Origin of the sequence: Pseudomonas sp. NPDC012596 (assembly GCF_042902325.1) — a bacterium.
Classification (GTDB): domain Bacteria; phylum Pseudomonadota; class Gammaproteobacteria; order Pseudomonadales; family Pseudomonadaceae; genus Aquipseudomonas.
The window spans coordinates 229387-284694 of the sequence record NZ_JBIBEB010000006.1 but is presented as its reverse complement, the minus strand read 5'-3'; the positions used below and the strand labels follow the sequence as shown (position 1 = coordinate 284694).

At 63.8% G+C, this 55308-nt stretch carries 46 protein-coding genes and 2 pseudogenes; 15 read left to right on the top strand and 33 right to left on the bottom strand.

Features of this window, described 5'->3' with window-relative positions:
• Window positions 1–238: 238 nt before the first annotated feature.
• Window positions 239–1537 (bottom strand): MFS transporter, encoded by a 1299-nt coding sequence (locus ACFY68_RS10415; protein ID WP_387526485.1) that lies wholly within the window; start codon window positions 1535–1537, stop codon window positions 239–241.
• Window positions 1538–1798: 261 nt separating this feature from the next.
• Between ACFY68_RS10415 and ACFY68_RS10410 the strand changes: the two genes are divergently transcribed.
• Window positions 1799–2338 carry a chalcone isomerase family protein gene (locus ACFY68_RS10410; RefSeq protein WP_387526482.1) on the top strand — a complete coding sequence of 180 codons (540 nt, stop codon included), beginning with the start codon at window positions 1799–1801 and terminating at the stop codon, window positions 2336–2338.
• 2 nt (window positions 2339–2340) lie between these two features.
• A complete protein-coding gene (locus ACFY68_RS10405) occupies window positions 2341–2877 on the top strand; it encodes a DUF3833 domain-containing protein (protein ID WP_387526479.1) in 537 nt (178 codons plus the stop codon).
• Between the two features lie 142 nt (window positions 2878–3019).
• Here ACFY68_RS10405 and ACFY68_RS10400 read toward each other — a convergent pair whose 3' ends face one another.
• The 7 genes from ACFY68_RS10400 to ACFY68_RS10370 form a co-directional block, all read right to left on the bottom strand.
• Window positions 3020–3526, bottom strand: a complete 507-nt coding sequence (locus ACFY68_RS10400) for a DUF2878 domain-containing protein (protein ID WP_387526476.1) — start codon at window positions 3524–3526, stop codon at window positions 3020–3022.
• Between the two features lie 3 nt (window positions 3527–3529).
• On the bottom strand, window positions 3530–4789 hold the full coding sequence (locus ACFY68_RS10395; protein WP_387526473.1) for a class I SAM-dependent methyltransferase: 1260 nt from the start codon (window positions 4787–4789) through the stop codon (window positions 3530–3532).
• A complete protein-coding gene (locus ACFY68_RS10390; RefSeq protein WP_387526470.1) occupies window positions 4764–5576 on the bottom strand; it encodes a DUF1365 domain-containing protein in 813 nt (270 codons plus the stop codon). Before ACFY68_RS10390 ends, ACFY68_RS10395 begins: the two co-directional genes overlap by 26 nt.
• Entirely contained in the window at window positions 5573–6820 is a 1248-nt protein-coding gene (locus tag ACFY68_RS10385; RefSeq protein ID WP_387526467.1) for an NAD(P)/FAD-dependent oxidoreductase, read from the bottom strand. Before ACFY68_RS10385 ends, ACFY68_RS10390 begins: the two co-directional genes overlap by 4 nt.
• A gap of 6 nt (window positions 6821–6826) precedes the next feature.
• Complete coding sequence (locus tag ACFY68_RS10380) at window positions 6827–7579, bottom strand: SDR family NAD(P)-dependent oxidoreductase (protein ID WP_387526464.1); 753 nt, start codon at window positions 7577–7579, stop codon at window positions 6827–6829.
• Complete coding sequence (locus ACFY68_RS10375) at window positions 7576–7998, bottom strand: nuclear transport factor 2 family protein (RefSeq protein WP_387526461.1); 423 nt, start codon at window positions 7996–7998, stop codon at window positions 7576–7578. Before ACFY68_RS10375 ends, ACFY68_RS10380 begins: the two co-directional genes overlap by 4 nt.
• A gap of 69 nt (window positions 7999–8067) precedes the next feature.
• On the bottom strand, window positions 8068–8991 hold the full coding sequence (locus tag ACFY68_RS10370; RefSeq protein ID WP_387526458.1) for a LysR family transcriptional regulator: 924 nt from the start codon (window positions 8989–8991) through the stop codon (window positions 8068–8070).
• Between the two features lie 114 nt (window positions 8992–9105).
• Here ACFY68_RS10370 and ACFY68_RS10365 point away from each other — a divergent pair, with 114 nt between their 5' ends.
• Entirely contained in the window at window positions 9106–10302 is a 1197-nt protein-coding gene (locus ACFY68_RS10365; RefSeq protein WP_387526455.1) for an MFS transporter, read from the top strand.
• A 138-nt stretch (window positions 10303–10440) separates the two neighbouring features.
• On the opposite strand, the gene ACFY68_RS10360 is transcribed toward ACFY68_RS10365, so the two are convergent.
• Both ACFY68_RS10360 and ACFY68_RS10355 read right to left on the bottom strand, forming a co-directional pair.
• Window positions 10441–11472 carry a methionine synthase gene (locus ACFY68_RS10360; RefSeq protein ID WP_387526452.1) on the bottom strand — a complete coding sequence of 344 codons (1032 nt, stop codon included), beginning with the start codon at window positions 11470–11472 and terminating at the stop codon, window positions 10441–10443.
• Window positions 11473–11497: 25 nt separating this feature from the next.
• Window positions 11498–12484, bottom strand: a complete 987-nt coding sequence (locus tag ACFY68_RS10355) for a DUF1852 domain-containing protein (protein ID WP_387526505.1) — start codon at window positions 12482–12484, stop codon at window positions 11498–11500.
• A gap of 252 nt (window positions 12485–12736) precedes the next feature.
• Here ACFY68_RS10355 and solA point away from each other — a divergent pair, with 252 nt between their 5' ends.
• A complete protein-coding gene (solA, locus tag ACFY68_RS10350; RefSeq protein WP_387526449.1) occupies window positions 12737–13912 on the top strand; it encodes an N-methyl-L-tryptophan oxidase in 1176 nt (391 codons plus the stop codon).
• Complete coding sequence (locus ACFY68_RS10345; protein WP_346612417.1) at window positions 13909–14688, top strand: MetQ/NlpA family ABC transporter substrate-binding protein; 780 nt, start codon at window positions 13909–13911, stop codon at window positions 14686–14688. The genes solA and ACFY68_RS10345 overlap by 4 nt, the downstream gene beginning before the upstream one ends.
• 112 nt (window positions 14689–14800) lie before the next feature.
• Here the strand turns inward: ACFY68_RS10345 and ACFY68_RS10340 are convergent, their stop codons facing one another.
• The 3 genes from ACFY68_RS10340 to ACFY68_RS10330 form a co-directional block, all read right to left on the bottom strand.
• A complete protein-coding gene (locus ACFY68_RS10340) occupies window positions 14801–15538 on the bottom strand; it encodes an SDR family oxidoreductase (RefSeq protein WP_387526446.1) in 738 nt (245 codons plus the stop codon).
• A gap of 644 nt (window positions 15539–16182) precedes the next feature.
• Window positions 16183–17766 carry a rhodanese-related sulfurtransferase gene (locus ACFY68_RS10335; protein ID WP_387526443.1) on the bottom strand — a complete coding sequence of 528 codons (1584 nt, stop codon included), beginning with the start codon at window positions 17764–17766 and terminating at the stop codon, window positions 16183–16185.
• Window positions 17763–18371 carry a cysteine dioxygenase gene (locus ACFY68_RS10330; protein WP_387526440.1) on the bottom strand — a complete coding sequence of 203 codons (609 nt, stop codon included), beginning with the start codon at window positions 18369–18371 and terminating at the stop codon, window positions 17763–17765. Before ACFY68_RS10330 ends, ACFY68_RS10335 begins: the two co-directional genes overlap by 4 nt.
• 298 nt (window positions 18372–18669) lie before the next feature.
• Here ACFY68_RS10330 and ACFY68_RS10325 point away from each other — a divergent pair, with 298 nt between their 5' ends.
• The gene (locus tag ACFY68_RS10325; RefSeq protein WP_387526438.1) at window positions 18670–19623 is read left to right on the top strand and encodes an ABC transporter substrate-binding protein; all 954 of its coding nucleotides are present in this window, start codon (window positions 18670–18672) and stop codon (window positions 19621–19623) included.
• 10 nt (window positions 19624–19633) lie between these two features.
• Window positions 19634–20953: an LLM class flavin-dependent oxidoreductase gene (locus ACFY68_RS10320; protein WP_387526435.1), complete on the top strand. Its 1320-nt coding sequence runs from the start codon at window positions 19634–19636 to the stop codon at window positions 20951–20953.
• Window positions 20954–21391: 438 nt separating this feature from the next.
• Here the strand turns inward: ACFY68_RS10320 and ACFY68_RS10315 are convergent, their stop codons facing one another.
• From ACFY68_RS10315 to ACFY68_RS10255, 13 genes are all read right to left on the bottom strand, one after another.
• A complete protein-coding gene (locus ACFY68_RS10315; RefSeq protein WP_387526434.1) occupies window positions 21392–23803 on the bottom strand; it encodes a TonB-dependent receptor plug domain-containing protein in 2412 nt (803 codons plus the stop codon).
• A 34-nt stretch (window positions 23804–23837) separates the two neighbouring features.
• Complete coding sequence (locus tag ACFY68_RS10310) at window positions 23838–24332, bottom strand: RidA family protein (RefSeq protein ID WP_387526431.1); 495 nt, start codon at window positions 24330–24332, stop codon at window positions 23838–23840.
• 19 nt (window positions 24333–24351) lie between these two features.
• Window positions 24352–25914, bottom strand: a complete 1563-nt coding sequence (locus tag ACFY68_RS10305) for a flavin monoamine oxidase family protein (RefSeq protein ID WP_387526429.1) — start codon at window positions 25912–25914, stop codon at window positions 24352–24354.
• 378 nt (window positions 25915–26292) lie between these two features.
• Window positions 26293–27393, bottom strand: coding sequence for an LLM class flavin-dependent oxidoreductase (locus ACFY68_RS10300; protein WP_279928991.1), 1101 nt, complete (start codon window positions 27391–27393; stop codon window positions 26293–26295).
• A 30-nt stretch (window positions 27394–27423) separates the two neighbouring features.
• Window positions 27424–28758, bottom strand: coding sequence for an LLM class flavin-dependent oxidoreductase (locus ACFY68_RS10295; protein WP_387526426.1), 1335 nt, complete (start codon window positions 28756–28758; stop codon window positions 27424–27426).
• A gap of 71 nt (window positions 28759–28829) precedes the next feature.
• Entirely contained in the window at window positions 28830–30452 is a 1623-nt protein-coding gene (locus ACFY68_RS10290) for a dipeptide ABC transporter ATP-binding protein (RefSeq protein WP_387526423.1), read from the bottom strand.
• The gene (locus tag ACFY68_RS10285) at window positions 30449–31363 is read right to left on the bottom strand and encodes an ABC transporter permease (RefSeq protein WP_387526420.1); all 915 of its coding nucleotides are present in this window, start codon (window positions 31361–31363) and stop codon (window positions 30449–30451) included. Before ACFY68_RS10285 ends, ACFY68_RS10290 begins: the two co-directional genes overlap by 4 nt.
• A gap of 1 nt (window position 31364) precedes the next feature.
• Window positions 31365–32315, bottom strand: coding sequence for an ABC transporter permease (locus ACFY68_RS10280; protein ID WP_387526418.1), 951 nt, complete (start codon window positions 32313–32315; stop codon window positions 31365–31367).
• Entirely contained in the window at window positions 32312–33931 is a 1620-nt protein-coding gene (locus tag ACFY68_RS10275) for an ABC transporter substrate-binding protein (RefSeq protein WP_387526415.1), read from the bottom strand. The genes ACFY68_RS10280 and ACFY68_RS10275 overlap by 4 nt, the downstream gene beginning before the upstream one ends.
• Window positions 33932–34008: 77 nt before the next feature.
• The gene (locus ACFY68_RS10270) at window positions 34009–34803 is read right to left on the bottom strand and encodes a class II aldolase/adducin family protein (protein ID WP_387526412.1); all 795 of its coding nucleotides are present in this window, start codon (window positions 34801–34803) and stop codon (window positions 34009–34011) included.
• A gap of 17 nt (window positions 34804–34820) precedes the next feature.
• Window positions 34821–35765, bottom strand: a complete 945-nt coding sequence (locus ACFY68_RS10265) for a D-isomer specific 2-hydroxyacid dehydrogenase family protein (protein WP_387526409.1) — start codon at window positions 35763–35765, stop codon at window positions 34821–34823.
• Window positions 35762–36895 carry an acyl-CoA dehydrogenase family protein gene (locus ACFY68_RS10260; protein WP_387526407.1) on the bottom strand — a complete coding sequence of 378 codons (1134 nt, stop codon included), beginning with the start codon at window positions 36893–36895 and terminating at the stop codon, window positions 35762–35764. The genes ACFY68_RS10265 and ACFY68_RS10260 overlap by 4 nt, the downstream gene beginning before the upstream one ends.
• 169 nt (window positions 36896–37064) lie before the next feature.
• The gene (locus ACFY68_RS10255) at window positions 37065–37955 is read right to left on the bottom strand and encodes a LysR family transcriptional regulator (RefSeq protein WP_387526404.1); all 891 of its coding nucleotides are present in this window, start codon (window positions 37953–37955) and stop codon (window positions 37065–37067) included.
• A 198-nt stretch (window positions 37956–38153) separates the two neighbouring features.
• On the opposite strand from ACFY68_RS10255, the gene ACFY68_RS10250 reads away from it, so the two are divergent.
• Window positions 38154–39119: an ABC transporter substrate-binding protein gene (locus tag ACFY68_RS10250; protein ID WP_387526401.1), complete on the top strand. Its 966-nt coding sequence runs from the start codon at window positions 38154–38156 to the stop codon at window positions 39117–39119.
• A gap of 16 nt (window positions 39120–39135) precedes the next feature.
• On the top strand, window positions 39136–40092 hold the full coding sequence (locus ACFY68_RS10245; RefSeq protein WP_346612443.1) for an aliphatic sulfonate ABC transporter substrate-binding protein: 957 nt from the start codon (window positions 39136–39138) through the stop codon (window positions 40090–40092).
• 127 nt (window positions 40093–40219) lie between these two features.
• Here ACFY68_RS10245 and ACFY68_RS10240 read toward each other — a convergent pair whose 3' ends face one another.
• From ACFY68_RS10240 to ACFY68_RS10230, 3 genes are all read right to left on the bottom strand, one after another.
• The gene (locus tag ACFY68_RS10240) at window positions 40220–41827 is read right to left on the bottom strand and encodes an MFS transporter (protein WP_387526398.1); all 1608 of its coding nucleotides are present in this window, start codon (window positions 41825–41827) and stop codon (window positions 40220–40222) included.
• A 247-nt stretch (window positions 41828–42074) separates the two neighbouring features.
• Entirely contained in the window at window positions 42075–42797 is a 723-nt protein-coding gene (locus ACFY68_RS10235) for a pirin family protein (protein ID WP_387526395.1), read from the bottom strand.
• A 164-nt stretch (window positions 42798–42961) separates the two neighbouring features.
• A complete protein-coding gene (locus ACFY68_RS10230) occupies window positions 42962–43186 on the bottom strand; it encodes a hypothetical protein (protein ID WP_346612445.1) in 225 nt (74 codons plus the stop codon).
• Between the two features lie 283 nt (window positions 43187–43469).
• On the opposite strand from ACFY68_RS10230, the gene ACFY68_RS10225 reads away from it, so the two are divergent.
• Window positions 43470–44945 carry an MFS transporter gene (locus tag ACFY68_RS10225; protein WP_387526392.1) on the top strand — a complete coding sequence of 492 codons (1476 nt, stop codon included), beginning with the start codon at window positions 43470–43472 and terminating at the stop codon, window positions 44943–44945.
• Between the two features lie 295 nt (window positions 44946–45240).
• On the opposite strand, the gene ACFY68_RS10220 is transcribed toward ACFY68_RS10225, so the two are convergent.
• Together ACFY68_RS10220 and ACFY68_RS10215 are read right to left on the bottom strand one after the other, a co-directional pair.
• Window positions 45241–46065 (bottom strand): hypothetical protein, encoded by an 825-nt coding sequence (locus ACFY68_RS10220; RefSeq protein ID WP_387526389.1) that lies wholly within the window; start codon window positions 46063–46065, stop codon window positions 45241–45243.
• Between the two features lie 543 nt (window positions 46066–46608).
• Complete coding sequence (locus ACFY68_RS10215; protein ID WP_387526386.1) at window positions 46609–47052, bottom strand: MarR family winged helix-turn-helix transcriptional regulator; 444 nt, start codon at window positions 47050–47052, stop codon at window positions 46609–46611.
• 80 nt (window positions 47053–47132) lie between these two features.
• Here ACFY68_RS10215 and ACFY68_RS10210 point away from each other — a divergent pair, with 80 nt between their 5' ends.
• Window positions 47133–48299, top strand: a complete 1167-nt coding sequence (locus ACFY68_RS10210; protein ID WP_387526383.1) for a PLP-dependent aminotransferase family protein — start codon at window positions 47133–47135, stop codon at window positions 48297–48299.
• 174 nt (window positions 48300–48473) lie between these two features.
• On the opposite strand, the pseudogene ACFY68_RS10205 reads toward ACFY68_RS10210, so the two are convergent.
• Window positions 48474–49046: pseudogene (locus ACFY68_RS10205) on the bottom strand (DUF1214 domain-containing protein); the annotation flags it as partial.
• Between ACFY68_RS10205 and ACFY68_RS10200 the strand changes: the two are divergent.
• From ACFY68_RS10200 to ACFY68_RS10185, 4 genes and pseudogenes are all read left to right on the top strand, one after another.
• Window positions 49037–49790: pseudogene (locus ACFY68_RS10200) on the top strand (transporter); the annotation flags it as partial. The pseudogenes ACFY68_RS10205 and ACFY68_RS10200 sit on opposite strands and share 10 nt — an antisense overlap.
• A 375-nt stretch (window positions 49791–50165) precedes the next feature.
• On the top strand, window positions 50166–51713 hold the full coding sequence (locus ACFY68_RS10195; RefSeq protein WP_387526380.1) for an AMP-binding protein: 1548 nt from the start codon (window positions 50166–50168) through the stop codon (window positions 51711–51713).
• A gap of 15 nt (window positions 51714–51728) precedes the next feature.
• Window positions 51729–52892, top strand: a complete 1164-nt coding sequence (locus ACFY68_RS10190; protein WP_387526377.1) for an acyl-CoA dehydrogenase family protein — start codon at window positions 51729–51731, stop codon at window positions 52890–52892.
• A 64-nt stretch (window positions 52893–52956) separates the two neighbouring features.
• Complete coding sequence (locus ACFY68_RS10185; RefSeq protein ID WP_387526374.1) at window positions 52957–54273, top strand: MFS transporter; 1317 nt, start codon at window positions 52957–52959, stop codon at window positions 54271–54273.
• On the opposite strand, the gene ACFY68_RS10180 is transcribed toward ACFY68_RS10185, so the two are convergent.
• A complete protein-coding gene (locus ACFY68_RS10180) occupies window positions 54258–55220 on the bottom strand; it encodes a LysR family transcriptional regulator (protein WP_387526371.1) in 963 nt (320 codons plus the stop codon). The two genes, ACFY68_RS10185 and ACFY68_RS10180, sit on opposite strands and share 16 nt — an antisense overlap.
• Window positions 55221–55308: the final 88 nt, after the last annotated feature.

The following is a 55308-nucleotide window of genomic DNA, read 5'->3' as shown; positions in this document are numbered from 1 at the left end:
GCCTGACTGGAACGGCGCGTTGCAACAAATGTAGGAGCGGGCTTGCCCGCGATGCGCCGCGCGGGCGGCGCTCGATCTCAAGGGCGCTAAAGATCTCAAGGCAGGCGCTTCGCGAAGCGCCGCCCGCGCGGCGCTCGATTTGTGCATCACCAAAGATCCCAAGGCAGGCACCCCCACTGCACCCCTAATACAAAAAAAAGAGGCCCGCAGGCCCCTTCGAGGAAAACCGGTCTCGCGCTTACGCTGTTTCGACCTTGCGCGGCGCCATGAAGTACAGCCATACCAGCGCGATGAAGTACATCGTCGGGATCATGGTGAACAGCACGCCGTAATTGTTGTTGGTGATGGTCAGCACGCTGCCGACGATCTGCGTCATGAACATGCCGCCGATAGCCGCGCACATGCTGCCGAAGCCGAACACCGTGCTTACCAGGTGCTTGGGCGTGTAGTCCATCAACAGGCTCCAGATGTTTGCCGTCCAGGCCTGGTGCGCGCCGACCGCCACGGCGATGGCCAGCACCGCGACCCACAGGTCGCTGGCGTGGGCTGCGAAGGTCACGCTGATGATGGTGCAGGCGAAGATCAGCATCGAAATCAACCGTGCCCGCGTGGCACGCACGCCGCGGCCGATCAGCCACGACGAGAGGATGCCGCCGCCAATGCTGCCGAAGTCGGCCGTCAGCCAGATCAGTATCAGCGGGATGCCCATCTGGGTGACGCTGATGCCCAGGTTGTACTGCTGGTTGAGGAACGGCGGCAGCCAGTACAGGTAGAACCAGAACACCGGCGCGGTGATCGCGAACGCCACGGCGAAGGCCCAGGTGCCGCGCATGCGCAGGATGCGGCTGAAGGGCACACGCACGGCCTCAGGCTCCGGCTCTTGCTGAATGTAGTCCAGCTCGCTCTGGCGCACGCTCGGGTGGTCTTCAGGGTTGAAGTACTTCAGCCCCCAGAAGATCACCCAGACCAGGCCCAGGCAGCCCATGGCGATGAAGGCGGCCTGCCAGCCCCAGGCGGCAAGGATCACCGGCAGCAGTGCCGGGGTGATCATCGCGCCGACGTTGGTGCCGGCATTGAACAGCCCGGTGGCGATGGCCCGTTCACCGGCAGGGAACCACAGGCGCGTGGTCTTCACGCAGGCGGGGTAGTTGGCGGCTTCGGTCAGGCCGAGGATGAAGCGGCAGACCATGAAACCGGCGGCCGAGGTGGCCAGGCCGTGGGCGCCCGTGGCCAGGCTCCAGAGCAGTACCGCGACGAAGAAGGCGCGTTTGACACCGACCTTGTCGATCAGCCGGCCCTGCAGCAGGAAGCCGATGGCATACCCCACCTGGAACCAGAAGTTGATGTTGGCGTAGTCCATCGCCGTCCAGCTCATGTCCTTGGCCAGCATGGGCTGCATGATGCCGAGGGCGGCGCGGTCGATGTAGTTCAGGGTGGTGGCGAAGAACACAAGGGCGAGCATGCCCCAACGCGTCTTACCGACGGCAAAGGCGCCGCGAATCTTGCTGCCCATGGAAGCATGGGGAATCGGAGGCATGGCGGATGTACCTGTTTCTTGAAATTGTAATGAACGGCGGATGCATCTAGCTCGCGGTTTTGGCTCAAGGCAGGGAGCACTCGCAAGGCCGTGGCATGGTGAGCAGTGAAACCCGCACCGTCAATGCCGAGTATGGCTCTATTGTTCGATAACCGAACGAATGCCGTCCGTCATGAAGTTCGCCATGGGCGTCGATATCGCAGCAAAAAGCTATACAGGAAAATATACTTGTACAACATTAGGGCTTTGCGGTGTCCTCTCATGGCGCGTCGACGCGGTGCGTTTCTGCTGGCTTTACTGCTGTTGGCGGGGTTTGCGGCCGCGGCAGACTGGCGACCCGCGGTGCCCGACGCGCGCCAGGTGGGCAGCGGCGAGTTCACCTGGTTTGGCTTCAGGGTCTACACCGCACGCTTGTGGAGCGCCGGTTCGCCTCAGGGCTGGCAAGCGCCGTTCGCCCTGGAGCTGATCTACCACCGGGCGTTGTCGCGCGACACGCTGGTGCAGGCAAGCCTGGACGAGATGCGGCGCCTGAGCGACCGGCAATTGCCCCAAACCACGCTGGACCGATGGGCGCAAGCCATGCAGGCGGCATTCGTCGATGTGCAGCCGGGCACGCGCATCACCGGGGTGTACCTGCCCGGGCAGGGCAGCCGTTTCTATGTCGACGGGCAACTGCGCCACGAGGTCGCCGACCCGGCGTTCGCCCGCGCCTTCTTCGCCATCTGGCTCGACCCGCGAGCCCGCGACCCAGCGTTACGCCAGCGCCTGCTCGGCCTGGCGGGCAACGATCGAGGAGAGTGAACATGGGTAGAGTGCTGCTGTTGATTGGCTGCCTGTTGCTGGGCAGTTGCGGCAACGTCGAGGTGGACCACTACGCTGGCGAGAAGCCGACGCTGGACCTGGTTGCGTTCTTTGCGGTGCCGGTGCAGGCGTGGGGCATGGTGCAGAAGCGCTCGGGGGAGGTGACCAAGCGGTTCCATGTGCGTATCGACAGCCGCCGCGAGGGCGAGAAGCTGATCCTCGACGAGCATTTCCTGTACAGCGACGGTACCCGCCAGCAGCGCACCTGGACGATCACCCCGGACGGCCCGGGACGCTGGCGCGGGCGTGCGGGTGACGTGATCGGCGAGGCGCGTGGCGAGGTGGCCGGCAATGCCTTGCGCTGGCGCTACACGCTCGACGTGCCAGTGGACGGGCGGCATTGGCAGATGGACATCGACGACTGGATGTACCTGATGGATGACGACACCCTGATCAACCGCTCGAGCATGCGCAAGCTGGGGGTGGAGGTCGCGCAGATAACCCTGTTCTTCCGCCGGTTGCCGGCGGGCACGCCGTGAACAGAGATGGTCAACGCCGCTCCCACAGAACAAACGCTAACTGACTGATTTGGCAGGGATCCTGTAGGAGCGGCTTCAGCCGCGAACACCGGCGCAGCCGGTGCCATCCACCGCGGCGCCTGCTTTCAGTAGCCCGCGCTGATCAGAGGTTTGGGTCTGGCTTAGACCTTAATGCAACGCGCAGGGCCAATGGAAATACCAGCGCCCAGATCATCCCCAATATGATCGCAGTCGGCATAACCCCCATCGGCAACGCTACCCCCGCCAAGCGCGCCCCCGCCAGATAAGCCAGCGGGCCCCCTAACATACCCAGCAGCGCTCCCAGCCAAACCGGCCGCGCCGCCCACGCTAGGCTATGGCGCAACCCGCTGGCCAGCACCAGCCACAACAATGCCAGCCAGAGCGGTAGCGGCCATTGGGCGAAGTCGAACACCCCCATCGCCCCCAGCACGCTGTCCAGCACACAACCGGCAAGCGTTACCCAAAAAAGCGCACGCACTTCTGCACCGCGGTCCTGGCAATAGCGCAGGTGCAACGCCAGGCCAATCGGCACCATCACCAGCAGCCAAGGCCTGTGCGCCCCCAATACACAGATCCACCACCCTGCCTGCAACCACAAGGCATTGCCGATCAGCCATCGCCTGGGCACCGTTCAAGCGCCTGGCAGCGGTGCCCGACGCGCCTGCGGCGCCGCCCACAGCAACTGCGCCACACCAATTGCGCGCTCCTCGAACCCGCCCTGGCAGTAGCAAAGGTAGAACTCCCACAAGCGCTGGAAGGTGTCGTCGTAACCCAGCTCTTTCAGCGCGGCGCGCGCCTGGCGCAGGTTGTCGCGCCAATGGCGCAAGGTGCGTGCGTAGTCCTGGCCGAAGTCTTCCAGGTGGACCAGGTTCAACTTGGTCTGGCGGCTGGCGGTATCCAGCAGCACGCTCAGCGAGGGCAACGCACCGCCCGGGAAGATGTAACGCTGGATGAAATCTACCGAACGCCGCGCTTGGGCGTAGCGTTGGTCGCGAATGGTGATCGCCTGCAGCAGCATCAGGCCGTCGTCCTTGAGCAGCCCGGCGCACTGGCGGAAGTACGTGGGCAGGTAGCGGTGGCCGACGGCTTCGATCATTTCCACTGACACCAGCTTGTCGAAGCGCCCGCGCAAGTCTCGGTAGTCCTCGCGCAGCACCGTGATGCGCTCACTCAGCCCCAGCGCCTGCACGCGCTGCAGGGTGTGGTTGTATTGCGCGTCAGACAGCGTCGTGGTGGTAACCCGGCAGCCATGCCGGGTGGCCGCGTGGATGGCCAGGCTGCCCCAGCCGCTGCCGATTTCCAGCAGGTGCTCGTCGGGTTTCAGTTCAAGCTTCTGGCAGATCGTTTCAAGCTTGTTCAGTTGTGCCTGTTCCAGGCTTTGCTCGGCGCTGTCGAACTGCGCCGCCGAGTACATCATGGTCGGGTCGAGCAGGCGTTCGAACAAGGCATTGCCCAGGTCGTAATGGGCGAGAATATTGCGCCGCGCGCCGCGCCGGCTGTTGCGGTTGAGCTGGTGCAGCAGGCGCAGGGCGGGGCGTGCCAGGCGCGCCAGGCCGCCCTCCATGGCGTCGAGGACATCGAGGTTAGCGACGAACACGCGGGTTACTGCGGCCAGGTCGGGGCTGCGCCAGTAACCGTGGATGTAGCCTTCCCCAGCGCCAATCGAGCCACTGCTGGCGACCAGGCTCCAGGCCGCCTCGTCGACGATTTCGACTTCGGCGTAGAGCGCGCTGCCGGTGTCGCCGAAGCTCCACTGCCGGTCATTGCAGATCACCCGCAAACTGCCGTGGGCCAGGCGCCGTAACTGGGCCAGCACGGCCATTCTGGCCAGGCTGGCGAATAGCGGCGTACGGCCGGCCGACTTGCTAACGCTCAACGTGGGATCGGTCATGATCGGGCTCCTTACAGGCGGCGTGGCCGAGGCCCAGGTTGCCCTGGCTGGCGCGGTGGTCGTGGATGGGGGTGCGCTTGAGCAACAGCTGCAGGGCTTGCCAGTAGATGGCCGACACTGTGCGCAAGCTCATCCACGGGAAGGTGAGGATGTGGCGGTGCAGGGCGGCGCGGTCCAGCGGCGCGCGTTGCAAGGCCAGGTCGGCGTCGAACACCTTTTGCCCTTCGTGCCAGTTTTCCATGTGCATGTGCACGCGCTGTGCATCGAGCACGAAGCGCAGGCGGTACTCCATGTCCAGCGGCATGAAGGGCGAAACGTGAAATGCCTTGGCCACGGAAAACCCCGATTTCAGGCCGTCGTGCACGGGCAGCACATAGTGGAAGCGCTCGCGCCAGGGCGTGTTGCGCACCTCCAGCAGGACCGCCACCAGCTGGCCGGCCCGGTCGTGGCAGAAGTAGACGCTTACCGGATTGAAAGACAACCCCCAGCAGCGTGGCTGGGTGAGCAGGTGCACAGCGCCTTCAGGTGTTTGCCCGGTGGCCTGGCCAACCAGTTGCCGCGCAGCCTGGCCCAAGGCCAGACCATGCCGGGTCAGCGCCGGCAGGTAATCGGATTCACGCCAGCACAACGGCGCCAGCCGCGAACGGCCGAGCCAGCGGCTGAGGCCGAGCAGGCGGGGTTGTTCATCCAGGTCCAGGTAGAACATGCCAATGCGGTAGCGGAACACGTGCTGTCGCGGGGCCAAGCGCCGATGGTTGACCCAACCGTGACACAAACTGCTGTTCACAAGCCTTCTCCAAAAAAATCCGCCACTTTCAGCGCGCTGACCACGCCGTCTTCGTGGAAGCCATTGCCCCAGTAAGCGCCGCAGTAGTAGCTGTGCTGGCGCCCCTGCAGTTCGTCCTGGCGGGCCTGTGCGGCCAGGGCTACCAGGCTGTATTGCGGGTGCGCATAGTCAAAGCGGGCGAGGATTTGCGTCGGGTCCACCAGCGCGGTCTGGTTCAGGCTCACGCAAAAGGTCACCGGCGCGTCGATGCCCTGCAGGATGTTCATTGCGTAGGTCAGCGCGGCGGGGGCCTGCTGCGGGCCACCGAGGCGGTAGTTCCAGCTGGCCCAGGCCTTGTGGCGCTTGGGCAGCAGGCGGGTGTCGGTGTGCAGCACCACGTCGTTGCTGGCGTAGGTGATGGCGCCCAGTACCGCGCGCTCGTCGGCGCTGGGCGCCTCAAGCAGGGCCAGAGCCTGGTCGCTGTGGCAGGCGAACACCACGCTGTCGAAGCGCTCGCTGCCAACTGCGCTGAGCACGGTCACGCCACCCTCGTCACGGCTCACCCGACTGACCGGGCAATTGAGGCGGATGCGTTCGGCAAAAGGCTTGCACAACGGCGCCAGGTAGCTGCGCGAGCCACCCTCGATCACTCGCCATTGCGGGCGATTGCTCACCGACAGCAAGCCATGGTTGCGGCAGAAGCGCACGAAAAACTGCAGCGGAAAACCGAGCATGTCGGCGCGCGACATCGACCAGATCGCCGAGCCCATCGGCACGATGTAATGGTCGATGAAACGCTGCCCGTAGCCCTGCATCTGCAGGTAGCCACCCAGGGTGGTGGCGTCGTCGATGCGTTTGTTTTCCAGGTCGGCAATGGCCTTGCGGTTGAAGCGCACGATGTCGCGCAACATGCCCCAGAACCCGGCAGACAAGAGGTTGCTGCGCTGGGCGAATAACGTGTTCAGGTCATGGCCGTTGTATTCGAAACCGCTGCGCGGGTCGTGCACCGAAAAGCTCATCTCGGTGGGCCTGGACGCGACGTTCAGTTGGTCGAGCAGGCGGATGAAGTGCGGGTAGGTCCAGTCGTTGAAGACGATGAAACCGGTGTCCACCGCGTACTGCTGGCCGCCCCATTGCACATCGACGGTGTGGGTATGGCCACCGATCCAGTCGGCGGCTTCGAACACCGTCACGTCGTGCCGGCGTGACAGCAGGTAGGCACAGGTGAGGCCAGCGATACCGCTGCCGATGATTGCGATGCGCATGTGGGTCTATTCCTGCTGCTTGCGTGCCAGGCGCTGGCCTAGCTTCAGTCGCCAGCGCACCGGCAGCGCGCCGAGCAGGCGCAGCACCTGGGTGAAAACACCGGGGAAGTTGATTTCCAGCGGGCGTCGCGGCAGCCGCGCAGCGATATGCGCAGCGGCGCGCTCGGCGCTCCACAACTGGGGCATGGGGAAGTCGTTGCGACGGGTCAACGGTGTGTCGACGAAGCCGGGGCTGACCAGGGTGACGTCGATGCCCTCGTTGATCAGGTCAATGCGCAGTGACTCGATCAGGTAGCGCACGGCAGCCTTGGACGCGCCGTAAGCCCCGGCACGGGGCAGTGCCAGCCACGACACCGAGCTGCCCACCACCACCAGGTGCGGCCGCTGGCCACGGCGCAGCAACGGCAAGGCAGCGTGCAGGCAGTGGCTGAGGCCGACCAGATTGGTGCGGACCACACGCTCGACCAGTAGCGGGTCGAACTGGCCGGGCTCAAGGTATTCGCAGGTGCCGGCGTTGAGGATCACCAGGTCCAGCGCGCCCCAGTTCTGCTCGATCTGTGCGGCCATTTGTGCGACCTGCAGCGGGTCATCGATATCGCCGATTGCCAGCAAGGTCTGCTGCCCAAACTGCGCGGCCAACGGCGCCAGGCTGTCAGCCCGCCGAGCGCCAAGCGCAACCTGGTGGCCTTGTTCCAGCAGGCACTTCGCCAATGCTGCGCCAATGCCGCTGCTGGCACCGGTCAGCCAGCAGCGGCTCATGCCAGCCTGCCCTTGAGCCAACGAACCGCGCCGCCCAGCACCGGCACATGCTCATAAAGCAGGGCGCCTGCGTCGAAGTAGTCTTGATGAAAGTGCACGCGTTCATGCCAGCGCAGGTGGCTGCAGCCTTGCAGGCTGACCCGATTGCCGCCATTCAGGCGGGGGTGGCGAAACTGCAACGTCCAGCGAATGTAGCCGTGGCCTGGCGCAACCTCATCGGTGCCTTCGAAGGTGTAGCGCACTTCCTGGATATTGCCGTAAAGCTCGGCAAAGTAGGCGCGCAGGGCAGGGAGGCCGCTGATGTGATGCAGTGGGTCGCGGAAGCTGATGTCGTCGCTGTACAAGTCACCCAGCTGGTCGAGGGTGTGCGCATCGAGCCGGGCAAAGCGTTCGGCGAAGGTTTGCAGGTAGCTGGGCATGCTCAAGCCTGTACAAAAAAGTTTTCTTGTACAGGTATAGATCAGCCCTTCGCATAAAGCTATACAGAGTTAGATTTTTGTACAATTTTGCTTCGCGTGCGCACAGATGGCATCGACCAATGCCCGCACTTTGGGCTGTGATTGCCGGCTTTTGGGCCATGCGATGTTGATGGGCAAGCCGTCAGTGGTGAGTTCAGGCAGGATCTGCACCAACGTACCTGCGTCGAGGTGCTCCTGCACCAACCACGTGGGCAACTGAGCCACGCCCAGCCCGGCCAGCACCAACGCCAGTTGCCCTTCTGCGTTGCCAATGGCGATGCGCCCGGGGACGATGCGCTGCTCACTGTCACCGGCATGGCCACCGGGAAAGTGCAGCGGGTATACGCCGCCGTCGGTCTTGCCATAGAGCACGCAGCCATGTGCCTGCAGGTCCTGTTCAGTTTCAGGTACCCCCCGCCGCTGCAGGTAGCCTGGCGATGCGCAAAAGATGTGCTGCTGAACACCCAGCAATCGACGCTCCATACCTTGGGGCCAGGTGTCGGGCCCGCCGATGCGCACCAGGATATCGATGCCATTTTCCAGGGGGTCGACAAAGCGGTCGGTGAGCGTGATGTGTGGCATCAGCAGCTCATGCTGGGCGATGAAGTCGATGAGCAGGGGGAGCACCCGCAATTTGCCGTAAGACGCCGGCAGGTCGATTCGCACCCGGCCGCATGGCGCTGTCTGGGGGCTGTGCATGGCCACCTCGGCCTCGTCCAGGCTGGCCACGACCTCTTTACAGGTGCGGTAGTAATCGAGCCCCGCATCGGTCAGGGCCAAGCGGCGGGTGCTGCGTTCGAACAGCTTGATGTTCAATCGCTCCTCGAGCCGCGCCACGCTCTTGCTGACCGCCGAGGTGGTCAGGCTCAGGCGGTCGGCGGCTGCGGTGAAGCTGCCGGCTTCTGCCACGCAGATGAAAACCGCAATACCTTTCAAGCGTTGTTCGCTCAGCACCGATCGCCCCCATTGTGGAATAGATTTCCACTATATCGTTGCCTAATTGCCAAAGCTGATCTTTTTTTTCCAGTATACCCTTCGCTCCACTTTTTCCTGTTGGAGTACCTGTAGATGCATGCCACCACGGCGCCCCTTTCCGAGGCAGCAGATGCCCGGGCGGGCAGCAGCATCCTTATTCTCACACTCGCTGCCTTCGCTGTGCTGACCACAGAGTTCATCATCCTCGGCATCTTGCCTGGGCTCGCGCGTGACCTGGGCATTACCGTTGCGCAGGCAGGCCAGTTGGTCACCGTGTTCGCGTTTACCGTGATGCTGGTGGGGCCGTTCCTCACCGCGGCAATTTCCCATTGGGACCGCAAGAAGGTGTTCCTGGGTGTGCTGCTCATCTTCGCCGCCTCCAATGCCCTGTCGGCAGTCGCTACGGACTTCTGGACCATGGCGATCTCGCGCATCCTGGCAGCAGCAACACTGCCGGTGTTCTGGGGTACCGCCAGCGAGTCGGCAGGGCAATTGGCGGGCAAAGGTAATGAGGGCAAAGCGGTTGCCCGGGTTTACCTGGGCATCACGGCGGCGTTCGTGTTTGGCATCCCTTCTGGCACGCTGGCGGCGGATGCGCTCGGCTGGCGGGGTACGTTCTGGCTTATTTCCGGCGTTTGCCTGGTGATAGCGCTGCTGATGTGGGTGCGCCTGCCGACACTCCCAGAAGCCCCCAAACGCGCCGTCGGCGAGCGTCAGACCGTCATATTGAAAGACCCGAAATTTCTCCTGCACATCGCCCTTTCGGTGGTGGTGTTCACGGCCATGTTCAGCGCTTACACCTACCTGGCCGATATCCTCGAGCGGCTGGCCCATGTGCCCAGCGCGCAGGTGGGCTGGTGGCTGATGGGCTTTGGCGCAGTGGGCATGATCGGCAATGCCATTGGCGGGCGGCTGGTTGACCGCAGCCCGCTCGGTGCAACCATCCTGTTGCTGATCGTGCTGGGGGCCGGTATGGCTGCCGCGGCCCCTGCAGTCGATACCTTGTGGTTGCTGGTCGTGGCCTTGGCCGCGTGGGGCATTGCCTACACCGCGTTGTTCCCGGTTTGCCAGGTGCGGGTGATGATCGCCGGCTCGAAAGCGCAAGCGTTGGCCGGCACGCTGAACGTATCGGCTGCCAACGGCGGTATCGGCTTGGGGGCTATGATTGGCGGTGTGACGATTCAACAGCTGGGGTTGGCTGCGCTGGGTTGGGTGGGCGCATTGATTGCAGCGCTGGCGGTGGGCTTGGCCCTGCTGCTTATGGCGCGCACAACGAAGGATTGCGTGTAGGAGCTGGCTTGCCCGCGATCGGCTGCGAAGCAGTCGTAAATTCTGTATCCGCGCCCTGCCTGGTACAACGCGGATACCGGTTTTACGACTGCTGCGCAGCCGATCGCAGGCAAGCCAGCTCCTACACAAACGCGTGGGTTAACGGATCGAAAGTTCTTGGCGCACGATGGCTGCGCCGGCGCTCAGGGCACTCAGCTTGCCTCTTGCAACCTCGCGGGGCAGGGGGGCCATGCCGCAGTTGGTGCAAGGGTAGAGTTTGTCGGCGTCTACGAATTGAAGTGCTTTGCGCAGGGTGTTGGCGACTTCCTCGGGTGTTTCAACGGTGTGGTTCGCCACGTCGATGGCGCCTACCATCACCTTCTTGCCGCGGATAAGTTCAATCAGGTCCATAGGCACATGCGAGTTGTGGCATTCGAGCGAGATGATATCGATGCTGGACTTCTGCAGTTTGGGGAACGCCTGCTCGTATTGACGCCACTCGGCCCCCAGGGTCTTTTTCCAGTCGGTGTTGGCTTTGATGCCATAGCCGTAGCAGATATGCACGGCCGTTTCACACTTTAGGCCCTCGACGGCTCTTTCCAGGGTGGCCACACCCCAATCATTCACCTCGTCAAAAAACACATTGAACGCCGGCTCATCGAACTGGATGATGTCGACACCAGCAGCCTCCAGCTCCCTGGCCTCCTGGTTGAGAATCCTGGCGAACTCCCAGGCCAGCTTCTCGCGGTTTTTGTAGTGGTTGTCATACAGCGTGTCGATCATGGTCATGGGGCCTGGCAGCGCCCATTTGATGGGTTGCCCGGTTTGCTGGCGCAAGAACCTGGCATCTTCCACAAATACCGGTTTTTGACGTTCAACAGCACCCACTACCGTTGGCACGCTGGCATCGTAGCGGTCACGGATCCTGACCGTTTCACGCTTCTCGAAATCCACGCCGCTCAGGTGCTCGATGAAGGTCGTCACAAAGTGTTGGCGCGTTTGCTCGCCATCGCTGACGATATCAATGCCTGCGTGTTGCTGTTCCTGCAGCGATAAACGCAGGGCATCCTGTTTGCCTTCGATCAATGCCTGGTCTTGTAATTTCCAGGGTGACCAGAGTGTTTCGGGTTGTGCGAGCCAAGAGGGTTTCGGCAGACTGCCAGCAGTCGATGTGGGCAACAGCTTTTTCATAGCGCAAACCTTGTTTTCAAATGGGTCAGGAGTTGTAATTGGCGGACCATTGTTCAAGCACCGCCTGGTACGGTTTGATGAAGTGCTCCTCGACAAAGCGCCCCTGCTCAATGGCCAGCCGGCTACGTTCCTCTCGGTCGTAAACAATGCGAGTCAGCGAATAATCCTCATGCTGCAGGCTAGGGTGGTAGGTTTTGCCTGCCACAGAATTCGCGTTGTAAATTTCGGGCCGGTAAATTTTCTGGAAGGTATCCATTGTGCTGATGGTGCTGATCAGCTCAAGGTTGGTGTAGTCAGCGAGCAAGTCGCCCAGGTGATAGAACGCCAACGGTGCAACGCTGTTCGGCGGCATGAAGTAACGCACCTTCAGGCCCATTTTTGCGAAGTATTCATCGGTCAGCGAATAGTCATCTTGCTGATATTCATGGCCCAACACTGGGTGCTGATTTTCAGTGCGATGGTAGGTCTTGCTGCTCGAAACACTCAGGCAGATGACCGGTGCCTTGTCGAAATGGTCTTTATACGTACTTGAGTTCACGAAGCGCTTGAACAGCTTGCCATGCAGCTCGCCGAAATGATCAGGCGTGCTGAACACCGGCTGGTTTTTATTATGCTCCAGCAGCAGTACGCTGAAATCGTAATCCCGCACATAGGAAGAGAAGTTATTGCCGACCATGCCTGCTATACGCTCGCCGGTCGTTCGATCGAAAATCTGTGTGTTGAGGATTTCAATCAAAGGCAGGCCGGCCTCGGGGCTGTCGTTATCAACCGACATCGCGACGGAAATGATTTCAAGTTTCACCGTGTAGCGGTCACCCTTGGGGTTGTCCCAGTGCGCCAAGGCGTTGAAACGGTTGTCAATCATGGCCAAAGTGTTGCGCAAGTTCTCCTGGCGCCTGGCGCCCCTTGCCAAGTTGGCGAAGTTGGTCGTGATGCGCGTGCTGTCGGCGGGTTTATAATGCTCGTCGAAGCCAATGCGCTTGATGGAAAACGTGAAGTCTGTGTGTGTCATGATCAGGTGTTCCACTCAAGTTTTGCTAAGCGCTAAAAATTAAGGCGCATCTTAGGTGTCGGTGCCGCTCGAGGGGAACTGAATTGATTTCACAGCGCCTTTAATCATATTCATGATGAGCGCAACTATAAAAAGCAGAAGATGGGCGCAGGCCTGCGCTCTGCGCGCCTGGGCATAACCTTATACCTTTTAATTCTTTGTCTCCTGCGAGCACCTGCTTTCAACTAGCGCCTTTTTGAGTGAGCGCTGTCCGTGGAGCACTGTGAAGTAGTCGTCATCGGTCTGGGTGCAATGGGCGCCGCTACCACTTATCAATTGGCCAAGGCGGGTGTAGATGTGGTGGGCATCGACCGCTTCCAGCCCCCGCATACCTTTGGCTCGAGCCACGGTGACACGCGCATTACCCGGCTGTCCGTGGGGGAGGGCGCACAGTACGTTCCAATCGTGAAAAGGGCCCAGCAAATCTGGCGCGAGTTGGAAGCGCTGAGCGGCGAGTCGTTGTTCGATCAATCTGGCTTGCTCGCGCTGACGTCCAGCCCCGACTTCGACCCCGACGACAAAACCGACTTCACTTTGCGCACCATAGGCCTGGCCCAGACCTATGGGATCGAACACGAAGTGCTCGACGCCGAGCAGATTCGCCAGCGCTTCCCGCAATTTGCCAACGTGCGCGACGACGCGATCGGCTACTTCGAGCCTGGGGGCGGTTTCGTACGCCCCGAGCGCTGCATCGAGGTGCAGTTGCGCCTGGCTGCGCAACATGGTGCGACCCTGTATACGGGAGAAACGGTTACCCGGATCAGCTCGGACGAACAGGGCGTCACGGTCACGACCGATTTGCGCACGGTGAAGGCCGGCAAGCTGGTGTTCAGCGCGGGTAATTGGGCGGGCGGGTTGTTGGGTGAGCCCTTTGACCGGCTGCTCAGTGTCTACCGGCAGAAACTCTTCTGGTTCGAGCTCGAAGCCGGCGCTGGGCTGGAGGGCGCGTCGCCCACGTTCATCCTCACCCACGGGCGCGGGGACGACAAAATCAATTACGGGTTCCCCGCGCAACCCGGCGAGGGCAGCCTCAAGATTGCGACCGCGCAATATCACACGGCCTCGCAGCCCGACCTGCTGGACCGCACCGTGTCTGCAGCCGAAGCGCGGGACATGTACCAGCAGCAAGTGCAAGGCCGTATTGCCGGGGTTACCGCCAAGGTCCTCAAGTCGGCCGTCTGCGCTTACACCGTCACCCCGGACCGCCACTTCATCATCGACCAGCACCCCACGCTCAAGCACACCCTGGTGGTGTCCGCCTGCTCGGGCCACGGCTTCAAGCACTCGGCTGCCCTGGGCGAAGCTTTTGCGCAGTGGTGCACACGTGGTACCAGCGACCTCGACCTGTCCTTATTCACCCTTGAACGATTCGAAGGAAAACACCTGTGAAGCGCATTGCACTTTCCCTTGCCCTGCTGGCCGCCTCCCTTGGCGTGGCACAAGCCGAAACGCTCAAGATCGCCGTGGTGCCTGTGCCCCATGCCGAGATCCTGGAGTTCCTCAAACCTGAACTGGCCAAGCAAGGCGTGGAACTGGACGTGAAGGTGTTCACCGACTATATCCAGCCCGACCGCCAGGTTGACGAGGGGCGGCTGGATGCCAACTACTTCCAGAGCAAGCCTTACTACGAGGCCTACAAAAAAGACCGGCCAAGCAGCGACCAGGTGCCGGTCGTGGCCGTTCACATCGAGCCGTTCGGCGCCTACTCGAGCAAGGTCAAATCGGTGGCAGAGCTGAAGGACGGCGCTACCGTCGCCATACCCAACGACCCCACCAACTCTGGCCGCGCATTGCTGCTGATCGCCAAGCAGGGGCTGATCACGCTCAAGGACCCCAGCAACATCATGGCGACCGCCGCCGACATCACCAGCAACCCGAAGCACCTCAAGTTCAAGGAGCTCGAAGCGGCCATGCTGCCGCGCGTGCTAGGCCAGGTGGACATGGCGCTGATCAACGCCAACTACGCGCTGGAGGCCAAGCTGGTGCCGCACAAGGACGCGCTGTTCATCGAAAGTTCGGAGTCGCCTTACGCCAACTACCTGTACGTGCGCAGGGACAAAGCCAACGACCCGGCAGTGCAGAAGCTTGGTGCGTTGTTGAACTCTCCACAGGTCAAGCAGTTCATTCTTGAGCGCTACCACGGCGATGTGGTGCCGGCGTTCTGACCCATTGCACTGCCATCGCACAGCAAGCCTTCACGAGCCAGGCCCGTGAAGGCTTGCGCAGTTCTGATGGGGATCCCGCTCAGTTTCTGTCGGGCAGCGGGTCTGGCTGTATTCAGAATGGACTTGCGGTCGGGCGCACGATCAGTTCGCTGACATCCACATCCGCAGGTTGCTCAACCGCATAGGCAATCGCCCGGGCAATGGCCGAAGCAGGGATCGAGATCTTGCGGAACTCGCGCATCTCTGCACGCCCGCCCTCATCGGAAATGCTTTCGGCCAGCTCGGACTCGGTAACGCCTGGTGCAATGACCGTGACCCGGATATCGCCACCCACCTCTTGGCGCAAACCCTCTGAAATGGCCCGTACGGCATATTTGGTGGCGCAGTACACCGCAGCGGTCGGGCTCACAGCGTAGGCCCCGATGGAGGCGATATTGATAATCTGGCCGGCGCGCTGTTGTTGCATCCGCGGCAGCGTTGCGGCAATGCCGTGCAGCACGCCGCGAATGTTCACATCGATCATCCGGTTCCACTCATCGACCTTGAGCGCTTCGAGCTTGGAAAGGGGCATGACGCCGGCGTTGTTGATCAGAACGTCGACCCGGCCATGCAGTTCGACAGCGAAGTCGATGAAGGACTGCATGTCCTCCAGGCGGGTGACATCCAGCGCCAGTACATCAGCGATACCGCCGGCTGCACGGATCTCCCTGGCGAGAGCTTGCAGGCGATCAGTGCGGCGGGCACCCAGCACAACGCGAGCGCCTTGGCTGGCAAGCAGGCGGGCTGTTGCTTCGCCGATACCACTACTGGCGCCGGTGATCACGATGACTTTTTGTTCGATACCGTGCATTTTCCCACTCCTGTTTCTGGCTGTAAGAGGCCCCGCCGATAAGCAGGTGAAACAAGAGTAAGGCGCCTGGGCTGGGCTGCGTTATGCGATTCCTGCTGCGGGTATGCACGATCCTGCAGGAGCGGCATGCGCCGAACGCTGCCGCGCTCCTGAATTTGACATGTGGCCATCCCCCAAGGGAGTTGAATGACTCGATTGGCCCGCGGTCGACCTATCGCGGCCACCGCTCCAATGCTCTGTAGTCAGTACCGGCCTCATCGCCGGCAAGCCGGCTCCCACAGAGATTTAGCCAGTCTCCGGGCCTGCGCAGTATCTGTGGGAGCCGGGCTTGCCGGCGATGGGCCGCGAAGCGGCCCCGGCCTTCGGATGTCGGCCACAGGCCGAATTCGGTCAGTGGTGACCGGCTGCTTCTGGCCCATGGCGAACACCGTTCCAACGCTGTGCAGTCAGTACCGCCTCATCGCCGGCAAGCCGGCTCCCACAGAGATTTAACCAGTCTCCGGGCCTGCGCAGTACCTGTGGGAGCCGGGCTTGCCGGCGATGGGCCGCGTAGCGGCCCCGGCCTTCGCAAGTCAGCCATGGCCGATGGCTGTCGTTCACAATGGGTTGTTACCGACCCAAAACAGCCTGTCGCTCGTTCAGGTTCAGAGCACCTTGAACCCATGTGTGCCATCGCGCTCGAGTTGCGCAACCAGGCCAAACTCCCAGTCCAGATACCCCTGCATCGCCTCGCGGGGGTTGTCCGTACCCTCGTACGGGCGCCGGTAGCGATCGCTGCGTGGTACGGCAAGCTGCGTTTCGCCGGCTTCCAGCGGTAGCCCGGCAGCGATCCAGCGCGCGGTGCCGCCTTCGAGCAGGTAAATCGGGGTGCGGGTGAGGGCTTGCAGGTCGCGTGCTGCGAAGCCCGCCAGCAGGCTGCTGCCGCACGTCAGTACATAGCGGCTGGCCTGTGGCAAACGTTCCAGGGTTTCGGCCAGCTGGGCGCGGATCGCCCAGTGGGCACCCGGGATATGGCGCTTGACGTAGTTGGCGCTGGTGGTGAAGTCCAGCAGCACCGTGCCGTCTTGCTGCAGCCAGCTGGCCAGTTGCTCGACACCGATCTCGTTGGCGGCGGGCAGTTCGGGCAGGGGCGGCTGCCATTCGCCGGTGGCGGTGAAATCTGCCTCGGACAAACCGTCGAGCACGGCTACCTGCCAGCCCATCTGCGCCAACCATGAAGCACTCATGTTGGCGCGTACGCCGTCGTCATCCACGAGCACGATGCGCGCCCCGCGAACGCTGGCCACGTGGTCGGTTTCCTGCACCAGCTGGCCGCCCGGCACCGAGCGGCTGCCAGGCAGGTGGCCGGCGTTGTACTCCTCGGGCGTGCGCACGTCGAACAGGTAGGTGGTGCGGGTGGGTTCGGCCTGCCAGTCGCGCAGCGCGGCACGTTCCAGGCGCAGCACACCGCTGCGGTCAGCGACTGCTCGCGCCTGGCGCGCAGCGTTGGCGCGGGTAGCGGTGCTGACTTCGGCGAAGCGGCGGTCCTGGCCATGGGCCAGCTGTTGGCCGGCAAGGGTCCAACCAATGGTGCCATTGCGCAGGGCGGCGACCGGGTTGGGAATGCCGGCGTTGACCAGTGACTGAGTGCCGATGATGCTGCGGGTGCGCCCTGCGCAGTTGACGATCACCTGGGTGGCCGGGTCCGGTGCCAACTCGGCCACGCGCAACACCAGCTCGGCACCGGGCACGCTGACACCACCGGGGATGCTCATGGTCTGGTACTCGTCGAAGCGGCGGGCATCGAGTACCACCACATTGGCCTTTTCATCCAACAGCGCCTGGACCTGCTCGGCAGCAAGCGATGGCGTATGGCGCACGCTTTCCACCAGTTCGCCAAAGGCCTTGCTCGGCACATTGACGTCACGAAACAATTCGCCACCCGCGGCGCGCCAGCCGGCCAGGCCGCCGTCAAGCACAGCGACGTCGCGGTAGCCCAGCGCCAGTAAGCGCTGCGCCGCCACTTCGGCGAGGCCTTCGCCGTTGTCGTAGACAGTGATAGCTGTGTCACGCCGTGGCACCCGAGCGAAAATCTCCAGCTCAAGCTTGGACAGTGCAATGTTGACGGCGAACAAGGGATGGTCCTGGGCGAACGGGTCTTCTTCGCGCACATCGATCAGGGCCAGTTCCTCCCGGGCCAGCAGGGCGCGGCGGATGTCGTGGTATCGGCGGATGGTGACGGTGCTCATGGGGCAAGGTTCTCTTTGGACAGGTCCCAGATGTTGGGCAGGCGGGTATTGGAGTAGCCGGAAACAAACGGTTTTTCGCTGCCGTCCTCGGCATAGACTGCGCGCTGGACTGCGCCGATGTTGCCGCCATAGACGTGGATGCTGATCGACACCTGGTCGTCAAAGGCATTGCTGACCTGATGGATGTCGCCGATGCGCGGCGACACCGCTTCCACCTGGCCCGGCTCCAGGCGCACTGCCGCGCCGCGAGGCAGCAGCTTGCCCTGGGCGTCGCGCTCCAGGCCTTGGGCGAGTTCCGCGCCGCGCAGCATGCCGATCAGGCCCCACACCCGGTGGTCATGTACCGGCGTCTGCTGCCCAGGGCCCCAGACGAAGCTCACCACCGAGAAGCGCTGGCGTGAGTCGCAATGCAGCAAGTACTGCTGATAGCGCTGCGGGTCGGGCTGGGCGAGGTCGTCCGGCAGCCAGTCGTCATGGGAGACCAGCTCGGCCAGCAGTTGCTGGCCGCGGTCGAGCAGGGCGGGTTCGTCGGGCTGCTGGTCGAGCAGCGCGGCGAGGCGGTCAATGAAATGGCGCAAGCGCTTCGGGCGCAGGTTCTGGGTCATGGTTCAGGCTCGGCTTTCAGGTTCCGGTCAACCCTAGCAAATCCTATTTCTATTCTCAAAATGCAAAATAATCATAAGCTAATATGCAAATAATGCATTTACACCTGCGCTATTCTGTTTTCAAATTGCCGTCGCCAAAGGCATGAGGTTATGCCTAATGCGCATTTCACAGGCTCGCAAATACACTTTAGTTTATAACCGGCACTCTATTAATGCCTTTTGGCTATAGATAAACCTTGGACGAGACCGCACGCGCGGATCGGCTCATCTGCCCCTGACGGGGCATCTGGAGACGAACGTGCGCTATATGAAACACCTGGCTGCCACGCTGCTGGCCACTACCTTCAGCCTTGCCGCCGCAGCCCAGACGCTGGTGGTCGGTGACCAGAGCTACAACGCCCGCGCCGTCATGGAAGCGGCTGGGGTGCTCGACAACTTGCCTTACACCCTGGAATGGAAGCAGTTCACCGCAGGCTCGCCGGTGGCCGAGGCGCTCAACGTCGGCAGCCTCGACATCGGCCTGCTGGGCGACGCGCCGCCGCTGTTTCTCGGCGCCCTGGGCGCGCCGATCAAGGTGATTGCGGTCAGCCGGCAGAACCTCGAAGGCGTGGCAATCCTGGCGCGCAAGGATTCAACCATCCACAGCCTGCAGGACCTGCGTGGCAAACGCGCAGCGATCTGGAAGGGTTCGTGGAGCCAGCAGTTGCTGTTCAGCGCCCTGGACAAGGCCGGTGTGCCCCGCGACGCCCTGGAGCTGCGCTACCTCAGCGCGCTGGATGCCTCCCACGCCCTGGACGGCGGCTCGGTGGATGTCATCGCCACCTGGGAACCTTACGTCACCCAGCAGGAGCGCCAGGGCGCCCGCGTGCTGGCCACTGCCGAGGGGGTCATCCCGGCGCAGAGCTTCGTGGTGGCAAACAGCAAGGCGGTGGAGCAAAAGCGTGCGCAGATCGCCGACTTTCTGCAGCGCCTGAAAAAGGCCCGTGACTGGACCCTGAACGACCCGGCCAATACCGAGGCCTACGCCGATGCCTGGGCCCAGCGAACCCGTGCCGACCGCGATATCGCCCGCACCTGGTTCGCCCGTGCGCGCACCGACCTGGCACCGCTGAGCCCGCAGGTCATCGCCGATGCGCAGAAGACCGTGGACTTTTTCGCCGGGCTTGGCCTTATCAAGCCCTACCCGGCGGCGGACCTGTTCGACACCTCGTTCGGCGCGGCCTTCCAGGCGCCCGCCATCAGCAGCCAGTGAAGGGATCCCCATGAGCAAACGACAGATCAAACTCGGTGCCCTGACCATGGGCTGCGGCGGCCCTGGCCGGCATAACCTGTGGCTCGACCCCGAGCTGCCTGCCGACGCCAGCGTCAACATCGACTGGTACATCGACATCGCCCGCACGGCCGAAGCGGCGTTGTTCGACCTGATGTTCATCGTGGACAGCCAGTTCATTACCCCAGGCTCGCCCTCGCACTACCTTAACCGTCTGGAGCCTTTGACCCTGCTCTCGGCGTTGGCGGTCAGCACCCGCCACCTCGGCCTGGTCGGCACCCTCACCACTTCCTACAACGCGCCGTTCAACGTCGCCCGTCGGCTCGCCTCGCTGGACCTGATCAGCAAGGGCCGCGCCGGTTGGAACGTGGTCACCAGTGGGGATGCCGGCACCGCCGGCAACTACGGGCTGGACGAGCACTACGACTACGACACCCGCTACGCCCGGGCGCAGGAACATGTGCAAGTGGTGCAAGGGCTGTGGCATTCGTACGAAGACGACGCCTTCCCCCGGGATCGTGCCAGCGGTCGCTTTCTCGACCCGTCCAAGTTGCATGCACTGAATCACCACGGCGAGCACTTTTCAGTGGTTGGCCCGCTGAACATCCAGCGCTCGCCGCAGGGCCAGCCGGTGATCTTCCAGGCGGGCGATTCCGAGCAGGGCCGTGACCTGGGCGCAGCCACTGCCGACGTGGTGTTCACCCATGCCGCCAGCATCGAGCAGGGGCAGGCGTTCTACCGGGATATCAAGGGCCGTGCCGCACGCCTGGGGCGTGACCCGGAGCAGTTGCTGGTGTTGCCGGGGGCGGAGATCTATGTTGGCGATACGGACGACCATGCCCGAGAGATCGAGCGTCACTACCACCAGGCTGACCACAGCTTTGAACTGGCGTTGAAAGAGTTCGGGCGCAATTTCGGCTGGCATGATTTCAGCCGCTATGACCTGGATGCGCCGTTCCCTCAGGAAAGCCTGGAAGACGCCCGCAGCAGCTTCTTCACCAACGCCAAGCGCATTGCCGACCAGGCAAGGGACAAGGGCTTCAGCCTGCGCCAGGCCGTTGAGTTCGGCCGTCAGTTGCGGCCGGGGGCGTTCGTGGGTTCGGCACACACCGTGGCGGCGAAGATGGCCGATTGGTTCGAGGCGCGGGCGCTGGACGGGTTCAACATCTACATTGGCCACCCGGGGCAGTTCCGCCGGTTCACCGAGGAGGTAGTGCCGTTGCTGCAGGAGCGTGGGGTATACCGCACCGCCTATGAGGGCACTACCCTGCGCGAGAGCCTCGGCTTGCCGATACCGCGCTTCACCCGCTAGATCGCCGGATCGTTGGTGGAACAGATACCGCGTCAGCGTCCAAAGGGAGCGACCGCTTTCGACCCATGGCGGACATCCGAAGGCCGGGGCCGCTTCGCGGCCCATCGCCGGCAAGCCCGGCTCCCACAGGTAATGCGCAGACCTGGAGGCTGGTGATATCTCTGTGGGAGCCGGCTTGCCGGCGATGAGGCCGGTACTGACTACAGGGCGTTGGCACGGTGTCCGCCATGGGGCGTTTGCGGTCATTTACGACCGGCAGCTGTCGACCCGAAGCGGTCCCTATATGCCCTGGGGTTAGTGCGGTGTTCGGATGTGTTCGCCTGAAATCTTCAGCGCCTATGAGATCGAGCGCCGCCCGCGCGGCGCATCGCGGATAAATCCGCTCCTACGTTTGTTTCAGGCCAGTAACGTCAGTGACAGACGCGCGCGAACGCAGTGTCAGAAGGTGTAGGTCAGTCGCCCGAAATAATACCCGCCGGTGAAGCCATACGGCGAGTACACCCCGTACCCCTTGACCATGGTCTTGCTGGCAGGCGCCTGGCGCTCGGGGTACACATCGAACAGGTTGCGCGCACCGATCGCCAGCTCCAGGTCCTTGGTCAGCTGGTAGCCCACATCCAGGTCGGTGATCCAGCGCGCCTTGTAGTCGCGGTCCAGCGAACGGTCGTTGGCGGCATTTACCTCGCGCCAGGAACCGTAACGGGTCAGCCCCAGGTTGACCCGGTAGCGGTCCAGGCGCCAGTTGCCCCCCAGGATCAGCTTGGTGTGCGGTTGTACCTCGGTGAGCAGGTTGCGCGCCTGGCGGTTCATCAGCTCGTACGGCGTGCCGAGAATGTTCACGCTCTGCTTGTAATCGAGAATCTCGGTGTCGTTCCAGTTGAAGGCCGCCGTCCACTTCACAGTCCCGGCGCCACCCAGGTCCTGGTCATAACTGCCCACCAGGTCCAGGCCCTTGGTGCGGGTGTTGGCGCCATTGGTGAAATACTGGCCGCCCGACGTCGAGTCGATGCCATTGGCCAGCAGGGCCTGGGTGACCTCAGGGCCGAGCAAGGTGCCGGTGAGGGTGATACGGTCGCGTACGTTGATCAGGTAGGTGTCGGCGGTGAAGGCCAGGCGCTCGTTGGGCTGCCAGGTTAGCCCCAGGCTGTAGTTGGCAGATTTTTCAGGTTTGAGCGGCTCGGCACCGAGTGCCTTGGCGGCGGCCGAATCCACCGGCAACACGCCGTAGTTGATCGACTGGTACACCCCGTCGACCACGCCGTAAGTGGTGGAGCGGGCGCTGAACAGGCTGTTGGCCAATGAGGGCGCCCTGAAGCCGTTGCTCACCGTGGCCCGCACGGCCAGTTCGGGGGTCAGCTCGTAGCGGGTGGTGAGCTTGCCGCTGCGGGTCGCACCGATGCCGCGATCATAGTGTTCATAGCGCAGGGCCGCGCCCCAGTACCACTGCGGGAGCGGGTTGAAACCCACGTCCAGGTAGCCGGCGTAGCTGTTGCGGCTGGCGCTGGTGGCCTCGGCCGGGGAGATGCCGTTGGTGACCTGCGCGCCTGAAGCGGCGCAGTTGCCAGGTGCCGCGCAGTAGCCGCCGTCTGCCCAGCTGGCCCAGTCGCCGGCCTGCACCTGGTAAGTATCGCGGCGCTGCTCGAGCCCCCAGGAAACGTCCAGCGGCTTGGCCAGGCCTACCTCGAAGCTGCGGCGCAGGTCGAGGTTGCTGGTCAGCTGCGAGCTGACCCAGGTGCCGGACTCGAAATGGTTGGGCGTGGCTTCGCCCAGCGACGGGTTCTGGTTGTTCCAGGTGCCCTGTTCGGCCTCGTTGCGCCCGTAGGTGCTGGACAGGTCCCAATCCCACTCGCCAGCCAGGCCCCTGGCGCCGAATGCCGCCTGGTAGTCGTACTCCTCGATGTACCAGGTGGGTGTGTAGCCGGCCGGTCGCCCGTTGGGCCCGGAGATGATGGTGTTGACGATGGTCGGCAGGCGGAAGTTCTGGCCCTGCTCGGCCTTGCGGTACGACCAGGTGCTGAACGAGTACAGGGTCAGGTCGTCCTGCAGCGGCAGTTCGGCGTTGTAGCCCAGGGTCAGCAGGTTGATCTTCGGCGTGCCGTAGCCGCCGTATGTGACCTTGCCGGCGCGTTCCAGCGCTTCGGCCTGGCTGTAGCCGTTGGCGCTGGCCTTGTTGTCGTCGTTCTGGCTGCGGGCGTCGAGCGCCAGCTGGAGGATGCCCTCGTGGCCGATCTCGACGCCTTTGTTCAGGCTTTGCTGCACGGTCTGTTTCTTGCCGTCGTAGCCCTGGCCCGCAGTGGTCACGGCAGTGCCGCTGGTATCAGCCTTGAGGATCACGTTGATCACCCCGGCGATGGCGTCCGAGCCGTACTGGGCCGCTGCGCCGTCACGCAGCACTTCGACATGGTCGATGGCACTGATGGGGATCAGGTCCAGGTCGCTTGGGGCGGCGCCGGCGTTGATGCCGCTGATGTTCAGGGTGGCGCTGGTGTGGCGGCGCTTGCCGTTGACCAGCACCAGCACCTGGGCGGCGTTGAGCCCGCGCAGGTTTGGCGCGCGGGCCATGCCGCTGGCGTCCCAGCCGGTCTTTTCCGGCAGGGTCAGCGACGGCACGCTGGCGCTCAGAGCTTCCATCAGGCCCGGCTTGCCGGTTTCCTGCAGCTGCTTGGCGCTGATCACGTCGATGGGCACTGGGCTGCTGGTGACAGTACGTTTTTCACTGCCACGGTTGCCGGTGACGATCACCGTACCCAGGGCCTGGGCAGCAGGTTCGTCGGCCAGTGCCGGCGCGGTATGCAGGCCGGCGGCGAAGGCCATGGTCAATAGCGGGGCAGAGGTAAAGGCTTGCTTCATGCACGCAGTTCCTTGTGTGGCTCGGCGGGCGCGCTCAGGGCGCCTTGGCCGCGATCGCGTCGATTTCCACCAGCGCGCCCGGCAGCGGCAGCGCCACCACCTGGATGGCCGTGCGGGTCGGTGTGCGGGGCTGCTCGGCGGTGGCGAAAAACTCGCTGTAGGCTGCTTGCAGCCCGGTGAAGTCAAGGGCGCCGCCGTTGGCCGGGTCGCCCACCAGGAACACCCGCAACTGGACGATGTCGCCTAAATCCAGGCCCTGGCTTTGCAGCGCCGTGCGCAGCTTGTTCAGCACCGAACGGGTTTGGCTTTCGGTGTTGCCGAACGCCGCGATACTGCCTTTGGGCGCCTTGGCGTCGGCCACATCCGGCAAGGTGCCGCTGACGAACGTCAGTTGGCTGCCGGCCGGCACGGTGACCAGTTGCGAAATGGGGAAGTTGGAGCCAGGCGGGGCGACCCGCTTGATGCCATCGGCATGGGCATTGAGGGTCAGCGACATGAGCACTCCGGCAAGCAGAAGAAGACGAGGCATGCTGTGGTTTCCTTGACGATCAGGCGGCAGCGCCGCGGGTGGTCTGGTTGGCATGGCGGGCGATCAGGCCGACAACCCGGCGGGCGGATTCGGCCGCGCTGTTCTGCCAGATGCCCACGCCGCCATGGGCCAGGGCATCGCTGGCCAGCCAGGTTCGGCCCTGGGGCTGGTTGAGCAGGTCGTAGCCAGGCTGGGCGACTTCGTCGTGGACGATCCACGGGGCTTCGCTGAAAGGGATCTTCGACCAGTTCACCACCACCGGCCGGCCCAGCTTGTGGCTGTGGCCCGGGTGCAGCGATTCCACCGCCTGGCGCGACGAGGCAACCTGGGCCTGCAGCGACTTGGTGGCAAACTGCTCGGCCACCAAGCCGGTGTTGTAGGTGGCGACCAACACACCTTGGGCGCTGTTGAGGTGGTCGCTGGGGTACCACAGGGTGCGTGCTTCGTGGTTGATGTAGCTGAGGCCGCCGTAGATCTGGTAATCCGTTTCCCAGAAGCGCGGCGATTGCCAGGCGACCTTGTTGGCCTTGTCGCCTTCGGCGGTGCCGATGGCCTGCTTGAATGCCGTGCTGAAGTTGTTCGGCAGCCTGGCCAGCAGGGGCAGGGGCAGGGTGACGATGGCGTAGTCGGCCTGCTCAATGTGCTGCTGCCCGCTGTTGCGGTCACGCCAGACCACCTTGGCGCCGTTGTCAGTGGTTTCCACCCCCAGCACTTCGGCGCTCAGGCGCACGCTGTCCTTGACCTGGCGGTAGAACGCCTTGGGGATCTGGTCCATGCCGCCGACCGGCTGGAACATGGTCGAGGAGAACTCGGGGATCTCGTCGAACACCAGCGGCAGCAGCAGGTTGCTGTCGAGCAACTGGTCCAGGGGGACCGGCTGGCGCTGGACTGGTGTCTGGTCCCCGGCGCCGGCAAAGCGGCTATAACCGGCGCGCACCGAGCCGCGGTATTGCTGCTGGTTGTCGAGGTCGCCGTACACCTTGAGGAAGTCCAGCAGCGCCTTGCGCTGGCCGCTGCTGAGCTCGGCATCGAGGCTGTTGCGGTTGACACTGCGCGCCAGCAGCTCGCTGAAGTGGCCGCGGGTGTCGTTGACCGCCTGGCGCAGCAGCAGCGGTGGGCGTGCCAGGTCAGGCTGGGCCAGGGCGTTGCGGCTGCTGTTGACCAGCACCTGCAGCTCCACCCCCAGTTCGCGGCAGTAACCGAGGATGGTCAGGTGATGGCTTGGCAGGCGTGCGGCGCCAGCGTTGAAGAAGTGGCCCGGGTCGAACTCGACCGTTTGCGAACTGCCGTCGTTATGCTCGATGCGGTCGCCCTGGCGCAAGGTCCAGACTCGGCCACCGACGCGCTCGCGGGCTTCCAGCACGGTGACCGAGAAGCCGGCCTTACGCAGCTCGTAGGCGGATACCAGGCCGGAAATACCGGCGCCGACAATCACTACGCGTTTGCCGTTGCCACCGTTGGCGGCCAGTTGCAAGGGCTCGAAGGTAGCGGCCAGGGCATTCTGCCCCAGCGCGCCAAGAGCCGCTGAATAGCCGCCAATGGCGGCGAGGCGGGTGATCAGATCTCTACGGGACAATCCCATGTCGCATGCTCCGAAAAGGTTGAGTTCGGATGTGCGCAACGGGCAGGCGGATCGAAAGACGGACCGACAGCGGCTGGCACAAATCCATTTGCCTCCGCCATGTCGGGGTCGGTTGAAATAACCTAATGGACTTTCGCACGGCTGTGAAAGGTTTTTTTGTTCTAAGTTAATTATGTTTATTGCTGATAATAGGCGTCTTTATAAATGCGCAAGCGTAATTTTGATGTAGTGTTGCCTGGGCAATGAAGGGCGCATGAAAGTTCACGACAAACACCCACGCGCCGTTGCACCAGGCCCGATGTGGGCTGGTGGTCTGAATACGGGTCAGGGAGGTCCGCAGGCCCCTTCGCGGCGCTAACCGTGAAAGGGCCGGCCAGGTCAGGCGCTGCGGGTGGTGCGGCCATCTTGTTGCTGCGCCACCAGTGCGCGGATCCGTGGAATCAGTGTTTGCCCGTAGTCCACGGCATCGCGCAACTGGTCAAAACCCCGAAACAGGAAGGTGCTCACACCCAGCTGGTAATACGCCAGCGCCGCTTCGGCCACCTGCTCGGGGGTGCCCACCAGCGAGGTGGAGTTGCCGGCGCCACCGCCCAGCGCGGCGATCTCGGTCCACAGCCGAGTGTCGTGCACCTTGCGCTGGCTTGCCAGTTGCACCAGGCGTTCGGAACCGACGTTGCTCTTGCCGAAGTTCTTCTCGCGACGGCTGCCCTGGCGGATGCCGATGCGTTGCCTGGCGTCGGCCAGGATGCGCTCGGCCCGGGCCCAGGCCTCGTCTTCGGTAGCCCCCAGGATCGGCCGAAGCGACAGGCTGAAGCGGATGTGGTTCTCCCGCCCGTAGCGAGCCGCGGCCTTGCGTACCTGGGCAATGCGTTCGCGCACCTGCTCCAGGGGCTCGCCCCACATCATGTAGACATCGGCGTGCCTGGCTGCCACCTCCACCGCCGCATCCGAAGCACCGGAGAAGTAGACCGGCAGCTTGTCCACCGGCTTGACCAGGGTCAGGTTGTCCTCTACCCGGTAGTGCTCGCCGTGGTGGTCGAATGGGGTGGTCTGCGTCCAGGTCTTGTGCAGCACTTGCAGGTATTCGTCCGTGCGTGCGTAGCGGGCATCCTTGTCGAGGAAATCGCCGTCACGCTGCAGGTCGCCGCTGTCGCCGCCGGTGATCACGTTGATCGAGGCGCGGCCGCGGCTGAGCTGATCGAGGGTGGCGAACTGGCGGGCGGCGAAGGTCGGCGCCTGGAAACCGGGCCGATGCGCCACCAGCAGGCCGATGCGTTCGGTCACTGCGGCGACGTAACTGGCCAGGATCATCGCGTCCGGCGCGCTGGTATTGACCGCCAGCAGGGCCTTGTCGAACCCGGCATATTCCTGGGCCTGGGCGAAGGCCTTGATGAAGTCCAGGTCAACCAACGGGCCACGTGGGGCTTGTGATTCGCTGCTTTCCTGAGGGCCGATGAGGCCAATGAATTCGAGACTCATGCAGTGGAACTCCTTTTCGTCCAGGGCGGTTCAAGCGACCGCGTTCGGCGCGCGGCGCAGCGTGTTGCGGTTGGTCGGTACGCTCAGGCCGAAGCTGTCGCGCAAGGTGCGCCCGGTGTACTCGCTGCGCACCAGGCCGCGCGCTTGCAGCAGGGGCACTACCAGCTCGGTGAAGTACTGCAAACCATCGGGCAGCAGCGAATTGATGATGAAACCGTCGGCGGCGCGGTCCTCGAACCAGTCCTGCAGGGCATTGGCCACCTGTTCCGGGGTGCCGGTGAAGTCACGCCTCGGGCGCGAAAAGCGCAGTGCCAGTTGGCGCAGGGTCAGGCCCTCTTCGCGGGCCAGTTGCTTGAGCTGGTCGGCGGTACCCTTGTGGCTGTTGTCGCCAAGGGTGCCCAGGTCCGGGAATGGCGCATCCAGGTCGTGCTGGCTGAAGTCGTAGTCGTTGAACGGCCGGCCAAGGGCGACCAGGGCGTCCTCGATGCTCACCAGCTCGACGGCCTCCTGGTAACGGCGCTCTACCTCGGCCTCGTCGCGGCCGACGATGGGGCGGATGCCCGGCAGGATGAACAGCTGCTCCGGGTCGCGGCCATGGCGCGCAGCGCGCTGTTTCAGGTCCTGGTAATAGGCTCGGGCATCGCTGAACGACTCGGGGTTGACGAAGATCGCATCGGCGTTTTGCGCGGCGAAGTTGCGCCCATCCTCCGACACGCCGGCCTGGAAAATCAGCGGTTGGCCCTGGGGCGAACGCTGGATGTTCAGCGGGCCCTTGACCTTGAAAAACTCGCCCTGGTGGCCCAGCGTGTGCAGCTTGGTGGGGTCGAAGAACTCGCCTGTGCGCTTGTCGCGGGTGAAGGCGTCGTCTTCCCACGAGTCCCACAGGCCCTGGACCACATCGACATGCTCGCGGGCAATGCGGTAGCGCACGGCGTGGGGTGGGTGTTCTGCCTTGCCGAAGTTGTCGGCGGTGCCCGATAGCCACGAGGTCACCACGTTCCAGCCAGCCCGCCCGCCGCTGATCAGGTCCAGCGAGGCGAACTGGCGGGCGACCTGGAACGGTTCGGTGTAGCTGACCGTGACCGTGGCTACCAGGCCGATGTGGGAGGTGACCGCCGCCAGCGCAGACAATAGGGTCAGCGGCTCGAAGCGGTTGAGGTAATGGGGGCTGGAGCGAGCGTGGATGTGCAGGCTGTCGGCGATGAAGGCGAAGTCGAACTTCGCGGCCTCGGCCAGTTGCGCCTGCTGCTTGTAGAAACCGAAGTTGACGCTGGCGTCGGCCAGCGCCTCGGGGTGGCGCCATTCGCCCCAGCCGTGACCGACACCGTGGATCATTGCGCCGAGATGGATCTGTCGTTTGCTCACGTTCAATACCTCTTGCCAGATAATGCTCAATGTCAGTTGCGCACGGCACCACGTACCGCGCGGCACAACCGTCAAACCGCCACAGGCAGCACGCTGCGTGAATGCCCAGGTATCGCCTCGATCAGCGCCCGCGTGTAGGCGCTGGCCGGGCTGCCGAACACCTGCACCGCCGGCCCTTGCTCGACCACCTGCCCGCGCCGCAGCACCAGCACGTGGTCGGCCATGCTCGCGACCACCGCCAGGTCATGGGAGACCAGCACGTAGGCGATGCCCAGTTCGCGCTGCAGCTCGGCCAACAGGGCGAGGATCTGTGCCTGCACCGATACGTCCAGCGCACTGACCGGCTCGTCGAGCAACAGCACCTCGGGCTCCAGGGCCAATGCCCGGGCGATCGCCACCCGCTGGCGCTGGCCGCCCGACAGCTCCCGCGGCAGGCGGTCGAGGAAGTGCACCGGCAGCTGCACCCGGGCGATCAGCTCGCGGGCCTTGCGCTCCAGCGCAGCGCCCTTGAGCAGGCCGAACGACACCAGCGGTTCGACGATGCTGTCGAACACGGTGAAGCGTGGGTCGAGTGCGGCGAACGGGTTCTGCTGCACCAGCTGAATACGCCGGCGCAGGGGCCGGAACTGCCGCCAACTGCAGGCGCTGACGTCGACACCGGCGAACTCCACACGCCCCTGGCTGGGCCTTTCCAGCCCAAGGGCGATGCGCAGCGCGGTGCTCTTGCCCGAGCCCGATTCGCCGACGATGGCCAGGGTTTGCCCGGCATGCAGCTCGAGGTTGAGGCCATGCAGCGCGGTAAAGTGCGCGTGCTGCCCGGGCAGCGCGAAGCGCTTGCCGACATTGCTCAGGCGTAACAGCGGTGTTTGCGCTGGCACGCCTGGCGGCCGTTTACGCGGCACGAAGGCGGGTGCTGCGTTGAGCAGGGCACGCGTATAGGGCTGCTGTGCGCCCCAGAGGATCTGCCTGGGCGAGGCATGTTCGACGAGCTCGCCCTGTTTCATCACCAGCAGGCGGTCGGCGCGGTCGCAGGCCATGCCCAGGTCATGGGTGATGATCAACAGCGAGATGCCGCGCTCGGCCACCAGCTGCTGCAGGTGGTCGAGAATGCGCCGCTGCACGGTCACGTCCAATGCGCTGGTGGGCTCGTCGGCGATGATCAACCGGGGGTCGCCGGCCAGGGCGATGGCGATCAGCACCCGTTGGCGCATGCCGCCGGACAGCTCATGGGGGTACTGGCGGGCGCGCAGCGGCGGCTCGTCGATGCCGACCTGCTCGAGCAGCGCCAGCACTTGTGCGTCCAGCCCCGGGTAACGCCGCCCGTCATGGGCCAGCAACAGCGCCTCGGCAATCTGCCGGCCGATACGCAGGGTGGGGTTGAGGCTGACCATTGGGTCTTGCGGCACCAAGGCGATGGTGCGCCCGCGCAGCGTGCGCCTGACGCGCTCGTTGGCCTGCGCCACATCGATGCCATCGACCCTTAGCTCGCCCTGCTCAATGTTTGCGTTGGCCGGCAGCAGGCCGAGCAGGGCATTGGCCAGCGTCGATTTGCCCGAACCGGACTCGCCGACGATCGCCAGGGTTTCGCCCTGGGCCAGGCTGAACGACAACCGGCGCACGGCCTGGGTGCGTTGCCCGGCGAAGGTGTAACTGACACTCAGGTCACGCACCTGGATCAACTGTGGCTGGCTCATCGGGCATGCTCCTCGGCGCTGCGCGCCAGGTGGTTGAGGCTGAACACCACAGCCACCACGAACAGCCCCGGCAACAGCGATACCCAAGGGGCGGTAATCAGGAAGTGCCGGCCGTTGGCGATCAGCGTGCCCCATTCCGCTGCTGGCGGTGCCGCGCCGAAACCGAGAAAGCTGAGGCCGGCGGTGGCCAGGATCGCCGCGCCAAAGTCCAGGGTGGCGAGCACCGCCACCGGGCCCCAGGCGTTGGGCAGCACATGGCGCAGCAGCGTGCGTCCCCAGCTGGCGCCGCCCAGGCGGGCGGCCTCGACATAGGGCAGGGTCTTGATCCGCAGCACTTCGGCGCGGGTGGTGCGGGCAAAGCCCGGGATGATGCCGACACCCACGGCGACAGCCACCGGCACGGTGCCAAAGCCGATGGCGGTGACGATGGCCAAGGCCAGCAGCAGGCCGGGCAGCGCCAGCAACACGTCGATCAGGCGCATCAACGCCGCGTCGACCCGCCCGCCGGCAAAACCGGCCAGAACGCCCAGGCCAAGGCCGCCAACCAGGGCGATGGTCACCGCCAACAGTGCCGCCAGCACCGACAGGCGCGCGCCATACACCACCCGGGTATACAGGTCGCGGCCCAACTCGTCGGTGCCAAACCAGTGCACCACGCTGGGGGCGCTGAGTTTGTCGGCGGGCGAGGTGGCGTAAGGGTCGAAGCTGGTGAGCAACTGCGGGGCCAGTGCCGCGAACAGGGCAAACAGTACGATCAACAGGGCCACACTGAAGCCAGGCCGGCGTAGCAGTGGGGCCAAGGCCTGGTACGCGCGCTGCAGGCGCGTGCGACGTTTCCAGGGCGTGGCTGGAGGCGCCACACCACTGGTGTGCTGGGTGTCGATCGGGGTCAGGGGGATGTCGATGGTCATGTCAGCTCACCTTGGCCGTGTGGGTGATGCGCGGGTCGAGGTAGGGGTAGAGCAGGTCGACGATCAGGTTGACCACCACGAAGGCGGCGGCTGATACCGCAACGATCGCCAGCACCACCGGGATGTCCTGGCGCAGCACGGCTTCCTGGGCCAGGCGGCCAACGCCGTTACGCGAGAAGATGGTCTCCACCAGCACCGCGCCGGACACCGTGTTGCCGACCTGCAGGCCGACCAGGGTGAGCAGCGGCAAGGCCGCGTTGCGCAAGCCATGGCGCGCCTGCACCTGGGCCCGGCTCAGGCCTTTGGCGAAGGCGGTGGTGATGTAGGGCTCCTGCCACACGCCTTGAAAGCCGCGCTGCAGCACTTGGGCGTAAACCGCAGCGCTGGGGATCGCCAGGGTGATCGCCGGCAGCACAAGGCTGGCCAGGCCTTGGCTGCCGGTGGCCGGGAGCCAGCCAAGGGCGAAGGCGAACACCTGGATCAACAGCAGGCCCATCCAGAACACCGGCACTGAAAAGCCCAGCGACGGCAGGCGCGCCAGTGCGGTCTTCAGCGGGCGCCATTGCAGGTAGGCGGTCAGGTAGGCCAGGCCGACCCCGGCCAGCAACGACAGCACAATGGCAGTACCTGCCAGCGCCAGGGTTTGCGGCAGCCGCTCGGCCAGCAGCGCCGTCACTGGCCTGCCGAGAGACAACGACTGCCCAAGGTCACCGTGCAGGGCGCGCCACAGCAGGTCGAAGTACTGCTCGAACAGCCCTTTGTCCAGCCCATAGTAGGTGCGGGCCTTGGCCAGGTCCTCGGGAGACAGGCCGTCGGCCTCCATGCCAGAGGCGCTGAGCATGATCGCCAGGGTATCGCCGGGGAGCATGTAAAGGATGAAATAGGTCACGGTGTAGGCGCCCCACAACACCAACAGCGCTTGGCCGATGCGGCCGGTCAGGTAGCGCTTCATGGCTGGCCGACCTGGATGTCGCTGAACAGCGCGAAGCCTTCGGCGGTCCAGCGGAAGTCCTTGACCCGCGGCGCGGTGGCGGCCTGCCAGACGCGCTCATACAGCGGGAATGCCGAGGCCTCGTCGGTCAGCAGGTCCTGCAACTGGCCGTAAGCCTGGGCACGCTGCGGGTCGGCGGTGGCGGTGATGCCGCTGTCGAACAGCGCCTGGGCCTTGGCCAGGGTCTGTGGCTCGTAGGTGTTGGTAGCGACCGTGGCGCTGTTGGCCGCGCGTGGATCGAGGATGGTCTGCAGGATGATCGGGTCGGCGCGCGTCATGTAAGTGGACGTCAGGTCGTAGTTGCCAGCCGCGTTGCCGGCCACCCATTCGGCGCGGGTCAGCACATTCAGCTTGAGGTCGATGCCGACCTTGCGCAACTGGTCCTGCACCAGCACGTCACCGGCGCTTTCGGCGGGGGTGAGGTTGTAGCGCAGGGTCAGGCGTTGGCCGTTCTTGTGCCGGTAGCCATCCTCGCCCTTGTGCCAGCCGGCGGCGTCGAGCAGCTGCTCGGCGCCTTTGGGGTCATAGGCTAGCTTGTCGGCCTGGGGCTTGAAGTACGGCGTGGTCACGTCGTACACGCCGCTGACTACCGGGAACTCGGCGTTGTAGACGGTGTGTGCGTAGCTGGTGCGGTCGATGGCCTTCTGCAGCGCCAGGCGCACCTGGCGGTCACCCAGCAGCCGCTGGTTGCGGGTGTTGGGGTAGAGGTTCAGCGCCGGGCCTGGCAGCGAGCGGCTCTGGATGGTCGCGCCCTTGGACTGGAACAGCTTCAGGTCAACCTCCGAGAACGGGTTGCGCGGCCACAGGATGTCGGCCTTGCCCTGCAGGAACAGGCCGTTGCGCACGCTCTCCTCGGGGATGTAGCTGATGTCCACGGCATCCACATGGGCCGGGCCCTGGTTGCGCATGTTGGCTGACGGCCAGGCATAGTCGGCGCGCTTGACCAGGCGCGCGCCGACCTCGGGGGTGTAGTGCTCGAGGGTGAACGGGCCGGTGCCGATGATCTTGCCCAGCGAGCGCTCTTGTGCGCTCAGCTGGTATGAGGCGGGCGCGAGAATCGCCAGGTTGGTGGTGGAGGTGGCCTGCAGAAAGCCTGCGTTGGGCCGCGACAGCACCAGCCGCACGGTGAAGTCGTCGAGCACCTCGGCGTGGTCGTAGCCGGCCAGGTAGGTGGCGCCAAAGGTTGCGGGCAGTTGGGTAGCGAAGGCTTTGTTGCTGTCGAAGGCGCTTTTCACGGCATGGGCGTCAAAACGCTCGCCATTGCTGAAGGTGACGTCCTGGCGCAGGTGGAAGGTGTAGCTCAAGGCGTCGTCACTGACTTCCCAGCTTTTTGCCAACCACGGGATGATGCGGCCGTTGTCCGGGTCCTGGTCGGTGAGCGACTCGGCCACGTTGCGCAGCAGTACCCGGTGTTCCAGCCAGTAGACCTGGAAGGGGTCGACGCTGACCAGGGTGGTGTTATCGCCCCAGAACGCGACGCTGAGGGTTTTGCCGGCGGAGCTGCCATCGTCCGGAGAGCAGGCGGTAAGGGCCAGGGCGAGGGCGCCGATGGCGAACAGGCGGTGCAGTGGGGGCATGGGGTGGTCCTTGATCGGAATGGTTTTGCCTGTACTGGCCTCTTCGCCGGCAAGCACAGGCGACAGCTGTGTTTGCATCAGTCCTGGTAACCGCGGCCCTCACGGTCCAGCTGCCGTATCAATGCATCCCAATGCCGCTGGATGCCTTCCCCCTTGCCATCGGAAAACCGCTTCGACTGCTCGTGCACCTTGGCAATTGCCGCCTGCGGTGCATGCAGCAGCTGGTCATTGCCCCCGGCCTGGGCCGCCACCTGGATGTTGCACGCCCGCTCCAGCCCATGCAGTTCGCGGAACGCGTGTTCCACGCTGATGCCCCCGGTGAGCAGCCCGTGGTTACGCAGGATGAGGATGTTGCTGTCGCCCAGGTTGTTCACCAGGCGCTGCTGCTCGTCCAGGTCCAGGGCCACGCCCTCGTAATCGTGGTAAACCACCCGGCTGTAGTAGGCCAGGGCGTGTTGGGAGATCGGGAGCAGGCCATCGCGCTGGGCCGATACCGCCGCACCGTCGCGGGTGTGGGTATGCAGCACGGCCTTGAGGTCGGGGCGGGCGCGGTGGATGGCGCTGTGGATCACGTAACCGGCCTGGTTGATGCCCAGCCCCAGCGGGTCGTCGATGATCGTGCCGTCGACGTCGACCTTGACCAGGTTGGAGGCGCTGATCTCGTCGAACAGCAGGCCGAAGGCGTTGATCAGAAAGTGCTCCTCGGGGCCCGGTACGCGGGCCGAGAAGTGCGTGTAGATGTGGTCGGTCCAGCGGAACAGGGCGGCCAGGCGGTAGGCTGCGGCCAGCTTGACCCGCACCTCCCACTCTTCGGCGCTGACACGGTCGCGCACGCTAGGGGCGCTGGTGGTGACGGCAGACAGTGAACTCATGGTGTGCTCTCCGGTAATCAGTAGCCGCGTGCGGTGTCGACCAGGTTGGCCAGGGGCGCCTGCTCGCGGTAGCGGTGGAAGTTGGCGATGAAGGCTTCGAGGAAGGCCGGGTAGCCGTCTTCGGAAATGGCCGAGGTGTGCGGTGACAGAAACACCCGCGGGTGGTGATACAGCGGGTGGCCGGCGGGCAGCGGCTCGGGGTCGGTGACATCCAGGCTGGCGCGGCCGATCAGGCCGCTGTTAAGCGCCTCCAGCAACGCCTGCTGGTCGAGCAGCCCGCCACGGGCAATATTGATCAAGTGCAGGCCCGGTCGGGCATGGGCCAGCACCTCGCGGCCGACCAGGCCGCGGGTCGCAGCGGTGAGCGGGGCGGCCAGTACCAGGTGATCGCTGCCGGCGAACAGCTGTTGCAGGTCGGCGGCGCGCACCACCCCAGGCACATCGGCGATGGCCTGGCCGGGGCGGCTCAGGGCGAGCACGCGCATGCCCAGCGCCACGGCCTTGCGCGCCAGGCTCTGGCCGATGCTGCCAAAGCCGAGAATGCCCAGGGTGCGGCCGCGCAGCGGTGCCAAGGGGGTCAGGCGCCAGTCGGCATCCTTGACCCACAATCCCGGCAGTTGCTTTGCAGCGGCGAACACCAAGGCCAGGGCGAACTCGGCCACGTGCTCGGCGTTGGCGCCCTTGCCGCTGGTGACCTGCGCGCCCTGGAATACCCAAGGGGGGTAGAAGTCGATGCCCGAGGACACCAGCTGCACCCATTTCAGGCCCCACGGCCAGCCCGGCGGCGGGCTGTCGACGCGCTGCCCGCGGACATTGATCGGGCGCAGGATGAACACATCGGCAGGGGCCTGCAGGGCCAGCTGGCCGGGGGCAACGTCGATGACGTGATGGTCCGGCAGGTGATCACGCAGGTGCTGGTTGGCCTGGGCGTCGAGCTGGCTGGCAATGATCGAATGGCTCATCCCCGAGCCTCCAGCAGCGCGGCGCGGCCGACCTGGCCGAACACCACGTCGTCCTGTGGCGTGTGGATGCGGCTGCAGAGCACGTCACGGTAGTGCCGCTCCAGCGGGTTGCGCCGCGACAGCCCGGGGTTGCCGGCCGCTTCGACGGCCAGTTCCACGGCCTGGATGGCGTTGGCGCTGACCAGGTGCTTGAGCTGCCCGGCATGCTGCGGCGCGACCTGCCCGCAGGCTGCGGCATCGAGCAGGCTCTGGTTGGCGAACAGCAGGGTGTCGATGCGCCCCAGCACCTCCTGAAAGCGCGGCAGGCTGGCCAATGGCGCGCCCAGGTTGGAGGGTGCACGGTGCTTTAGAAAGCCCGCCAGCCAGTCGCGGGCAGCGCGGGCCACGCCGTCGTACACGGCCGGTAGCAGCACGGCCATCCACAACAGGCTCTCGCCATCGAGTTCGGCCTTTGGCGCGCTGGCAGGGCTGACGCTGACAGCGTGATCGAGGGGGATCAGCACCTCGTCGAAACGCACTTCATGGCTGCAGGTGGCACGCATGCCCAGGTGGTCCCAATCGTCGACGATGGTGATGCCGGGCGTGTCGCGGTGCACCAGGAAGCCACCGACCAATGGGTCGGCGTCGTCGCTGCGGCCCCACACCAGGTACCAGCTCAAGCCATGGCTGCCGGTGGAATAGATTTTGCGCCCGCTCAGGCGCCAGCCTTCGGCCGTGCGCCGCGCCACGGTGGCAGGCAGGCCGCCGCGGGCAGGGGTGCCGAGTGCCGGCTCGACGCGCAGGGCGTTGATCAGCGCGCCGTGTTGTACGGCATCGCGAGCCACGCGTTGGCGCAGGTGTTCGGGCCAACGGGCTTCGTCCTGCAGGCGAAAGTGCTGCAGGTACTGCATGACTAGAATCAGCGCGGTGGCCGGGTCGCCCTTGCCCACCGAGCCAATGACCCGGCGCGCACTGGCAAGGTCTGCGCCAGCACCACCGAGGGCGCGGGGCACGGTGAAGGCGAGCAGGCCGTGGCGGTGCAGCAGGTCGAAGTTGTCCTGCGGGAAGCAGGCGCTGCGGTCATAGCGCTCGGCATTGGCCGCAAGGGCCTGTGTAAGCTCGGCAAGGGCGCTGTCGGAGGGGTGACTCATGGGGTTTCATCCCTGAATGACGGTGTGTTGGCTAAGACCGTATTCGTATGGATGAAGCCTGTAAAAGTCTTTTTGGTTCTATGCTAATTATTTATTTAAAGCATCTAGTTGCTATCTTGTTATGCGCAAATTGCATTTAGTGCTTGGGGCGCATGGCGCCCCGTCAGGGTTAACCCAGCAACCGATGCCCGGCTACTTCGCCAAACAGTTCCACAGGCTCCTGCAGGTTGCCCAGGAACCGCGGATGGAACAACCACAGGTCCACCTGCGGCTTGAAGTCAGTGACGTTGAGCACATCCAGCGCCTCGCGATGCCGGCTTGCCTGCAGCAGCGGCTCGGGTACCAGCCCCAGCCCCTGGCCATTGGCGACCAGCCCAAGTTGCAACTCCGTGCCGAAGGTTTCCAGGTTGATCGACAGGCTCAGCCCTTGTTCGCTCAGGGCCCGCTGCAGCCCGGCGCGGAAACCGCAGCCATCGGGGTTGAGCACCCAGCCACGGGTGTAGCAATCTTTGAGCTTGTAGCTGCGCTTGGCGGCGCTGCCCTTGGCCGCCACCACCTTCAGCGGCATGCGCGCGATCGATTGGCTAGCGATGCCTTCGGGGAAGATCTTGCCCGGCGGGAACAGCGCGGCGGCGGCGTCGAGCTCGGCGTTTTCCATGCGCGCGATCAGGCTGCTGCCCCAACCGCTACTCACCTGGGTGCGCAATTGCGGGTAGGCCTCGCGAATCTGCGCCAGGGCATCGAGCAGCACCACGTCGCCCAGGGTTTGCGGCACGCCCAGGCGCAGGGTGCCCGACGGCGCGCCATCGTTGGCCACCAGTTCGCGCAGCGCGTCGATCTCGCGCAAGATCGCCTTGCACTGGTCGTACACCCGCAGGCCCATGGGGGTGGGTTTGAGGGGCTTGGTGTTGCGATCGAGCAGGGTGGCGCCGAGGTCTTCCTCGAAGTTCTGCACCCGGCGGGTGATGGCCGGCTGGGTCAGCTGCAGGGCTTCGGCGGCGAGGTTGGTGGACTGGCAACGGATGACCGCGACGAAGGCGTCCATATCATCGATTTTCATAATCGGCGCTCACAAGGTGGCACGGGAAAAATAAGGCATTAGCATAATCGCAATGGCGAGTAATGCCATCTGCAGGGTCTGGAGAGATTAAAACGCATATTAGGTTATTCCTAAAATCAATTTAATTTATTTGATGGTTCTCGCTAGAGTCACAGACCGGGCCGCATGACGCGGCCTGCCCAGACATCGAGGAGCGCCATGTCCATCCGCACGAAGCTGTTCACCCTTGCCGCGGCACTGTTGCTGGTTGGCCAGGCCAGCGCCACGGAGCGCCTGACCCTGCGCATCGGCGACCAGAAGGGCAATATGCGCGCACAGCTGGAAGCCGCCGATGCCTTGCGCGACTTGCCCTATGACATCCACTGGGCCGAGTTCCCCGCCGCCGCACCGTTAGCCGAGGCGCTCAATGCCGGGGCGATCGATGCCGGCATCATCGGCGATGCGCCGCTGTTGTTCGTGCTGGCCTCGGGGGCACCGGTCAAGGCCATCGCCGTGGACAAGTCCGACCCTTATGGCACGGCGCTGCTGGTGCGCCCCGATGCACCGCTGCACAGCGCGGCCGACCTCAAGGGCAAGCGCATCGCCACCGGTCGCGGGTCGATCGGCCATCATCTGGCGCTCAAGGCGCTGGCCCAGGCCGGGCTGAGCGAGAAGGACGTGGAATTGCGTTTTCTCGGGCCGGTGGACGCCAAGATCGCCCTGGCCAACGGTGCGGTCGATGCGTGGTCGACCTGGGAGCCCTACACCGCGTTGGCCGAGTTGAGCGGGCAGGGCCGGGTGCTGGTCAACGGCCGTGGCCTGTCCAGCGGCAACAGCTTCCTCGCTGCCACCGACAAGGCCCTGGACCAACCCGCCCGGCGCGCAGCGCTGCAGGACTACCTCAACCGGCTGGCTGGCGCGCAGGTCTGGGCCAACCAGCATGTGGACAGCTATTCGAAAACCTTGGCGGCGATCATCGGCTTCCCCGAAGACGCCGCCCGCCTGCAGTTCGAGCGTCGCCAACTGCGCTGGCAGCTGATCGACCCGCAGACCGTGGCCGAACAGCAGGACACCGCCGACTTCTACCATGCCCATGGCTTGATGGCCCAACGCCTCGACGTGGCACCGACCTTCGCCAGCGGTTTCACCCTTCCCGGTGCCGCCAAGCTGGCCGCGCAACCCTGACAGCGGAGATTTTCACATGCCAATCAAACCCCTGCGCCGGCTCGGCCTTGCGCTGCTGGCCAGTGCCTTGCTGCCGAGCCTGGCCAATGCCGAGCAGACCCTGCGCATCGGCTACCAGAAGTCCTCGACCCTGCTGACCCTGCTCAAGGCCCGAGGCAGCCTCGAACAACGCCTGCAGGCCGAGGGCATTCGCGTCAGCTGGCACGAGTTTCCCAGCGGCCTGCCGCTGCTGGAGGCACTGAACCTGGGTAATGTCGACCTGTCGGCGGACGTTGCCGATACCGTGCCGGTGTTCACCCAGGCCGCCGGCGCCAAACTCACCTACTTTGCCCGGGAAACCCCGTCACCCACGGCCCAGGCGATCCTGGTGCCGTCGGACTCGCCACTCAAGACCCTGGCCGACCTCAAGGGCAAGCGCGTGGCGGTGACCAAAGCCGCCGGCAGCCACTACTTGCTGATCCAGGCCTTGGCCAAGGCCGGGCTGACCTTCAAGGACATCACCCCGGCCTACCTCATCCCCGCCGACGGCCGAGCTGCCTTCGAAAACCACAAGGTCGATGCCTGGGTAACCTGGGACCCTTACGTGGCCAGTGCTCAGCGCCAGCAGAACGCGCGGATTCTGGCCGATGGCAGCGAGCTGGCCAGCTACCAGCGTTACTACCTGGCTGGCAGCGACTACGCCAAGGCCCACCCCGAAGTGCTGCAGCAGGTGTACCTGGCCCTGCGCGAGGCCGGTGCCTGGACCAAGGCCAACCCTGCGCAGGCCGCGCGTATCCTTGGGCCGCTGTGGGGCAACCTGGACAGCGCCACGGTGCAGCAGGCCAACGCCCGGCGCAGTTATGACGTGCAGCCGGTGAAGCTGGAAAACCTGGCTGAACAGCAGCGCATCGCCGATGCCTTTTACCGCGAGGGTCTGCTGCCCAAGGCGGTGGATGCGAGCTCCGTGAGCCTTTTCGAGCCGGTACAGAACTAGTCATCGCAACGTCCAACATCAGCAATGAGGCATAGGCAGGCTCAGTGCTGATGCTGGGCTTACAACGGCATTGCGGGTGGTTACTCCGAGCTTCCCTACCGACATGGCGGCTGGAAGCTGCCGTGGTTCAATGGCCGCCAGACCGGTGAGGCTTATGTGTTTCAGCCAGCAGATGACGGATTTTCACGGGTACGCCTTCGGTCTGGAATGTGCGCACTCGAGCTTCGATTTTCAGCTCGCCACGGGTAACCCGATGGTGATGGCGCAAGTGTTCAAGCCAGGACTCTTCAAAGAAAAACTCCTGCCACAACGTCGGCTCCGAGCTGTCCTGCATCAACCCCCAGGACAACGCACCGTTTCGCTTGCGCATGGCTTCCAGATCTCGAGCAGCCTGGGTGAAAGCCTCTGCTTGAGCAGGATCGATGTGGTACTCGACTGTGACCATCACAGGCCCGCGCTCCTGATCCAGCTCATCGCTGATCAATGGCGTTGGCCAGTGCAGCGAAGGCGCGAGCTCGTCGGCTTCCGTCTCAGGCAGCGCCACTTTGCAGGTAACGAGGGTCGCCAGCGCAAGACCGCCAGCAGCCAGCAGCAGGCTCAAAGTGATCGAGGCATGGCTGGCTACGGTTCCCCACAGAAGGCCACCACCTGCCATTGAACCGAAGAAGACCAGGATGTACACCGACAGTGCCCGGGCTCGTACCCACGCTGGCACAGAGGTTTGAGCGGCAACCTGCATATTGGAGAGCACCGCGATCCAAGCGGCTCCACTAATCAGCATCGCTGGCATCAGCACATAGAAATTGCGAACCGACGCGAGCACGAGCAGGAATACGGCGTACAACAAGCTCGCAATCATTACCAAGCGGTCTCGGCTAACCCGCTCACGCAGTTTAGGTAAAAGCGTTGCACCCCCTACGGCGCCGATGCCAATGGCAGCGAGCAGCAAACCGAAATCGGCCGCGGTGCCATGCATCTCGCCACGCACGATCAGTGGCAGCAATGAAGTGCCAGCGCTAGCAAACAGGAAGAAGGCCAGCGCACGAATCAATACAGCTTGAAGCGGTTTGGAGCTTCGAGCGAAGCGCATCCCAGTACGCATTGCACCGATGAAGCGCTCCGCAGGCAGCAGCGGCTCTTTGACCTCGCGCTTCCACATGAACAGCACCAGGATCACACCCGCAAACGAAACTGCGTTGAGTGCGAATGTCAGCCACGGGCCTACCAGGCTCACGACTACACCTGCCAAGGCAGGGCCGATCGCGCGCGAGACGTTTATGCCGACACTCGAGATCGCCACCGCATTCGACAGGTCTTCCTTCCCAACAAGCTCAGGTGTAAGGGCGCTCCACGCCGGCATCATCAACGCGGTACCAATGCCCAACGCCAAAGTGAGTACCAGAAGCAACGGAACGTTCATCAGCCCTAGCAGCGTGAGGCTTGCCAATGTCACTGCGACCGCCGACATCCAGAGTTGCACGAATAGCAGGTAACGTCGTTTATCGACAATGTCAGCAGCGGCTCCAGCCGGAAGGGCCAGGAAGAACATGGGGAGCGAGCCTGCCACTTGAATCAATGCAACGTGGAGCGGGCTGGCGGAGAGGGTGGTCATCAACCATCCTGCGCCGACCTCGTGCATCCAAGTGCCGATGTTGGAAGCGATCGTGGCGATCCACAACATGCGGAAAGTGGTATTGCGCAAGGGGCTCCAAGCGCCAGATGTTGATGTGCTCATTCCATTGCTGCCTTTGAAAAATTAGGTTCGACCCAGGCCGGTATCCGGGCGCGTCATAGCCAAGCCATGCACGCCTAAGCAGCGAGCACGACTCATCCAGCTAGCATCGGGCCGGCCAGAAGCAGTTTTTGGGGGGGAGGGGGCTTGAGGGCGTGGGTGCCAAATCCTGGCATTCCTGGCGCCATCAATCGACACGCTGTCTTACCGCTCTGCGAGGAGCGGCAAGGCAGTCCTCCAATTCCATGGGTCAAGGCATGCTCGGCAGCTCGTTAGGCCGCAGATCAAACACCAGCACTTCTGCATCACGGCCGTTGGAAAGCTCGATCACCTGCTCTTTCCTCATCCGCACACCGTCACCTTCGCGCAGCAGTTGGCCATTGAGCTCGATGCGCCCACGCGCTACGTGTACATACGCATAGCGGTTGTCAGCCAGCGTCAGAGTCGCGTGCTCATCGCCGTCGAAGAGGCCCGCATAAACACGCGCGTCCTGGCGAACCTGAAGCGAACCCTGCTGGCCCTCTGGCGAAATGATCAGCCGCAGCTTGCCGCGCTTTTCATCGTCACTGAAATGCTGCTGCTGATAACGGGGAGTTGCACCACGTACATTGGGCACAATCCAGATTTGCAGGAAGTGAACCGGCTGCGATTTGCTGTGGTTGAACTCACTGTGAGCGACCCCGCTGCCTGCGCTCATCAATTGCACATCACCTGGTTTGATTACCGACCCGGTGCCCAGGGTGTCTTTGTGCTCCAAGGCGCCCTCGAGGACATAGGAGAATATCTCCATGTCACGGTGAGGATGCTGGCCGAAACCTTTGCCTGCTATCACCCGGTCATCATTGATGACCAGAAGGTCAGAAAAGCCTTGCTCGTCAGGATCCCAGTAATTGGCGAATGAGAAGGTATGAGATGACTTCAACCAGCCATGGTTGGCGCGGCCACGTTCTTCAGCGTTACGGACAGTGATCATGATTCGTCTCCTTGAGGCTTCGGCGCCTCTATGTGATGAACCCACTTTACTGTCAGGGGATGAAGACAAAAATACGTGGCCAATTGAATTACTGTCACGGAAATCGGGACAATCCGCTCAGATGCCCATTTACCGAATTGGACATCTGAGCGTGGCCCCGGCGTTCAGCGTCGGGCTTTCTCGTCTGCCTCAGCCAGGCGCCGCTCGATCTGACGGGTCTGCTGCTCCTGTTCTTTGATCGAGGTTGGCGTGATGACCTTGTCCACTGCCTCGGTAGCAGGGTCGGGGCGTTCGAGCACCGGGTCTGGCTCCCGCTCACCTTGTTGGGCCTGTTCAGAAGAAAGCGGCTTGGGGACTTTGTCGCCGGTCTTGCCGTCGTTATGCTTCATGGGCGTCTCCTCGCGTTGGTAGGTGTGTGCAGAGGAGCCCGGTGGCGGGCAGAAAGTTCGATCCGCTTGCATCAGCGCGACCAGCAGCGCCTGCACTGCCAGCGGGTGATCAAGGCGAGCGTTGGCCACAGCCGCGTACATGCCTGCGTCATAGGTCCATCCTTGTAGTGCACAGGTTATCGGGGAGACTGACCTGCCGAGGCGGTGGACAATGTGAATCTTGAACTCCGCGCGCCTTACAGGGCTCCATCGGCTAAGCGAACCCGTCAGCGAAGGTGTTGCCATGACGACCCGAGCCTTGCAGCAGCCCAGCGGTGCCCCGGCACATCAGCGCCTGTACAGCACCGATATACCCGCCCGGCTGGACCGCTTGCCCTGGACCCGCTTTCATACCTTGCTGGTGTTGGCTCTGGGTATCACCTGGCTGCTCGACGGCCTGGAAGTGACCCTGGCCGGCTCGGTGTCCGGCGCATTGAAGGACAGCCCGGCATTGGCCATGAGCAATACCGAGATCGGCCTGGCGGGCGCTACCTATATTGCGGGCGCAGTGCTGGGTGCGCTGTTCTTCGGCTGGTTGACTGACCGTCTGGGGCGGCGAAAGCTGTTTTTCATTACCCTGTTTCTGTACATCGGCGCCACCGCGGCGACGGCATTTTCCTGGGACCTGTGGAGCTTCCTGTTGTTCCGTTTTCTCACAGGGGCCGGCATCGGCGGCGAGTATACGGCGATCAACTCGACCATCCAGGAGTTCACCCCGGCGCGCTACCGCGGCTGGGTCGACTTGACCATCAACGGCACCTTCTGGATCGGCGCCGCCCTCGGCGCGGCCGGTGCCGTGGTGCTGCTCGACCCGGCGGTTGCAGGTGGCGACCTGGGTTGGCGGCTGTGCTTCGGTATCGGTGCGGCGCTGGGCCTGGTGATCATGCTGATGCGCCTGTGGGTGCCGGAAAGCCCACGCTGGCTGATGATCCACAACCAGCCTGAAGAGGCCGAGCGCATCGTCGCCAACATCGAACGCCATTACCAGGCGCGCGGCATTGCGATCCCCCCTTTGCAGGCTGCGCCCATGCGCCTGCGCGCACGTGACCACACGCCGCTGCGCGAGGTGTTCCACAGCCTGTTCGTCGAGCATCGGCGCCGCGCATTGGTCGGGCTGACCTTGCTGACCTCGCAGGCCTTCTTCTACAACGCCATCTTCTTCACCTATGCGCTTGTGCTGACTGACTTCTACGGGGTCGCGTCAGCGAAGGTGGGCTGGTACATCCTGCCGTTTGCGCTTGGCAACTTCTGCGGCCCGCTGTTGCTGGGCAGGCTGTTCGATGTGATCGGCCGGCGCATCATGATCAGCGCCACCTACCTGGTCTCCGGCGTGCTGCTGACCATCAGTGGCTACCTGTTCGAGCAAGCGCTGATCGACGTCACCCAGCAGACCGTGGCCTGGATGGTCATCTTCTTCTTCGCCTCGGCTGCAGCGAGTTCCGCCTACCTCACCGTCGCCGAGACATTCCCGCTGGAAATCCGGGCGCTGGCCATCGCCGTGTTCTACGCATTCGGCACCGGCCTGGGTGGGCTGATCGGGCCAACGTTGTTTGGCGCGCTGATCGAAAGTGGCGAACGTGTCAATGTACTGTACGGCTACCTGATCGGGGCTGCCTTGATGATCATTGCCGGCCTGACCCAGGCTGTTTGGGGCGTAGCGGCCGAGCGCCGTTCCCTGGAACATGTAGCCCGGCCGCTGTCGCAGATCGGCGAAACGTGAGCCGACTTCGGTCCAGCGGATGGCACGTCAGGCCGCTCAGGCCTTGCGCTATCGAACCGTGGCGGACATCTGAAGGCGGGGCCGCTTCGCGGCCCATCGCCGGCAAGCGCGGCTCCCACGGGCGCTGCGCATGCCCGGAGGCTGGTGATATATCTGTGGGAGCCGGCTTGCCGGCGATGAGGCCGGTACTGACTACAGGGTTGGCACGGTGTCCGCCATGGGTCGATAGCTGCCATTGGCCAATGGCAGCTGGATTATTGCATGAGCCGCTTAGCTAGGGCTGGCTTACCTGCGGTCAGCGAATACCGAGCTGGCAACTGACCGAGGCCACATTGAAAAGTATCTCGTATTGCCGGTATTCCTGTGCCGAGATATGTCGAGGCCTTGGGCCACGGTCTAGCGTTCGGTCATAGTCGAGCAGCACATTGCACGTCACCCATTCGCCAATCTGGGTTGTGGCGTTGGCCGCCGGCCTGCGCAACTTCGCCTGTTCGTCGGCATTCTCCATGAGCACCGGAATTCTGAATGGCTGGGGAACCAAGGCCACGTGCACGCCATCGCCATCGCCTGCAAACCCCAAACTGATAGTGTGATTGCCGTCGCGTTCAATCCGCGTTATCGCTGACAGTCGCGTGGCAAATTGCTGCGTCGTCCCCAGCTGGGCAAGGGTTTGCCGCTTCAGTTTTTCCCAGTATTCATTGTTCGGTTTGTGTGCGTCATAGGGGGGCGCAGCCCGGTCGTAGGGGTTGCCCGCCTGCTTTAGTTCCAACTGACGCTGATAATAGCGATCCCGGCAGCCGACATTGGCAGACTCATCCAGCGGGCGGCCGGACTTGGCACTGTAGAGCAGTGCGGACGCACAAGTGAAGTCATAGCGACCGTTGAAGTATAGGTACAACCCGCTACCGGCCGGGCTCTTTTTCGGCATCAAGTCCAGTTCACCACCACTCGCAGCAGCAGAACCGGGTACCGCGCCGGCAGGTATCAATGAGGCCAGCGAATTTGCCGTCTCATCAGAGAAGCGAATCCTGGTTTTGCCATCGGGCATGCGCTCAGCGGTCATACAGCCGGCCATGGTCAATGCGGCCATGATTGGCAAAAGGGGTTTGAGCTTGATCATCTAGCGTCCTTACTTTAAAACCGTCCACTCGACACCGTAGGGTGCCTAACACGGCATACTGCGTGAAAAACGGTCAGTCTTATAACAAGAATCGGATGCTTTACAAAGTACCTGTCGCTGACTGCCCTCAGCCGCTGAGGTGGACCGTGGAGCGACGGGCACAGCCAATTATCATCAACGGTTGCTACTGTCAGTGACTGACGAATTGTAAATACCAAGCGCAGCGGTGTGGCGGAATGCACCGGCACCTTCCGATCCACTGCGGACACCGCCCCAACGCTGTGTAGTCAGTACCGGCCTCATCGCCAGCAAGCCGGCTCCCACAGAGATATAACCAGGCGCCAGGCCTCCGCGGTGCCTGTGGGAGCCGGGCTTGCCGGCGATGGGCCGCGAAGCGGCCCCAGCCTTCGGATGTCCGCCATGGGCCGAAATCGGAGTGGTGACCGGCTGCTGTCGACCCGTTGCGGACAATCAAATCTGCTCAGCATACGCATGTTCCTAATGAAACCGCGTCTACAGAGGCCTTCTTCCGGGTATCCGGGTTCACGTTGAATTTTGTAGCTTCCCCAATGCCGCATTGACAGCCAGCCATCCCTCTACCGCCGGCGCTCCGGCCTCACCGAATGCCCGTTCAAGCAGCTTAACTTGTTCACGTCGCAGCATTTCCTCAAGTCGCGAGCCTTCTTTGGTCAACTGAAGCAAACGCATCCGTTTGTCGGTATGCGATGCCACGCTGTCCACTAAGCCCATCTCTGCCAATTGCCGGAGCGGTATGTTCAGCGCCTGCTTGGTCACGCCGAGCAGAGCCAGCAGCTGCTTGACGCTGAGGTGCGGGTGCCGGGCTATGAAAAAAACGATCCTCTGATGCACACGGCCCAAGCCCCTGCGCTCAAGCATCTCGTCGGCCTTGGTGGTGAACGCCTGATAGCCAAAGAAAAACGCCTCCATGGCCTGCTGCTGTGCTTCCTGGCTTTTTAGGTCAATCATGTTGACTTACTCTCGACGAACGCTCTACTTTAGGTAAAGGAGTTTGACCTATATTGTTCGCGCTTGACCAGAGGTGATCCATGGCATTTTCTGAACGTGTTTCGCGCCTTAAAAGCTCTTTGATTCGTGAAATTCTGGCCGCCGCGCAGCGCCCAGGGATGATGTCTTTTGCAGGGGGACTGCCGGCAGAGGAGATGCTGCCCTCTGTGGACTGGGCTGAAATGCCCACCAGCATGGGCCAGTACGGGATGAGCGAGGGTGAGCCGATGTTGCGTGAGGCGCTGGCCAGGGAAGCCCGTGCGTTGGGAATCAGGTGCGAGGCTAGCCAAGTGCTCATTCTCAGCGGCTCGCAGCAGGCTCTGGACCTGACATCAAAACTGTATATCGACAAAGGAACGCCGGTACTGCTGGAAGCCCCTACCTATCTGGCTGCATTGCAAAGCTTCCAGTTCTTCGGCGCGCACTGCCTTTCGCTGCCGATGGAGCGGGATGGCCCGGACCTGGAGTCGCTGCGCGAACTGCTGAGCCTGAACCGCCCCGCGTTCATCTATCTGATTCCAACGTTCCAGAACCCGTCGGGGCTGCGCTACAGCGACAGGAAAAGGGACGAAGTCGCGGCGCTTCTCGATGAGTTCAACGTCACATTGATCGAAGATGAGCCTTATCGAGAGCTGAGCTTCGACAGCGTCGCGGCCATGCCGGTTGTCAGCCGTCTGAACACCACCAGCTGGATTTATACCGGTACTGTGTCCAAGACCTTGCTGCCCGGCTTGCGGGTTGGGTACCTGATTGCCAGCCCCGACCTGTTCCCGCACTTGCTGCGGCTCAAGCAATCGGCGGACCTGCACACCAGTCGAGTTGGGCAATGGCAGGTCCTTCAATGGCTGGGGACAGAGCGGCTTGAGCGTCATCTTGAAGAGTTACGCAGCTATTACCGGGGTCGTCGAGACGCTTTCCAGGCCGCATTGGAGACGCACTTCGCCGACCTGGCCGAGTGGCAGATGCCAGAGGGAGGGTTGTTCTTCTGGTTGACGCTCAAGCACCCCATCGATACCCGGGCATTGCTCGAACCGGCACTGGCGGCCAATGTGGCGTTCATGCCCGGAGAGCCCTTCTTCCCAGAGCCTGACAAACATCCAGGGCACCTGAGGCTGAACTTCAGCCATGTTGCTCCCGACAAGCTGGATGAAGGTCTGAAGCGTTTGTCGGATGTCCTGCGTCGGGCTCAGAGCGAGCAGGCCGCCTGACTATCTCTAATGGGTCGAAATCTGCGATTCACGACAGGCCGCTTTCGACCCAAAGCTGCCGTTCATTAGTGTGCAGCGGACCAGACGGATTGCGGCTCACCAAGATAGTGAGAAGCTCTGTCACTGACTTATTCGCATTGCCCCGCTTGGTAACGGGGCAGCGCAAGTTCCACCCTATTGCTTGATCAAGTCACTGGGCTTCCAGCTCTGGTCGAAAAACGCCTGTTTCGGCCCGTACAGCCGCACGATCACCAGGAAGCCTTTGCCCGGTACGGTACGAATCCAGTTTTTCCCTGTACCGGGTGATTCAGCGCCGAAATAGATGTCGGTCGAGCCGTCGCTGTTCTGCGCGGGCTTGTCCATCTGGTTGAGCGACGGGAACGGCTGGCCGTTGTCCAGGCCCGAGGCTGTGAGGTTGTCATAGGCAGTCACCGACCAGAACAACGCCGCCGGCACATTTGCCGGCAGGTTGAGCTTGTAGGTGTGGGCACCGTCGAGGAACTTGCCGTCGGCATCGCGGGTAGTCGCCGGGTACTTGGCGCCGGCACCGACCATGTTCATTACCATGCCCGGGCTGTCCGAGTAGGCAGAGGTGAAGAACGCCACGCGCTGCTCAAGATTGGTGAACGTGCCGCTGGACTGGAACTCGGTGTTTTCCCCAGCGAAGGTGTTCACATACTGGCGATCCGTGTAGTACAGGCCTCCTGGCTCTTTCATCAAGAGATGACTGGTGACCACCTTGCGACACCTCGTTGCCGATCGATGGGCTGTCACTGAACGCCGACCTGTACATCCTGCGCTACGCGCGATCCTTCGGTATCGACGGGCGCAACTCTGCGATATAGGTAATCCAGCCCTATGCTGACGTGAGCGCGTCATTCGACAATGCGCGGTTTTTCGACGGCACCAAGCACAACGGCGGCATGGGTGATGTGCAGCTGGTTTTCGTGCACAACCTGTTCGGCGGGCCGGCGCTGACCCAGGAAGAATTCGCCACCTGGCAGCCCGAGACATTCCTGACCGGGGCCTTGTGGGTAACGGCGCCCACCGGCGATTACGACAAGAAGCGCATCATCAACATCGGCGCCAACCGCTGGGTGTTCAAACCGGAGCTGGCGTTTGGTACACCTATCGGGCCGACCTGGCTCGAGGTCAACACCTACGTGTCCCTGTATGGCGACAATGATGATTACCTGGGCGACAACAAGCTTGAGCAGAAGCCGCTGTATGCCGTCGAAGGCCACTACCGCTACAGCTTCAACCGTGCGCTTTGGGCTTCCCTCGATGCCACCTACAACAAAGGCGGAGAAACCAGGATCAACGGCGTCAACCAGGACAATCAGCAACAGAACACGTTGCTGGGTGCCAGCCTGGGCTTCATGTTATCGCCACAGTTCGGGGGGGCTGATTGCTTATTCCGATACTGTGTCCGAGCGCACAGGTTCGCCGGATGTGAACACCTGGACGTTGCGCTTGCAGTATGTGTGGTGAATGGCCGGCTGCAGTCAGTACCGGCCTCATCGCCGGCAAGCCGGCTCCCACAGGTAAGCCACAAGTCCAGAATGCTGTGGGGCAGATCTAACCAGTCTCCAGGCCTGCGCAGTACCCGTGGGAGCCGCGCTTGCCGGCGATGGGCCGCAAAGCGGCCCCGGCCTTCAGATGCCCGCCATCGGTCGAAATCGCTCTCTCATCAAACAAAGCTGCCACAACCGATAGCTGCCACATCCCGACCGAGCACCAGCCCCAGCACCTCTGGGCATCACGCCAGCCAATAAAGTTATGGCCCACATCTGAATCTTGTATTTCATCTGCACGCGCACAGCTGATTAGCATCGTCGATGTCTTCCTGTCGACGAGAACAACAACGTGAACCTTGGAACGATCATTACCCGAAGTGCCCGCTACTGGCCGGACCACATCGCCGTGGCGGACAGCCAGGCACGCCTCACATACGCCCAGCTGGAACGCCGCAGCAACCGCCTGGCCTCAGCACTGGGTACGCTGGGCGTCGGGGTCGGCGAGCATGTGGCGATCCTCGCCGCCAACCGCGTGGAGCTGGTCGAAGCGGAAGTGGCACTGTACAAGGCGGCGATGGTCAAGGTGCCGATCAATGCGCGGCTGTCAGTGGATGAAGTGGTGCGGGTGCTGGAAGACTCCTGCAGCGTTGCACTGATCACCGACGCCAGTTTCGCCCAGGCGCTGGCAGCGCGGCGCACGGAGTTGCCGCTGCTGCGCCAGCTGATCGTGCTGGAAGGCGAAGGCGGTGACCTGGGTTATGCCGCGTTGCTCGAGCGCGGCAGTGAGGCACCGCTGGGCCTGGACCCGGCCGACGATGCGCTGGCCGTGCTGCATTACACCTCCGGCAGCTCCGGCGTGCTCAAGGCTGCGATGTTGTCGTTCGGCAACCGCAAGGCGCTGGTGCGCAAGAGCATTGCCAGCCCCACACGGCGCTCCGGGCCGGGCGACGTCATGGCCCACGTGGGGCCCATCACCCATGCCAGTGGCATGCAGATCATGCCGCTGCTGGCGGTGGGCGCCTGCAACCTGCTGCTCGACCGTTATGACGACCGCCTGTTGCTGGAGACCATCCAGCGCGAACGGGTGACGCGGCTGTTCCTGGTGCCGGCGATGATCAACCGCCTGGTCAATTACCCCGGCGTCGAACGCTTCGACCTGTCCAGCCTGAAGCTGGTCATGTACGGCGCCGCGCCCATGGCACCGGCCCTGGTGAAAAAGGCCATCGAACTGTTCGGGCCGATTCTCGCGCAAGGTTACGGCGCCGGTGAAACCTGTTCGCTGGTCACCGTGCTGACCGAGCAGGACCACTTGGTGGAAGACGGCGATTATCAGCGCCTGGCCTCCTGCGGGCGGTGCTATTTCGAGACCGACCTGCGGGTGGTCAACGAGGCGTTCGAGGATGTGGCCCCGGGTGAAGTCGGCGAGATCGTGGTCAAGGGCCCCGACGTGATGCAGGGCTACTGGCGCGCCCCGGCGCTCACCGCCGAAGTGATGCGTGACGGTTACTACCTTACCGGCGACCTGGCCACGGTCGATGCCCAGGGGTACGTGTTCATCGTCGATCGCAAGAAGGAAATGATCATCTCCGGCGGGTTCAATGTGTACCCCAGCGAAGTGGAGCAGGTGATCTACGGCTTCCCCGAAGTGTTCGAGGTGGCGGTGGTCGGCGTGCCCGACGCGCGGTGGGGCGAAGCGGTGCGCGCGGTGGTGGTGCTCAAGCCCGGGGCGCAACTGCAGGCCGCCGAGCTGATCGAGCGTTGCGGCCGTGCGCTGGCCGGTTTCAAGAAGCCGCGCGGCGTCGATTTTGTCAGCGAACTGCCGAAAAACCCCAATGGCAAGGTGGTGCGCCGCCTGGTCCGGGACACCTACTGGCAACACAGTGAACGTCGTATCTGACCAGGGAGCATCAGCATGTATCAACCCAGTGCAAAGGCTGCGCAGATTATCGAAGCGATCGAGGGTTTCGTCCGCGATCAGGTATGCCCGCTGGAACAGCAGGCACAGCTGGACTGGGCGCGCCCGCACCCTCAGCCGGTGCTGCGGCAGGTATGGAAGCTTTCCAGCGAGCAGGGCCTGTACACCGTCATGCTGCCCGAAAGCATGGGCGGGGCCGGCCTGAACGTGGCCGACCTGTGCGCGGTGAAGGAGGCCACGGTGCTGACAGGCTCCATGCTCGCCTCACACGTGTTGGGCGAGCTGTCGGGGCCGCCGCGGGTCGGCCACCTGTTCAAGGTGGCCAGCCCCTACCAGGTCGAGACCTTTCTCAAGCCCGTGTGCCGCGCTGAAAAGGCCGTGTGCTTTGCCCTGACCGAAGCCGAGGCCGGCTCCGATGCCACCGCCATTACTACCCAGGCGCGCCGCGACGGCGACCACTATGTGCTCAGCGGCAGCAAGCGTTACATCTCTGGCGCCACCTACGCCGACCTGGCGGTGCTGCTGGCGGTTACCGGGCCGGGGAAGGGCGCCCAGGGCATTTCGGCGTTCTTCGTCGACCTCAACGCCCCGGGTGTGCGAATCGACAGCGATTACTCGGTGATGTCCGGTGGCGGTGCCCACGGCGACATCGTGCTTGGCCAAGTGCGCGTGCCCGCCGCCAACCTGATCGGTGAAGAGGGGCAGGGGTTCAAACTGGCCATGGGGCGCATCACCCTCAACCGCCTGCTGCATTGCCCGACCCTGCTGGGGATGGCCGGCCTGGCGCTGAACCTGTCGATCGAGCATGCACGCAGCCGCAAGCAGTTCGGCCAGCCGATCGCCATGTTCCAGGCGGTCAACCACATGATCGCCGACATGGCCACCGAGCTGCACGCTGCCCGCAGCATGGTCTACGCCACGGCCCAGGTGAACGACGCAGGGGGCGATATCCGCACCCAGGCGCCGATGTGCAAGCTGTTCGTCTCCGAGGCTGCCTTCCGCATCGCCGACAAGGCAGTGCAGGTGCACGGCGGCGCTGGGCTGATGCAGGGCCACCCGGTGGAGTGGATTTTCCGTGCCACGCGGATGATGCGTATCCTCACCGGTACCAGCGAGATCCAGCGCAACACCATCGCCAAGGGCGTGCTGATGCCTGCCTGAACGACGGGCCGCCCTTGCGGCGGCCTTTTTGCAACACCCCACAACAATAACAAGAGTACTCGCCATGACTGCGGATTCTTCCCTGCCCAACCCCCGTACCGCGTGGCTGGTGGCCGCGCTGCTGGCCCTGCTGATGCTGGTCAACTTTCTCGACAAGGTGGTGATCGGCCTGGTGGCGGTGCCGATGAGCGCCGAACTGGGCCTGACGGCCACCGAGTTCGGCCTGATCGGCGGCGCCTTGCATTGGTTTTTCGCGATCTCCGCCGTGGTCGGTGGCTTCATGGCCAACCGGCGCCCCACCCGCACCTTGCTGCTGGGCATGGGCCTGTTCTGGGCGCTGATCCAGCTGCCGATGCTGTTTGCCACCTCACTGTGGGCCATCGTCGCCTGCCGGGTGCTGCTGGGCATTGGTGAGGGGCCGGCATCGCCGGTGGCCACCCATGCGCTGTACAAGTGGTTCCCCAACGACCGGCGCAACCTGCCGGTGGCCCTGCTGCATGCCGGCAGTGCCATGGGCCTGCTGGTGGCGGGGGCGATGATCCCCTGGGTCAGCCTGCATTACGGCTGGCGCACCAACTTCATCATCCTTGCGCTGATCGGCCTGGTCTGGTGCCTGCTGTGGTGGCGGCTGGGCCAGGAGGGCACCCTCGAGCGCCTGCGTGCCAGCCAGCTCAAGGCCGACGAGCCGGCTATCCCGTATCGCAGGCTGCTGGGCGACCCCAGCGTGCTGGGCAACTACCTGTGCCACTTCGCCGCCAACTGGTCGCTGGCCCTGACCCTGACCTGGGTACCCAGTTACCTGCAGGTGGGCCTGGGTATCGACCCGCTGCAGACCGGCCGCATCTTCATCATGTTCGTGGTCGTGACCACGCCGCTGAGCTTGCTGCTGGCCTGGTTCTCCCAGCGCCTGATGCGTCGCGGCGTGACGTCACGGGTGGCACGCGGCGTGTTCGTTTCGGTGTGCCTGATACTGGGCGGGTTGTTGTCGGCGTCGCTGGTGCTGCCTGGCTTGAGCACGGCGGCAAGGGTCGCCGCGCTGACGTTGAGTGGTGGCCTGGCGTTGGTGATGTATTCCGTGGGCCCGGCAATGCTCGCCGAGTTCACCCCGGCGGCCCAGCGCAGCGGCATCCTCGCCATGGGCAACGGCAACGGCATCGCCTCGCTGGCCGGGCTGGCAGCGCCGGTGGTGACCGGCTTGCTGGTACAAGGTGCGGGTAGCGAACACCCGGCGGGGTATGCCCAGGGCTTCCTGGTGTGTGGCGCGGTGCTGGTGGTAGCCGGGCTGGTGGGCCTGGCCACCATGAACCCGCAGCGCACCCAGCAGCGCCTGCGCGAGTCGGCTGCAGCTGGCGGGCAGGCGCGCGCTCAGACCGCCAGCTGAACGCCGAGTACCGACTCTAGCGGCTCGGCCTCCTTGCCGATCAGTTCGCCCCGCCAGCGGCCCCTGTTGACCAGGTCGATCAGCACGCTGCGCACCAGGTCGCGCAGGCAACCGGCAGCGAATGACAGGGGTTTGTGCTGGGAATGCGCCAAGGCGATGGTGCGGCTGATGCGCGGTTCGACGATGCGCCGCGCCGCCGTGGGTTCGAGCAGTACGCTCAGCGGCGGCCAGTTACTGATGGTCGCCGCCAGGCCGGCGCGCACCAGGCTGGCGATACCGGGTGCCGATTGCTGCTCGTAGGCGGCGGCCAGGGGTACGGCGGCTTCCATGGCGGCTTGCTCGATGCGTCGGCGCAGGTGCAGCGTCCTGGGCGGCAGCACCAGCCGGGTGGCGGCGGCTTCGGCGAGGGTGATGGTGTCGGGTGTGCCAGGGGCTGATGCGCCAACCCAGTACAGCGCTTCGGTGAAGATCGGCTCGGCCTCCACATGGTCGAGTTCCTCGGCATTGGGCACCACACCGAAGTCCACCTTGCCCAGCTCGATGGCCTGGCCGCCTTCACGGCTGAGGCCGTCCCATACGGTCAGCGTCACGCCGGGGAAGCGCTGTTCGGCGCGCCTGACGATTTCTGGCAGCAGCAGGTCGGCGGCCGTGGCCGGGATGGAAATGGCCACGTGGCCCTTGGGGTCGCCGCGGCTGGATTTGAGCTCATCCTTCACCGAGTCGAGTTTCTGCACCACCTGCCGGGCCACTTCGTAGAGCTGGCGCCCGGCATCGGTCAGGGCAATGCCATCGTGCTGGCGGTCGAGCAGCTGCATCTCCAGCTCGCTTTCCAGCAGGCTGATCTGCCGGCTCAACGCTGGCTGGGCAATGTAGGCGCGACGTGAAGCCGAAGAGAAGCTGCCGGCTTCGACGATGGCGATCAGGTAGCGGAGCTGTTTCAGGGTCATCGGAGCGGTTCCAAGGGTATGCCGAACTGATATGGCACGTATCCGAACACGTTATTTGTGGGGTTCGAAGCGCGGCTCCTAGTATCAC

Excerpts from the sequence above, each read along its gene's own strand:
- ACFY68_RS10415 (WP_387526485.1), bottom strand. The coding sequence starts at position 1,537 with ATGCCTCCGATTCCCCATGCTTCCATGGGCAGCAAGATTCGCGGCGCC.
- ACFY68_RS10410 (WP_387526482.1), top strand. The coding sequence starts at position 1,799 with ATGGCGCGTCGACGCGGTGCGTTTCTGCTGGCTTTACTGCTGTTGGCG.
- ACFY68_RS10405 (WP_387526479.1), top strand. The coding sequence starts at position 2,341 with ATGGGTAGAGTGCTGCTGTTGATTGGCTGCCTGTTGCTGGGCAGTTGC.
- ACFY68_RS10395 (WP_387526473.1), bottom strand. The coding sequence starts at position 4,789 with ATGACCGATCCCACGTTGAGCGTTAGCAAGTCGGCCGGCCGTACGCCG.
- ACFY68_RS10385 (WP_387526467.1), bottom strand. The coding sequence starts at position 6,820 with ATGCGCATCGCAATCATCGGCAGCGGTATCGCTGGCCTCACCTGTGCC.
- ACFY68_RS10380 (WP_387526464.1), bottom strand. The coding sequence starts at position 7,579 with ATGAGCCGCTGCTGGCTGACCGGTGCCAGCAGCGGCATTGGCGCAGCA.
- ACFY68_RS10375 (WP_387526461.1), bottom strand. The coding sequence starts at position 7,998 with ATGCCCAGCTACCTGCAAACCTTCGCCGAACGCTTTGCCCGGCTCGAT.
- ACFY68_RS10365 (WP_387526455.1), top strand. The coding sequence starts at position 9,106 with ATGCATGCCACCACGGCGCCCCTTTCCGAGGCAGCAGATGCCCGGGCG.
- ACFY68_RS10360 (WP_387526452.1), bottom strand. The coding sequence starts at position 11,472 with ATGAAAAAGCTGTTGCCCACATCGACTGCTGGCAGTCTGCCGAAACCC.
- ACFY68_RS10355 (WP_387526505.1), bottom strand. The coding sequence starts at position 12,484 with ATGACACACACAGACTTCACGTTTTCCATCAAGCGCATTGGCTTCGAC.
- ACFY68_RS10340 (WP_387526446.1), bottom strand. The coding sequence starts at position 15,538 with ATGCACGGTATCGAACAAAAAGTCATCGTGATCACCGGCGCCAGTAGT.
- ACFY68_RS10335 (WP_387526443.1), bottom strand. The coding sequence starts at position 17,766 with ATGAGCACCGTCACCATCCGCCGATACCACGACATCCGCCGCGCCCTG.
- ACFY68_RS10330 (WP_387526440.1), bottom strand. The coding sequence starts at position 18,371 with ATGACCCAGAACCTGCGCCCGAAGCGCTTGCGCCATTTCATTGACCGC.
- ACFY68_RS10320 (WP_387526435.1), top strand. The coding sequence starts at position 19,634 with ATGAGCAAACGACAGATCAAACTCGGTGCCCTGACCATGGGCTGCGGC.
- ACFY68_RS10315 (WP_387526434.1), bottom strand. The coding sequence starts at position 23,803 with ATGAAGCAAGCCTTTACCTCTGCCCCGCTATTGACCATGGCCTTCGCC.
- ACFY68_RS10310 (WP_387526431.1), bottom strand. The coding sequence starts at position 24,332 with ATGCCTCGTCTTCTTCTGCTTGCCGGAGTGCTCATGTCGCTGACCCTC.
- ACFY68_RS10305 (WP_387526429.1), bottom strand. The coding sequence starts at position 25,914 with ATGGGATTGTCCCGTAGAGATCTGATCACCCGCCTCGCCGCCATTGGC.
- ACFY68_RS10300 (WP_279928991.1), bottom strand. The coding sequence starts at position 27,393 with ATGAGTCTCGAATTCATTGGCCTCATCGGCCCTCAGGAAAGCAGCGAA.
- ACFY68_RS10290 (WP_387526423.1), bottom strand. The coding sequence starts at position 30,452 with ATGAGCCAGCCACAGTTGATCCAGGTGCGTGACCTGAGTGTCAGTTAC.
- ACFY68_RS10285 (WP_387526420.1), bottom strand. The coding sequence starts at position 31,363 with ATGACCATCGACATCCCCCTGACCCCGATCGACACCCAGCACACCAGT.
- ACFY68_RS10280 (WP_387526418.1), bottom strand. The coding sequence starts at position 32,315 with ATGAAGCGCTACCTGACCGGCCGCATCGGCCAAGCGCTGTTGGTGTTG.
- ACFY68_RS10275 (WP_387526415.1), bottom strand. The coding sequence starts at position 33,931 with ATGCCCCCACTGCACCGCCTGTTCGCCATCGGCGCCCTCGCCCTGGCC.
- ACFY68_RS10270 (WP_387526412.1), bottom strand. The coding sequence starts at position 34,803 with ATGAGTTCACTGTCTGCCGTCACCACCAGCGCCCCTAGCGTGCGCGAC.
- ACFY68_RS10265 (WP_387526409.1), bottom strand. The coding sequence starts at position 35,765 with ATGAGCCATTCGATCATTGCCAGCCAGCTCGACGCCCAGGCCAACCAG.
- ACFY68_RS10260 (WP_387526407.1), bottom strand. The coding sequence starts at position 36,895 with ATGAGTCACCCCTCCGACAGCGCCCTTGCCGAGCTTACACAGGCCCTT.
- ACFY68_RS10255 (WP_387526404.1), bottom strand. The coding sequence starts at position 37,955 with ATGAAAATCGATGATATGGACGCCTTCGTCGCGGTCATCCGTTGCCAG.
- ACFY68_RS10250 (WP_387526401.1), top strand. The coding sequence starts at position 38,154 with ATGTCCATCCGCACGAAGCTGTTCACCCTTGCCGCGGCACTGTTGCTG.
- ACFY68_RS10245 (WP_346612443.1), top strand. The coding sequence starts at position 39,136 with ATGCCAATCAAACCCCTGCGCCGGCTCGGCCTTGCGCTGCTGGCCAGT.
- ACFY68_RS10240 (WP_387526398.1), bottom strand. The coding sequence starts at position 41,827 with ATGAGCACATCAACATCTGGCGCTTGGAGCCCCTTGCGCAATACCACT.
- ACFY68_RS10235 (WP_387526395.1), bottom strand. The coding sequence starts at position 42,797 with ATGATCACTGTCCGTAACGCTGAAGAACGTGGCCGCGCCAACCATGGC.
- ACFY68_RS10230 (WP_346612445.1), bottom strand. The coding sequence starts at position 43,186 with ATGAAGCATAACGACGGCAAGACCGGCGACAAAGTCCCCAAGCCGCTT.
- ACFY68_RS10225 (WP_387526392.1), top strand. The coding sequence starts at position 43,470 with ATGACGACCCGAGCCTTGCAGCAGCCCAGCGGTGCCCCGGCACATCAG.
- ACFY68_RS10220 (WP_387526389.1), bottom strand. The coding sequence starts at position 46,065 with ATGATCAAGCTCAAACCCCTTTTGCCAATCATGGCCGCATTGACCATG.
- ACFY68_RS10215 (WP_387526386.1), bottom strand. The coding sequence starts at position 47,052 with ATGATTGACCTAAAAAGCCAGGAAGCACAGCAGCAGGCCATGGAGGCG.
- ACFY68_RS10210 (WP_387526383.1), top strand. The coding sequence starts at position 47,133 with ATGGCATTTTCTGAACGTGTTTCGCGCCTTAAAAGCTCTTTGATTCGT.
- ACFY68_RS10190 (WP_387526377.1), top strand. The coding sequence starts at position 51,729 with ATGTATCAACCCAGTGCAAAGGCTGCGCAGATTATCGAAGCGATCGAG.
- ACFY68_RS10185 (WP_387526374.1), top strand. The coding sequence starts at position 52,957 with ATGACTGCGGATTCTTCCCTGCCCAACCCCCGTACCGCGTGGCTGGTG.
- ACFY68_RS10180 (WP_387526371.1), bottom strand. The coding sequence starts at position 55,220 with ATGACCCTGAAACAGCTCCGCTACCTGATCGCCATCGTCGAAGCCGGC.